Here is a 45,139-nt window from a genome sequence, read left to right on the forward strand (position 1 = left end):
CTATTCTGGGAGCCATGGCGGCATCCGGCGATGGCGATTCCTACGGGTGTCATGCCTAATCCTCCGACCTTGGCGGTGGATTGATCCTATGGGGCGCCAGACCTGCGATGATGTTTCCATCCCTTTTTTCGTGAAGTTTTACCCATGTTGCTGACCCGTCATCTCGATGCCAACGCGGCGCTGGTTTCGCTGATCGAACCCTTGGCGACCCGTGACGGCTTTATCCCTACACGTCTTCCTGGGGTGCAAGTGCTGCGGTGCAGCCAGGACATTGCCCGTGGCCCGCAGCTCTACGAACCGAGCCTGGTGATCATTGCCCAGGGCAGCAAATTGGCCTACCTGGGCCCGCGCACGCTGGAGTACGGCGCCGGGCATTACCTGATCCAGGCGCTGCCGGTGCCGTTCGAGTGCGAAACCTACGCCATGCCCGATGCTCCGCTGCTCGGGATATCCGTGGCGATCGATCGGGCGCTGTTGGGCGAACTCGTGCTGGCCATGGGATTGATGCCGGGGCGAAGCCTCGCGGCCCAGACGCCGGAATCCATGACCAGCGCCGTGCTCGATGGCGCCATGCGCGGCTGCGTCGAACGTCTGCTGCAATGCTTGCATGATCCGCTGGAGTGCCAGGTCATGGGCCAGGCGCGACTGCGCGAATTACTCTTCGCCGCCTTGCGCGGGCCTCAGGCCGATGTGCTCCGGGCGTTGGTTGAGCAGCACGGGCAATTCGCCCGGATTGCCGCAGCCCTGAGTCATCTGCACGCCCATTTCACCGAGCCGCTGAACGTCGAGACCCTGGCCAATTGCGCCAACATGAGTGCTTCGACATTTCATGAGCATTTCAAGCGCAGTACGCTGCTCTCGCCGGTGCAGTACCTCAAGCGCTTGCGTTTGCTCAAGGCGCAGCGGTTGTTGCTCATCGATGGCATGGGGGTGGCGCAGGTGGCGCATCAGGTGGGGTATCAGAGCTCGTCGCAGTTCAGCCGAGAGTACAAGCGCTACTTCGAGCGCAGCCCAGGGGAAGAACGCGCAGCTTGATCCACTGATGTCATCCTGTGGGAGCGAGCTTGCTCGCGATAGCGGTGCGTCGGTCGACATCTGTGTTGAATGAAAAATCGCTATCGCGAGCAAGCTCGCTCCCACATCGGGCTGTGGTGCTGCTTGGATGGCACGCAACAAAAAGGCCCCCATTGCGGGAGCCTCGTTGTTCAGCGAATCGGCTTACATGTTCGGGTAAGTCGGCCCGCCAGCGCCTTCCGGGGTTACCCAGGTGATGTTCTGCGAAGGATCCTTGATGTCACAGGTCTTGCAGTGGACGCAGTTCTGGGCGTTGATCTGGAAGCGCTTCTCGCCGTCTTCCTGGGTCACCACTTCGTAGACGCCGGCCGGGCAGTAGCGTTGGGCCGGTTCGTCGTACAACGGCAGGTTCTTGCCGATCGGGATGCTCGGGTCGGTCAGCTTCAGGTGGCAGGGTTGTTCTTCTTCATGGTTGGTACCGGAGATGAACACCGAGCTGAGTTTGTCGAAGCTGAGCTTGCCGTCCGGTTTCGGGTAGTCGATCTTCTTGCAGTCGGCCGCCAGCTTCAGGCAAGCGTAGTCGGGCTTGTTGTCGTGCAGGGTGAACGGCAGCTTGCCGCCGAAGATGTTCTGGTCGAGCCAGTTGAAACCGCCGCCGATGATCGCGCCGTACTTGTGGATCGCCGCGCCGAAGTTGCGGCTGGCGAACAGTTCCTCATGGAGCCAGCTGGCCTTGAATGCATCGACGTAGCTGGTCAGCTCATCGCTGCCTTCGGCACCGGCGAACAGTGCGTCGGCCACCGCATCGGCAGCGAGCATGCCGGACTTCATCGCAGTGTGGCTGCCCTTGATCTTGGCGAAGTTCAGGGTGCCGAGGTCGCAGCCGATCAGTGCGCCGCCCTTGAACACCATCTTCGGCAGTGAATTCAGGCCGCCCTTGCAGATGGCACGCGCGCCGTAGCTGACGCGCTTGCCGCCTTCCAGGTACTGCTTGAGCACCGGGTGGTGCTTGAGGCGCTGGAACTCGTCGAACGGCGACAGGAAGGTGTTGCTGTAGGACAGGTCGACGATCAGGCCGACCACCACCTGGTTGTTCTCCAAGTGATAAAGGAAGGAGCCGCCGGTGTTCTCGGTGCCCATGATGTCCAGCGGCCAGCCGGCGGTATGAACCACCAGGCCGGGTTGATGCTTGGCCGGGTCGATTTCCCAGATTTCCTTCAGGCCGATGCCGTAGTGCTGGGCGTCGGCTTCGCTGTCCAGGTTGAAGCGCTTGATCAGTTGCTTGCCGATGTGACCGCGGCAGCCTTCGGCGAACAGGGTGTACTTGGCACGCAGTTCCATGCCCGGTGTGTAAAGGCCTTCCTTCGGGTGACCCTCGCGGTCGACACCCAGGTCGCCGGTAATGATCCCGCGGACCACGCCGTTTTCGTCGAACAACGCTTCCTGAGCGGCGAAGCCGGGGTAGATTTCAACACCCAGATTCTCCGCCTGCTGAGCCAGCCAGCGGCACAGATTGCCCAGGGAAATAATATAGTTGCCTTCGTTGTGCATGGTCTTGGGCACGAAGAAGTCAGGGATTTTGCTCGCAGTGTCGGCACTTTTCAGGACATAAATGTCATCGCGCTTGACTGGGGTATTGAGCGGTGCGCCGAGTTCTTTCCAGTCCGGGAACAGCTCGTTCAGGGCGCGGGGTTCGAACACCGCGCCGGAGAGAATGTGCGCACCGACTTCGGAGCCTTTTTCGACCACGCAGACGCTGATTTCGTTACCGGCTTCGGCGGCCTTCTGTTTCAGTCGGCAAGCGGCAGACAGGCCAGCGGGGCCGGCGCCGACGATGACCACGTCGAATTCCATGTATTCGCGTTCCACAGGCTATCTCCTACTCAAGGCTCACGATTTTTCTAATTGGAGGTTTGGCGTTGCATCCATTGCTTCCTTCACGAAGCGGGCGAAAGCGACAATGGATGACACGCGGTTCTCTCTTGGCGGCGCATTATATCTACACCACTCTCAGGGTCCAATACAAACGTTTGTTTGAAATTGCCGCAGCCCAGATAAATCACTGACGTACGGCTTATGACTGACCATTTTGCCGTATTGACCGGAATAGGTGTTCCGGTCAAGATACGGGCGGTTTTGCGCTCGCCGTAGGCTGACTGTTGGTTTCAAGAGCACCTCTAAAGACAGGGCGAAGGCAGCACAAAGTGACGTAATGCGTGGTTTGGACGCGCAGTTTACACGCCGCGATAATGAATGACTCATCGGTCATCACTGACGAATGGTCTTCACTCCCGTGAGCAGGGTCATGTGTGGTTCATGCCGGCGTTTTTAGAGGTGCCCTTGCGCCCATGAGCATCAACCGCCAGGTTCGCCTAGGCGACTTTCTTTTCACCGGAGAGTAACGAGGAATCCATGAAGGTTCTTGTAGCTGTCAAACGAGTGGTCGACTATAACGTCAAGGTTCGCGTCAAGGCGGACAACTCCGGCGTCGACCTCGCCAACGTCAAGATGTCGATGAACCCTTTCTGCGAAATCGCCGTAGAAGAAGCCGTACGCCTGAAAGAAAAAGGCGTGGCGACTGAGATCGTCGTCGTCTCCATCGGCCCGACCACCGCCCAGGAACAACTGCGCACCGCGCTGGCACTGGGTGCCGATCACGCCATCCTCGTCGAATCCGCCGAAGACCTGACTTCCCTGGCCGTGGCCAAGCTGCTCAAGGCCGTCGTCGACAAGGAACAGCCACAGCTGGTGATCCTTGGCAAGCAAGCCATCGACAGCGACAACAACCAGACCGGCCAGATGCTCGCTGCGTTGAGCGGCTACGGCCAGGGCACGTTCGCCTCGAAAGTCGAAGTCAGTGGCGACAGCGTTGCCGTGACCCGCGAAATCGACGGCGGCGCGCAGACGGTTTCCCTGAAACTGCCAGCCATCGTCACCACCGACCTGCGTTTGAACGAGCCGCGCTACGCGTCCCTGCCAAACATCATGAAGGCCAAGAAGAAGCCGCTTGAAGTGCTGACTCCTGACGCTTTGGGCGTTTCCACCGCCTCCACCAACAAGACCCTGAAAGTCGAAGCGCCGGCTGCACGCAGTGCGGGCATCAAAGTCAAGTCGGTGGCTGAACTGGTCGAGAAACTGAAAAACGAAGCGAAGGTGATCTGAACATGACTATCCTCGTAATCGCCGAACACGATAACAAGGCGCTGGCTCCGGCCACGCTGAACACTGTTGCAGCCGCTGCCAAGATCGGCGGTGATGTCCATGTCCTGGTAGCCGGGCAGGGCGCTGGTGCCGTTGCCGAAGCCGCCGCGAAAATCGCTGGCGTGGCTAAAGTGCTCTCGGCCGACAACGCCGCTTACGCGCACCAGTTGCCGGAGAACGTTGCCCCACTGGTAGCCGAGCTGGGCAAGGGCTACAGCCACATCCTGGCCGCCGCTACGTCCAACGGCAAGAACATCCTGCCGCGCGTTGCCGCTGCGCTGGACGTCGATCAGATTTCCGAGATCATCTCGGTAGAAAGCGCCGACACTTTCAAGCGCCCGATCTACGCTGGTAACGCCATTGCCACTGTGCAATCGACCGCTTCGGTCAAGGTCATCACCGTGCGCGCCACCGGTTTCGACCCGGTTGCAGCCGAAGGTGGTTCCGCCGCTGTCGAAGCCGTCGGCGCTGCCCACGACGCCGGCACTTCCAGCTTCGTCAACGAAGAACTGGCCAAGTCCGATCGTCCTGAACTGACCGCTGCCAAGATCGTCGTTTCCGGCGGCCGTGGCATGCAGAACGGTGACAACTTCAAGCACCTGTACGCCCTGGCCGACAAGCTGGGTGCTGCCGTCGGCGCTTCCCGCGCAGCGGTTGACGCAGGTTTCGTACCCAACGACATGCAGGTCGGCCAGACCGGCAAGATCGTTGCGCCACAGCTGTACATCGCCGTCGGTATCTCCGGCGCGATCCAGCACTTGGCCGGTATGAAAGACTCCAAGGTGATCGTTGCGATCAACAAGGACGAAGAGGCGCCGATTTTCCAAGTGGCCGACTATGGCTTGGTGGCGGATCTGTTCGAAGCCGTTCCCGAGTTGGAGAAGCTGGTCTAATCCGGCGCCTTCACAAAAAGTCCGATGCCAGATCATTGGCATCGGACTTTTTTGTGCCCGCTCGATAGGTGCGGCGGCGCACCTCAGGGCCAGTTTTTGACCAGCAGGCCGTCGGGCCCAACCGTGTAATTCGAAGGACGTCCCAGGCCAGGGATAATCGGCTTTCTTCCGAAGCTGTTGAAGTCCTCGCTGTCATGGGTGCCGTGGCAGTCAATCGCAACGTTATTGCCCGATCGATGAGCTGTCGAGCCGCCCAGGCTCAACGTGTGTCCTGTGGCTGCCTTATAGGCCGACGCATCGAAGACGCAGTTAACGACGCTGACAAAGCCCACTTGCGGGGTGTCCAGCGAAATATCGTTATCGTTATAGTTGCTTCCCAGCTTCACCTGGACATTGTCGAGGCTCAAGACCTTTAATTGGGCGTGCCCACCCCAATAGCACCTGAGGCGAGTGGCGCTGGAGTCGCGAATATGGATTTCCGACTTTTTGCTTCCCATCAGAAAGCCATAAACGGCGTCGGCATCGATCACTTTCAAGCAGAAGTGAACTTTATTCTGGCGAATGTCTGCTGCTCCTACGCGCAAAACAAAGCCTCGCGACGGTGGCATTCTTATGTTTTCCAATCTGATATTGACCACTGCGGAGTCAACGCCATTGAATGGCAGGAAGGCATAGTCGAACGAGATGCCTCCCAGGGCTGTCGTAGCATCTACACCTTGGATACTGATGTTTCTGGGGGGCAGTAGTTTTCGCTGCGCAGTGTAGTGATCCTCGGTGGAAAAACTGATTAATTCGCAGGCTTCCTTGCTGAAGATTTTTATATTTCTGATAAGAATGTTTGACGGTAAGGCATAAGTTTCAGGCTGATCCGTCAATCGGATCGCGCTGTCTTCCAGGACGAGAATGCACGTAGTTCGTGTCTGCGCTTTATCCACGAACTGGAAAGTACAGTTTTCTACGACCAGTGTCCCTCGTAGTTCGCCATAGTCGGTTCGCATGCCCAAGGCGCTCCAGGAGCGTGTCATGAACTTGCAATCAAGTATGCGGATGACCGAGTCGTCGCTGCCTGTTCCAAAAGAACAGCCTTTACCATGGAAGACGCAATTTCTGACCTCAATGTCCTGAGCATTGAAATGGCAGTGGAAGGCTTCCAGTTCGGAGTCAACGACACTGATGTTCCGTACGTTATTGCCGTCAATGGTTTTCCAGCCGGTATTTCCCGAGATATTGGCGAAGCTGATGTTCAAGCACTTGTTGAGAATCACGTCATAGATGGCTTTGGACGAGACGCCTGGTTGGTAAGCTGGCCATCCGTATCCAGGTAAATTGGCACCCTGAAAGGAGACACCGTAACAATCGCTGCAACTGGTGAGCGCGTAGTAAGTGTCATCGAAGTTTCTACAGATGCACCGAAGGCCGATTACCTCAACCAGGTCGCGACTCACTTGAAAAATCGGGAATGTGACCGGTCCCTGGACTTCCATGGAGGGTGCCTTGATCCTCAGCCTGTTTCGTGGAAGCTTGCGCAATTTGATCGTTACGGTGGATGACCTGGAGTAGTCAAAGCTCAACGGGTAGACCAATCGTCCATACTTGGTCATCAGCGTGACCGTGCTTTTTTTCTGAGGTGCATTGCGGTCGCCGTTGCGGTAGATATAAATATCATCACTGGATACTACGACAAAGCTTTCGGCGTACTGCTCAATCGTGTCGTTGGGCAGGGTGCTACTAAGGTCTGTGCCCAGATAAGTCAGACGTGCCGGAACAAAATCACCTTTGGCTACGGACAAGGTCTGTTGTTTGCGCTGATCCGGATGTTCCAGGATCGCAATACCACCTGAGTCCATGATCAAATGAGCGCGGGTGAAATCGACGTCGGTATAGATCATGACTCGCTGTTTTATTAGAAACTGACCCGACGCCGAAATAGCTTTGTTCTCGAGGTAGGCAGCATCGGAACACTGTTGGAAGGCTCGGGCGTCGTCGGTTACACCATCACCAACAGCCCCGAAATCCCGAACGTCAAGATAGGAATAGCTCATATTCTTTTTCCTCAAGTTTCTGATTGTTGACAGTGCGTAGAATCCGGCCGTGATCAGGATTGGTTGGCAAGGATTACAGAATAGGTGAGCGACGATACGCAGAGGTGTTTTTCGGTATTACGTTAAGTTTCGGCCGGTGACTGAGTGGCAGCAACTCAGTTAAGTTTGTATTTCCGGTAACGGCTGTGCCCGTGACATTTCCCTCTGGAAACAGCGATCATCACGTACGGAGCGACATTCGCTTCCAGCCGGTATCTGCACAGGAATCGTTATGGACAGGTTTTACATCATTGCGCTGTCGCTACTACTGGGCTTGCCCGTGGTGTCTTCGGATGTCCTGGCATCGGGCAAATGTGAGCGCCTGGTCGCCACCGGCAGTCCGGATGCGCCGCCGTACCTCTGGCAGGATCCGCAGGATCCCAAGCATCTGATCGGCGCTGGCGCCGATCTGCTGGAGAAAGTGGCAGGGGAGCTGGGGATCAAGGTTGAACTGCTGTATGCCGGCAAGCGTGCCCAGGCCCTGGATGAAGTGCGCAGCGGGCGCATGGACCTGCTCACCGACGCGCCATTGACCAGCGCCGGTCTCGAAGCGCTGGACTACGTCCATCCGCCGCTGCTGGAAAACGATTACCTGGTCTGGACCCGCAAGGATTCGACACTGGTCATCAATCGACCCGAGGACCTTCATGGTCATCCCGGCGCATTGTCGGAAAAGTCTCGTATGACTGCCGGATTTGGCGTCTTTGCAGAGCAGCAATTGTCCCTGACCCGCACGCCCAACCTTACCCAGGCCTTTCAGAAATTGCTGCTGGGGGAGGTGGAATATGCCCTGGCCGGGCGCTATTCCGGCCTGGCAATGGCGCAGACACTGGGAATGGCCAACGACCTGCAAGCCGCACCACAGCCAGTTGATAAACCGGGGCTGTTTCTCGCGGTTTCCCATAACTCCGCCTGCAATGACCCATGGTTACGCGGACAGCTGGCGCAAAAGATGACAGAATTGGCCGCGTCCGGCCTGACGGAGGCTGTGTTGCAGCGCAATCTGGAGCGTTGGAGAACACAGTTGCAGCCACCTGTCGGTGCCCCAAAACAGTAGGGAACATTAGTGACTATTCGACCTCTTTTCGCTGCCCTGGCCGTTCTGGCTCTGGCGGGTTGCGCAGCCGATCCGGCGCCGAATGAACAGATCCGCCTGACCGAACGGGCGCTGGAACAAGCCCGAGCCGTGGGCGCCAATGCCGATGAAGTACCCGAATTGAAACTGGCCGAGGAAAAGTTCGCCCGGGCCCAGTCGAACATGGCCGACGAATCCTACAAAAAGGCCCGCATGCGTGCCGAACAGGCTGAACTGGATGCACGCCTGGCGGAAGCCAAAGTGCTGACGCTCAAGAGTCAGGAGCAACTGAACGTGCTCGATACCCGTATCAAGCGCCTGCGCAAGCAACTGCGGGAGGACGCTCAATGAAGCACTCCTATTTGCTGGGCGGCCTGGTACTTGTTGGATTGAGCGGTTTGTATGGCTGCGCCGGTCAGCGTAGCGAAGCAGCATTGGAACAGGCCGGTGCGAGCTTTCAGAAGGTAAAGGAAGATGCCAATGTCTTGCGTGCCGCACCCAGGGACGTGATACGTGCCGGCGAATCCCTGGCCCGTGCCGATCGCTTGTCGACCTACTGGGGCAGCGGCGAGGATGTGCAGCATTACGCCTACCTGAGCCAGCGCTACAGCGAGATCGCTCGGGAGCATAGCAACCAGGTGCTCAACGAAGAACGCGCGGCGAAGCTGGAGCTGGAGCGTCAGCGCTTGCAGTTGGCCTTGCGTGAATCAAAGCTGCTGAGCGTGCAGCAGCAGGGCAAGTGGCTCGAAGAACAGATCATGGCGATGGCCACCACCCAGACCGATCGCGGCTTGGTGATGACCCTCGGCGACGTCCTGTTCGACACCGGCGAAGCCGAGTTGAAGAACTCGGCGAACCGGGTCGTGCTCAAGATCGTCCAATTCCTGCAACTCAATCCCAAGCGCGTCGTGCGTATCGAGGGATATACCGACAGCACCGGGGGCAAGCAGGAGAATCTCAAGCTGTCCCGTGACCGCGCGCAAGCAGTGGCAGATGTGCTGGTGGACCTGGGGATCGATGAGGAGCGTATCCAGGTCGAAGGCTACGGTGATGAATATCCGGTAGACGTCAACGCTACCGAGCGTGGTCGGGCGCAGAACCGCCGCGTTGAAATCGTCTTTTCTGACGAAAAGGGCCAGCTCGGCGCGGCCCGCTGAGGGACGCGTCACTGGAAAACCCGGCCCCTTTGACGGCGCCGGGTTTTTTTCGATCTGCCCGTTGGACAATCGATACAGTTGGGGCTGTCACTGCACTGTACGGTCGAGTAATCTGGCAACTGTCCCAGTACACTTCTAAACTGTTCCGGTATCGTTTCCTACAAGAATAAAATGCCCGTGAAATCGAGTGCTGTGTCATGACCAATCTCCTGCTCTATCAACGTATTGCGCAACAGTTGGCTGAAGACATCCGGCGTGGTGTGTACCAGCCCGGCGAGCGTGTACCTTCGGTGCGCAAGATGAGTTCGCAGCTCAACGTCAGCCATGCCACGGTGTTGCAGGCCTACGCGAACCTTGAGGACCAGGGGCTGATTCGCGCACGGCCGCAATCGGGCTACTACGTGCACCAGACACCGGCCCTGACGGCGCCGACGCCGGACATTGCACGGGTCGAACGTCCGGGGCTGGTGACACGCAGCAGCATCATTCAGCAGGTCCTGGTCGAATCGCGACGCGAAGGGGTGTTTCCCCTGGGCGCAGCGGTGCCGAGCGTCGATTATCTGCCGGTGCGGGCATTGCATCAGCAATTGGCCAAGGTCACCCGCTTCCACAGTCCGCGGGCGTTCAGCTACATGTTCAGCCCGGGCTTCGAGCCGTTGCGGCGCCAGGTGGCGATTCGCATGCGCGATGCGGGTGTGGTGGTGGACCCTTCCGAAGTGGTGATCACCCACGGCTGCGTCGACGCCCTGCAAATGTCGCTGCGCGTGCTGACCCGGCCCGGAGACCTGATCGCGGCCGAGTCACCTACGTACTACGGTTTGCTGCAACTGGCCGACCTGCTGGGCCTGAAGGTTATCGAGATCCCCAGCGATCCGGTCACCGGCATGAGCCTTGAGGCGCTGCAGCTGGCCGCCAACCAATGGTCGATCAAGGCGCTGGTGCTGACCACACGACTGAGTAATCCCCTTGGCGGCACCATGCCGGAAGAGCGGCAGAAACAGTTGTTGCGCCTGGCCTCGGACTTCGACATCCAGATCGTCGAGGATGACATCTATGGCGAGCTGATGTTCGAACAGGGGCGCACCAAGGCCCTCAAGGCCTACGACCGACTGGACCGGGTCATCTACTGTTCGAGCTTTTCCAAGACCTTGTCGCCGGGTGTGCGCATCGGGTGGATGATTGCGGGCAAATTCCAGCAGGAGATCCAGCGGCTCCAGACTTTCAGCACGCACTCGGCGTGCAGCGTCACGCAGATGGGCATTGCGGCGTATCTGGAAAATGGCGGCTATGATCGGCACCTGCGCTATATCCGTCAGGAGTACCGCAAGAACCTCAGCGCTTTCCAGCTGGCGGTGCAGCAGTATTTCCCTGAAGGCACCCAGATGAGTCGTCCTACCGGGGGCTTCATCCTGTGGGTCAGCCTGCCGGGGCGGGTCAACACCCAGGAACTGCATGTGCGGGCGTTGCAGCAGGGCATCAGCATTGCGCCCGGGCTGATTTTCAGTAACACCGAACAGTTCAACCACTGTATCCGCTTGAACTGCGGCATACCCTGGAATCGCGAGGCAGAGCGGGCGCTGATGACGTTGGGGTTGCTGGCTACCCAGTTGTGCCAAGAGACGGCGAACGGAATTTTTTAAGAATCAGCGGCTTAGCCTGAGGTGCTTGTCAGCGCGTCATTATCAGGCGAGCATGGGCTTCTCTGTCATGACTGCCGTTGTATTTATGAAAGCCATTGCTCCTGCTGCCTGGGTTTTGATCGGTCTGTTGACTACCTTCCATTGCGCAGGTGTCTCGGCCGCTGCAGCGCAGGAAAAACCGACCGCCAGCGCCACGAAAGAGACGCCAAAAAAAGCGGCTACGGCCAAGAAGACGCCAGCCAAGAAAACCGTTTCCAAAAAGAAACGCGCGCCCATCGCCTCCAAGAGTAAGTCCGCCCGCGAGGTCGCCAAGACCCCACTGCCGCCGGCCAAGCTGGACTTGAGCCTGCCCCATGATATGGTCGAAGACCTTGAGCCGCCGGGTAAAGTGCCCTTGCCCAAGCGTGAACCCTTATTGCCGTCCATGTTTGATCAGAAGCCCGGGCCGTTCCAGCTCAACGGTCGGCTGCTGAGCAACGAGATGCAGCTGCCGTTGCGCAATCAGGAGCGCAACGAGGTGGAAGGCGCCGCGCTGGATTTCGAGTTCAAGCAGTAAGTCTTCGTTTGAGTGCAGCTCGTTATTGACTGTTCGGTCATCCGGTCCAAGGCGAAAAAACACTCGGACGGTAATTTAAAACGGGTGTTTTAGCCGTTACTCTGTGTCCCGTTACTAACCACTACCTGTCGTGAGGATGTCGTCGTCATGAAATGCCGTGAAGGCTGTGGCGCCTGTTGCATCGCCCCTTCCATCAGCTCGCCGATTCCCGGGATGCCACAAGGCAAGCCGGCGGGAGAACGTTGCGTTCAGTTGTCGGTCGATAACATGTGTCGGATTTTTGGCCAGCCAGAGCGTCCAGCGGTGTGCTCTGCATTCGAGGCCGACGTCGAGGTCTGTGGCAGCGGCAGTGAAGAAGCCATCCGGCTGATCGGCTGGTGGGAGCAAGTCACGGCGGCATGATGATCAATGACCGCGATTGAATGATCGAACTTGGACAATAAGGAAAAGATTATGGGTTCGCTGCATCGTATGGCTGTGTTGTGTGGGATGACCGTGCTATTGGCGACGGCCACTGCCCAGGCAGAAGACTGGCAGGTCGCGAAGGAAAAGGACGGTATCAAGGTCTCTCTCACTGAAGTGCCCGGCTCCAAGTACAAGGCTTACCGTGGCGTGACGGTCATGAAGACCACCATGGAAAAACTGCGGGCCCTGCAAGAAGACGTGCCCGGCGCCTGTGCCTGGATTCATGAGTGCAAGAGCCAGAAGCTGCTCAAGCACGAAGGTGACAAGAGCTGGACCTACACTCAATTCAACACGCCTTGGCCGGTCACCTCCCGAGACTCGGTGCTGGAAGTCACCACTGAACAGGGCGTCGATGGCAGCCTCACCCGCCACCTCAAAGGCGTACCGACCTACTTGCCGGAGGAGAAGGGATTCGTGCGGGTGACTCAGGTCGACGGGTTCTGGAAATTCGTACCCAAGGGCGCCGACCAGATCGAAGTGACCTATCAGGTCCATACCGAGCCGGGTGGCGATGTACCGTCCTGGCTGGCTAACAAGTTTGTCGTGGATGCCCCGTTCAACACTCTGAAAGAGCTGAAGGAACGTGCCGAAAAATAAACGGCCAAGTCAGTCTTCGAGACCGCCCGCGAGGCGGTCTTTTCATGTTTGCCGTCCGCCAATTCGGCGGAACGAATAATCAGCGCTCAATGTCGAGATAGAGGTAAGCCAGGCCCTGAATTGATCGAGGAGACACCGATGCAGAAGTGGGAAATCACTTTCGTGGATGATCACGGCGAAGCCATCGCCGAGCAGTTCGACTATGAGCAGGAGCCCACCATGGAACAGGCTGCACAATTGATTCGCGAAAGGCTGTTGCCCGTACCCGCCAAGCTGGACCTCAACGATCTTGAAGGGCGGACCGAAGAGCCTACGGTCAAGAACCTGAAGACTCAGCACAGCATCGAGATCATCAGCATTACACCGATTTCATGAAAACCCTGGCTGGCCTCGCTTGGCAGCGGCGATCACTTGCGGCTACTCTGCAATTGAGATCAGCGAAGAGGATCGCCAAGGTCCGGTCTTGTCAGCTACATGCTTGTGTCCCGACGGTCATTTGATGCCGTACCACGTGCAGCCCTGCGGCCGCACGTCCGGGAAGAAGGAAAGTCTATCCATTGCGTTTCAGGAGGACGTTTCATGAGCACAGCCTATCAAGAAGACATCAGCACCAGCGTGTTGCGCCGCATGAAAGAAGGCGGTTTCGATTTTTCCAGATTCCATCCCATTGAGTTCTACGCCATTTTCCCGGACGAGGAGCGGGCGCGCAGGGCGGCGGGGCATTTCCGGGGTGAATCGCTGAATGCACAGATCAGTGCACGGGACGATGGTGCCTGGTCATTGGAATTGAGCCGGGTGATGTACGCTACCTACGATGATATTGGAGACTTTGAGCAAGACTTCGAAGCCGTCGTCGAACCCTTGGGTGGGGTCATCGAAGGCTGGGGTGTCAAGCAGGAGATCCGGCGCCTGCAGGCTTGATGTTCCCCTACCGCCATACTGCAACGGCTGACCGTCGGGTCGGCCGTTTTCATTGGCGTCAGGTCATCGCCGCTGAGAGGTGAGCCTTGAGGATTACCTTGTGGGAGCGAGCCTGCTCGCGATGACGACCGCACCGCCAACACCGTCTTAACTCCTCACCGCCATTGGGTAAGCCCAGCTTTTGTAGCTAACTGTATCCAAATCCGCCTGCATGGCTTTTCCATGACTATGCTCAGGGAAGCGACTCCCTGCGTCGTAATGAAGCGGGGCGGCGGCGGAGTGGGACATTGGCTGCACGACAAGGGTGCATAGCCGATCACTAAAAAATCCAACCCGTTGATCATAAAGCGTTTATGCCGATGGCACGGGCCTTGCGATGCCTACTGCCAGGGTGACAAGGAGTACGGCATGATCCGCGCGGGTTTTGATGAAATGTACGATGCCGACGGCCAGGTCCGTCCGCATTACCGGGCCTTTGCCCGCTGGCTGGCCGAGACGCCTGATGAACTGCTGGCCCAACGCAGGCGCGAAGCCGACCTGTTGTTCCATCGCGCCGGCATTACCTTCACGCTCTACGGGGACGAGCAGGGCACGGAGCGCCTGATCCCGTTCGATACCATCCCGCGCAGTATCCCCGCCAGCGAATGGCGGGTGGTCGAGCGCGGCTGTATCCAGCGGGTCAAGGCACTGAACATGTTCCTGGCCGACCTCTACCACGAGCAACGGATCATCCGCGCCGGGGTCATACCGGCGGAACAGGTGCTGGCCAACGAGCAATACCAACTGGCGATGCAGGGGCTGGATCTGCACCGGGACGTCTACGCGCACGTTTGCGGGGTCGACCTGGTGCGCGATGGCGATGGCACGTACTACGTGCTGGAAGACAATCTGCGTACCCCCAGCGGCGTCAGCTACATGCTTGAAGACCGCAAGATGATGATGCGCCTGTTTCCCGAGTTGTTCTCCGCCCAGCGCATCGCGCCGATCGACCATTATCCGAACCTGCTGCTCGATACCCTGAGAAGCGCCAGTGCGTTGGATGACCCCAGCGTCGTGGTGCTCACCCCGGGGCGCTTCAACAGCGCGTTCTTCGAACATGCCTTCCTGGCCCGTGAGATGGGCGTGGAGCTGGTGGAGGGGGCCGACCTGTTCGTGCGCGATGACAAGGTGTTCATGCGCACCACCGACGGGCCGAAAGCAGTGGATGTGATTTACCGTCGCCTGGACGACGCCTTCCTCGATCCACTGGCCTTCAATCCGCAGTCGATGCTCGGGGTGCCGGGGCTGTTGGCGTCCTACCGCTCCGGCAACGTAGTGCTCGCCAATGCCATCGGCACCGGCGTGGCGGACGACAAGTCGGTGTATCCATTTGTCACCGACATGATCCGTTTCTACCTGGACGAGGAGCCGATCCTGCAGAACGTTCCGACCTGGCAGTGCCGCAATCGCTCTGAACTTTCCCACGTGCTGGCGAATCTTCCGAGTCTGGTGGTCAAGGAAACCCAGGGCTCCGGCGGCTACGGCATGCTGGTGGGACCTGCCGCGACTACAGAGCAGATCGATGCCTTCCGCGAGCGGATCAAGGCCAAGCCACACGCCTACATCGCCCAGCCGACGCTGTCACTTTCGACATGCCCGACCTTCGTCGAGAACGGCATTGCCCCGCGCCATATCGACCTGCGTCCGTTCGTGCTGGCGGGCCGGGAAACCCGGGTGGTGCCTGGCGGCCTGACCCGGGTGGCGTTGCGCGAAGGCTCGTTGGTGGTCAACTCATCCCAAGGTGGCGGCACCAAGGATACCTGGGTGGTCGAGGATTGAAGGAAGCAAGCAATGCTGAGTAGAACCGCCTCTGACCTGTACTGGATGTCGCGTTACCTGGAGCGTGCAGAAAACCTCGCACGCATGCTCGACGTCAGCTACTCGCTATCGCTGATGCCCCAGGACGGGCGCGGCGACGGCCTCCACGAACTGGCGATGCCGCTATTGATTACCGGCACGCTGGAAGACTACCGCGAACGACATGGCGACCTGCACGCCGAGCGGCTGCTGCAATTCTTTGCTTTGGAGGCCGCCAACCCGGCCAGCATCTATAGCTGTCTGGGCGCTGCGCGAGCCAGTGCCCATGCCGTCCGGGGGCGAATCACCGCCGACATGTGGGAAAACATCAATGCCACCTGGCTGGAAATACGCGAGATTGCCGGGCAAGGCTTGAATCGCTACGGCATGAGCCGTTTCTGCGAGTGGATCAAGGAACGCTCGCACCTGTTCCGAGGCGCGACCTACGGCACGATCATGCGTAACGACGCGTTCAGGTTCATTCGCCTGGGGACCTTCATCGAAAGGGCCGACAACACCCTTCGCCTGCTCGACGCCCGCTACGAAATGGCCGGCGACCAGGCCGACGCCGTCAGCGACGGCACGGCCCACGCGTATTACCAGTGGAGCGCCTTGCTACGGGCCTTGTCCTCCTTCGAGGCCTACACGGAGATCTACCGCGACGCTCCCGGTGCCCGTCATGTGGCGCAACTGTTGCTGTTGCGTGCCGACGTACCGCGCTCGCTGCGTGCCTGCACCGAAGAAATCGACCAGATCCTCGCGAGCCTGCCGGGCACCAATGGCCGACAGGCCCAACGCCTGGCTGCAGAAATGGACGCGCGCCTGCGCTACACCGGCATCGACGAAATACTCGACGGTGGCCTGCACGCCTGGCTCACCGAATTCATCCCGTTGGTCCGCGAACTGGGCAATGCCATCCACAGCTCCTACCTGGAGGTCATATGAGACTCTCGATCAGCCATGAAACGGCCTACCACTATGAAGACCAGGTTCGCGCCAGCATCCAGTACCTGCGCCTGACGCCCCACGACAGCGAGCGCCAGCATGTGCTGAGTTGGCAACTCGACCTGCCGCGACCGGTACGGGCGCAACTGGATCCGTTCGGCAACATCCTGCACGTACTGACCCTGGACGAACCTCACGAGACGGTCATTATCGGAGCCCGAGGGCAGGTGGATATCGATCCGTCCCGCGAAGCCGAGCATGAAAGCCAGTCGGCGCTGCCATTCCTGCGCTTTACCCGACTGACCGAGGCAGACGATGCCCTTCGGGATTTCGCCAATCAGCAATGCAAACGGCGTCGCGATCGTACGGCGCTCATCGACCTGATGCATGGGCTCAACCAGCACATGGTCTACACCCCCGGCGTCACTGACGTCGAGACCAGTGCCGTCCAGGCTTTTGCCGGACGTCGCGGAATCTGTCAGGACCATGCCCACGCATTCCTGGCTTGCGCCCGCAGCCTGGGTGTGCCGGCGCGGTACGTGTCAGGCTATTTGTTCAACGAGCAGAGCGAACACCTGGCCAGCCACGCCTGGGCTGAAGCCTGGCTCGATGACGCCTGGTACAGCTTCGACGTGACCAACCAGCTCGCACGCCCGGAGCGGCACCTCAAACTGGCCGTGGGCCTGGATTACCTTGATGCCTGTCCGGTGCGTGGCATGCGCCGTGGCGGAGGTTATGAGCAGATGCATGCCAGGGTGGTCGAGGCACCGGCTCCGGTGATCAAGGTGCAGCAGCAATAGTTGTATGGTGCATGGTCATTGACCCAGCGGCTGCTTGCGCCCGGCCATGTGCTTCAAATATCCCACCAGCAGATCCAGCTCGGCATCCGGCAGCACGGCTTCCGAAAACCCTGGCATCTTGCCTTGGGGCCAATGGCGCAGGCCTTGCGGATCGCGGATATAGCGCTTGAGGAAGTCACCGGAGAAGTACTCGGTCGGGTTGAACGGTACGTTCAGGTCGGGACCGAATTGTGCGTCGCCAGCACCATTGAGCCGGTGGCACGCCAGGCAGTTTTTCTGAAACAACGCAAAGCCTTTGTTGACCGGGTCGTCCTTCGTCAGGCTGGGGGCCGGCAGCAGGGCAGGGAAGCGTTCAGCGACGCCGGACAAACGCTTGATGCTCGCTACGGCGTAAGGCCATTGTTCCGGGCCGATATGCCCCGCCTGGGGATCGGTCCAGACCAGATAGAACGGCCCGGCGCTTTGCTTGCCCTCGCCGAGCGATGGCCAGGGTTTGGCCGGGTCCTCGATCGCCAGCCAGGCGCGGGAGCCATTCTTGTTCAGCAGCGGCGCAGCAGGCATCTCGGCGGCGAAGCCGTCCAGTGCAATCGCTTGCAGATGTTCGTCCGGCTGGACGCCCGCCAGCAGTGCCGTCAGCGGCACGGCGCGATAGGTCATCGGCTTCTTGTAGGAAACGTCATCATCAACCTGGACCGTTCGGGCTTCAGGATGCTTGAGCAGTTCCTCGGTTTGCCAGGTACGCGTATTCGCGCCCAGCTCCATGACCAGCTGCGCGGCGGACAAGGGCGTGCTGAGCAGCAGCGCCCCGAACACGATGAGAGCTTTCAAGTGGTGTGCCTTCCATGTCTTGGGAGTGCCGCAAAGGTTGGCACAGCCACCTCGGCTCGAACAGCGGACCCGCGAAATTTTCTGGAAGCACACAAATCATTGATGCAGGCGCCCACGCGCAGGGTTCAGCCGATCACCTTAGGGATATTTGGCAAAATCAACAGCAGCGTCGTGGCAAAGAGAATGAGTCCGGCTTGACGAACTTTCGAATGTTTGAACATGGCTGACCCGCCTTTATTGTTATTTCCTGAGGCCAGCCTGCATATCCATGATGGCTGGCGTTGCACTTCCTGTTCGACAAGCGCCCCGGCAAAACCCGACGACTGTTCTTGTACTAGGAATACATTAGGGGCCGCAGCCGCATTGACTTAGAACCAATTCACATCAACATCAGACTATTTACTATCAAAACGGCATGAGGCCTATTGCCAGCTACGTGGAGGCCCGTTTGCTAGACAGCTCGCCCTCCTGAAACGGTTAACCCGATAGCTCGCTACCGTTCGTCTGAGCGTGGCCGTCAACGTCATTGAGCACTGTGGTCATTGAATCCAGCGCCGCTGGGCTTATGGTGAACGCATTGGATTACCCAGGTTCGAGGACGCCATGACCCAAGCTTTGATTTTCGATGCGCTGCGCACACCCCGTGGCCGGGGCAAGCCTGATGGCGCGCTACATAGCGTCAAGCCGGTGAGCCTGGCGGGCGGTCTGCTCAGTGCCTTGCAGCAGCGGATGGACCTGGACACCAGCCAGGTCGACGACATTGTGCTTGGTTGTGTAACACCGGTGGGTGAGCAGGGCGCCGATATCGCCAAGACCGCGGCGCTGCTGGCCGACTGGGACGTGTGTGTCGCGGGCGTGCAGCTCAACCGGTTCTGCGCCTCGGGCCTGGAGGCGGTGAACCTGGCGGCGATGAAAGTCCGCTCCGGCTTCGAGGACCTGGTGGTTGCCGGCGGCGTCGAATCCATGTCCCGGGTGCCCATGGGCAGCGATGGCGGCGCATGGGCACTGGATCCGCAATCCAACCTGCACGGTCATTTCATTCCCCAAGGCATCGGTGCCGACCTGATCGCCACCCTGGAAGGGTTCAGCCGCGAGGATGTCGATACCTATGCATTGCGCTCCCAACAGAAAGCCGCACGCGCCCGGGCCGATGGATCATTCGACAAATCCCTGGTCGCCGTACGGGACCAGAATGGCATCGTGCTGCTGGACCACGATGAGTTCATACGCGCCGACGCTTCGCTAGAGGGCCTGGGCAAGCTCAAGCCGAGTTTCGAAGCCATGGGCCAGATGGGGTTCGACGGCACGGCGTTGCGAGTCTACAGCCATGTCGAACGGATCGATCATGTGCACACGCCTGGCAATAGCTCCGGCATCGTCGACGGTGCAGCACTGATGCTGATCGGCTCCGAAGCCAAGGGCCGTGCGCTGGGCCTGCAACCCCGGGCGCGAGTCGTCGCCACGGCCGTCACGAGCACCGACCCGACCATCATGCTCACCGGCCCGGCGCCCGCCACGCGCAAGGCATTGGCCAAGGCCGGGCTGCGGGTGGACGACATCGACCTGTTCGAGGTCAACGAAGCCTTTGCCTCGGTTGTGCTCAAGTTCATCAAGGACATGGCCATCGACCCCGGCAAGGTCAATGTCAACGGCGGCTCCATCGCCCTGGGCCATCCCCTGGGCGCTACGGGATGCGCGATTCTTGGCACGCTACTCGATGAAATGGAAGTGCGTGGCCTGCGTTATGGCCTGGCGACGCTCTGTGTCGGCGGCGGCATGGGCATCGCCACCATTATCGAACGCCTCTGAGCCCCGACTTGAAGGAAGCAATTTTGATGACCGACGCCATTCGTTATGAAATCGACCAGGACCGCATTGTTGTTCTGACGTTCGACATGCCGGGGCAGAGCGCCAATACCATGAATGCGGTCTACCGCGAGGCCATGGCGGCCTGCGTCGCTCGCTTGCAGGCAGAAAAGGACTCAATTGCCGGTGTGATCATCACCTCAGCCAAGAAGACCTTCTTTGCCGGTGGTGATCTCAATGAGCTGGTCAAGGTCGGCAAGCCCGAGGCGCAGGCGTTCTATCAGATGGTCCTGGGCCTGAAGGCGCAACTGCGTGCTCTGGAATCCCTGGGCAAGCCCGTGGTGGCGGCGATTAACGGCGCGGCTTTGGGCGGCGGCTGGGAGATTTGCCTGGCGTGTCATCATCGTGTGGCGCTGGACCAGCCGTCGGTGCAGATGGGCCTGCCGGAAGTCACCTTGGGCCTGCTTCCGGGCGGCGGCGGGGTGGTGCGCATGGTGCGGTTGCTCGGGCTGGAAAAAGCCTTGCCCTATCTGCTCGAGGGCAGGAAGGTCGGCCCGCAACAGGCGCTGCAGGCGGGGCTGGTGAATGAGCTGGCGCGAGATCGTGATGAGCTGCTGGCCAAGGCCCGGGCCTGGATCCTGGCTAATCCAAGTGTCGTGCAGCCTTGGGATACCAAAGGCTACCGGATCCCGGGCGGCGGTCCATCCGACCCGAAGGTGGCGCAGATGCTGGCCATCGCACCTTCCATACTGCGTCACAAGACCCAGGGTTGCCTGCCGGCTCCGGAGAAAATCCTTTGCGCAGCCGTAGAAGGCGCCCAGGTGGATTTCGACACCGCGCACCTGATCGAGACCCGTTATTTCACCGAATTGACCACAGGCCAGGTGGCGAAGAACCTGATCGGCACGTTCTGGTTCCAGCTCAACGAGATCAAGGCCGGCGGTTCTCGCCCACAGGGGCCGGCGCCGTTTCTGACAAAGAAAGTCGGCATCCTTGGCGCAGGCATGATGGGGGCCGGCATTGCCTATGGCTGCGTGGCGGCTGGTATCGAGGTGGTGCTCAAGGACGTCGATCTGGCCGTCGCCGAGAAAGGCAAGGCGCGTTCGGCAGCGCTATTGGATAAACAGGTCGCCCGCGGCCGGTTCAGCACCGAACAACGCGAAGCCATCCTGTCGCGCATTCACCCCACCGACAGCAACGCGGACCTGGTCGGCTGTGACATGATCATCGAAGCGGTGTTTGAGGATCGTGCCCTGAAAGGGAAGGTATCGGCCGCCGCCGAAGCGATAGCGGGCCCTGAGGCGGTGATCGCTTCCAACACCTCGACCCTGCCCATCACTGGCCTGGCCACGGCCATGGCTGACCCGACCCGGTTCATCGGCCTGCATTTCTTCAGTCCGGTGGAAAAGATGCCCCTGGTGGAAATCATCAAGGGCGCCCATACCAGCGATGAGACGCTGGCCCGCGGGTTCGATTTTGTCCTGCAGATCAACAAGACGCCCATCGTGGTGAATGACAACCGAGGCTTCTTTACCTCGCGGGTCTTCGGCACCTTCATCAACGAAGGCATCGCCATGCTCGGCGAGGGGGTCAGCGCACCGATGATCGAGACCGAGGCGCGCAAGGCCGGGATGCCGGTCGGGCCTCTGGCGGTCTCTGATGAAGTCTCACTCAGCCTGATGAGCCATATCCGCACGCAAACAGCCAAGGACTTACAGGCAGAAGGTAAACTGCCGGTCGTACACCCGGCGTTCGCGGTGATCGACTTGCTGCTCAATGAATACAAGCGCCCAGGCAAGGCAGCGGGCGCGGGATTCTATGACTATCCGGCCAATGGGCAAAAACACCTGTGGCCGGCGCTCAAGAGCCGGTTCGAGAAGGCTGATGGGCAAATCGCAGCGCAGGATATCCGTGATCGGCTGCTGTTTATCCAGGCCCTGGAAACCGTGCGCTGCGTGGAGGAGGGCGTGCTCTTGTCCACAGCCGATGCCAACGTCGGCTCGATCTTCGGCATCGGCTTTGCGGCCTGGACCGGTGGCGCGTTGCAATTCATCAACCAATACGGCCTGCGGGACTTCATCGCCCGGGCCCAGTACCTGGCCGAGCAATACGGCGAGCGTTTCTTGCCGCCGGCCTTGTTGGTGGAGAAGGCTGCGAGGCAGGAACTGTTCTGACCGCTGGGGAGGGGGCTTGCCTTGGGACCGTGTTTCAGGGCAGGCTCTGGGGTGTGCAATATTCCCATCATCGTGTCAGGTATTTTTTATGTCGCTACGCATCTGCATTTTGGAAACCGATATTCTGCGTCCTGAACTGGTCGATCAATATCAGGGTTACGGGCAGATGTTCCAGCGGCTGTTTTCCCAACAGCCTGTCGCGGCGCAATTTGTCGTGTACAACGTGATGCAAGGGCACTACCCCAGCGATGACGAACAGTTCGACGCCTATCTGATTACCGGCAGCAAGGCCGACTCCTTCGGCAGCGACCCGTGGATTCAAACCCTCAAGACCTACTTGCTCGAGCGCTACCAGCGGGGCGACAAACTGTTGGGTGTGTGCTTCGGCCATCAATTACTGGCGCTGCTGCTGGGCGGCAAGACCGAGCGCGCGAGTCAAGGCTGGGGCGTGGGCACCCATCGCTATAAAATGGCCGCCAAGGCGCCATGGATGAGCCCGGTGATGGAAGAACTGACACTGCTGATCAGCCATCAGGACCAGGTCACCGAGTTACCCGAAAATGCCACGGTCATCGCCTCCAGCGATTTCTGCCCGTTCGCCGCCTACCATATCAACGACCAGGTGTTGTGCTTCCAGGGGCATCCGGAATTCATCCACGATTATTCCCGGGCCTTGCTGGAGATCCGCCAGCAGCACCTCGGCGAACAGATCTACAGCCAAGGCATGGCCAGTCTCGATCAGGAGCATCACGGCGCGACCGTAGCGGAGTGGATGATGCGCTTTGTCGCCCACCAACCACAGGCCTGAACAAACCGGACTCCCCTGTGGGAGCGAGCCTGCTCGCGATAGCGGCTGACGAATCTCCCACAGGATAGCCATCCACCCTACAACCACCCCGACCGCTTGAAACTGGCCCACAGCGCGGTGCATCCCACAGTGATCACCCCCAGCACCATGAAATAGCCATAGTGCCAGCTCAACTCCGGCATATTCTGGAAATTCATCCCATAGATCCCGGCAACCGCTGTCGGAAATGCCAGGATCGCCGCCCACGCCGCAAATTTACGCTGCACCACGCTCTGGCGTGACGCTTCGAGCAGCACACCGACTTCAATGGTCTGGCTGGCGATGTCCGCCAGGGTCGCCAGGTCTTCCATCTGCCGCGTGACATGAATTTGCACGTCGCGAAAATACGGACGCATGTTCTTGTCGATAAAGGGGAAGCTCAGCTTCTGCAATTCTTCGCTGATCTCCACCATCGGCGCCGCATAGCGGCGCAGGCGCAGCACATCCCGGCGCAAACTGTGCAGGTTCTGGATGTCCCGTTCGTTCAAGGCGCTGCACAGCACGTGGCGCTCCAGCTCATCGATCTCGGCATGAATGGCTTCGCCCACTGGCTGGTAGTTTTCAATGACGAAATCGAGAATGGCATAGAGCACGAAATCTTCCCCATGCTCAAGCAGAAGCGGACGCGCCTCACAGCGTTGTCGGACATAGGCGTAGGACGCGGAGTGGCCATTGCGGGCGGTGATGATGTAGCCCTTGCCAGCGAAGATATGGGTTTCGATGAATTGCAGTTTGCCGTCCTCGCGGATCGGCGAATACGTGACGATGAATAGCGCGTCGCCAAAGGTTTCCAGCTTGGGACGGCTGTGCTTCTCCATCGCGTCTTCGATCGCCAGTTCATGCAGGTTGAACTGGCGCTGCAGGGTGGTCAGCTCGTGGGCGCTGGGTTCTTCGAGGCCGATCCAGACAAAATGTCCGGGTTTGGCAGCCCAGGCGCTGCCTTCTTCGAGGGTGATATTGGTGACTTTCTTACCGGCGCTGTAAACCGCAGCAGCAACGACTCTACCCATAGTGGTGATTCACTTCTTCTTGGAAAATGGCAGTGACAGGCACGGTTCAGCTTAGCGTGCCCTGCTGCTTGAGAGTCAGCAGAATCTCTGGAGTTCGTCGATCTCAGGCTGGAGCGCAGTACTTGTGGCGAGGGAATTTATCCCCCGTTGGGCTGCGAAGCAGCCCAACACAGCCAACTTGATCTGCCTGATACTTCGAGTCGTCAGCTTTCAGGGCTGCTGCGCAGCCCAACGGGGATAAATCCCCTCGCCACAAGAGGGTGTTGGGGGGGTATTCAGACAGGTTGCAACTGCCGATCCATTGACTCGATACACTCACGCATTTGCTCGCGGCATCGGGCCATGAGCTGGGGCATGTCATCCATGGTCAGCCCCGCCGTAGGAATAGCCGGCAACGAGCGTATGAGAATGTCGCCGCTGCGCCAGCGATTGAGTCGCATATGCTTGATGTAATTGCTGGCACACACCGGAACAATCGGCACGCCGGCGGCAATCGCCATCTGGAAGGCGCCTTTCTTGAACGGCAACAATTCTCCACCAAGATTACGCGTCCCTTCAGGGAACACCCAGATAGAGGTGTCCTCATGTTGCAGGGTGTGCGTGGTGGTCAACATCGACCGGCGTGCCTTGATCGCATTACCACGGTCGATCAATACGTTGCCGGACAGCCAGAACAATTGCCCGAACAGCGGCACCCATTTCAGGCTTTTCTTGCCGATGCACACGGTACGGCGCGGCACCACGTTGCCGAACACGAACAAATCATAGTTGGACTGGTGGTTGGCGATGACCACGCAGTTATCGGGCATATTTTGCAACGTGCCGACGTCGGCCTTTACCCGCAGGCGCAAAATCCACATGGCGGGCAGCGCGTACAGCCTTGCGCATAAACGGCTGTTGTCCGGATTGAACGGTCGGCATAGACCCAGGATGATTCCCAGCACGCCCGCCAATACAAAGTGCAGGCCCATCAACGACATACGCAGTACAAACAGCATCTACAGGCCCCATTGGGACAAAAGGTGGCGCAGTGTACGAATGTGCACTGTTTTCGGCAATTGTCCCTATAGAGGTAGGAGATGGACGATGTTTAAGCGTATGTTTCGCAATAGCGTGTCGGAAGCGGACTAGAGCGGCCGCTAGTTTTTATACGTTGCTTGTAGGAAATGCCGACGCCGGGGGGCGGTTCACTCGGTTAAACGCTTGTCCCGTGGCGAGGGAGCTTGCTCCCGCTGGGCTGCAAAGTAGCCCTAAGATCAGCAAGCACGATATTTCAGGCCGGATCTGCTAAGGCCTTATCGCGCTGCTGCGCAGCCCGGCGGGAGCAAGCTCCCTGACCACGGGGTTATGCCGGTCCTGGGACCTCAGCCCATATGTTCCTGATCCAGCAAAATCGCACTGTCCAGGGTCTCCAGCAGGGCCTTGCGCACTTTCAGCTTGGTGTTCTTGTGAGCGCTCATGTTGATTTTCTTCAACTGCCGCGCCGCTTCCAGGGCGGCACTTTGCAACTCTTCGGCCGCTACCACCTTGTCGAGGAAGCCGGCATCCACTGCCGTCTGCGGATTGAACATCTCGCCATTGATTACCGAGCGGTGAAACGCCGATTTGCGCAGGCGATCACGGGCCAGCTCGATGCCGGCGTGGTGCATGGTCATGCCGATCTGCACCTCGTTCAGGCCGATACTGAACGGCCCGTCCACACCGATGCGGTAGTCGGCCGACAGCAGCAGGAACGCGCCCTTGGCCACGGCATGCCCGGGGCAGGCGACGACAACGGGGAAGGGGTGTGACAACAGGCGGCGAGCTAATGTCGAGCCGGCCGTGACCAGGTTCACCGCTTCCTTGGGGCCGGCAGTCATCACCTTCAGATCGTAGCCGCCCGACAGAATCCCGGGCTGTCCGGTAATGATCACCACCGCCCGATCCGCTGTCGCCTGGTCCAGCGCAGCGTTGAACGCGGTAATGACATCCGGCGAGATGGCATTGACCTTGCCGTTGTTCAAGGTCAGGGTCGCGATACCGTCTTCGAGGTGGTAGGCAATCAGATCGCTCATGGCGCTATTTCCTGGTAGAGAATTGACGCTGACGTTACCCACCGCCGCAAGTCAGGTAAAGCGTTGTGACTGACTCACCGGTCAGCCCGGTATTCTGCAAACGGTCTGGCCGGCCCATCCCGCCACGCGTCTGTCTATAAGCGCAGCGCCAGAGCCACCGAAGATTGGCCGGTTTGCCATGCCCGGTTCGTTTGAAACGCCGGTTACCTTAACCGCATGAAAATTCTGAAAAAAACCTTTGCCATTGGAAAAGCTTTCGACTACATTAGCGCGCCTCGACAGACTGAACAGGTCGTCGAGATACGGTGAAGTGTCCGAGTGGCTTAAGGAGCACGCCTGGAAAGTGTGTATACAGGAAACTGTATCGAGAGTTCGAATCTCTCCTTCACCGCCAAATTCTGCAAACACAAACCCCTGATTTTCCTGGAGAAAGTCGGGGGTTTGTGGTTTTTGGCGTCTGGAAAAAGAGCCTGATGAGACAGTCCCAGACTGCCAGGAAAGACAGCTGAATCGATCACGAGTCGTCCCTGATGCAAAGGGACGACTGGCCGCCTCAGGGGTCTACCCCATATCCCCATGACGGCCAGGATTTCCCATGACGCATCCCCGAATCGGCTTCGCCTGCCAATACCGACACCCCGAGCGAGACCTTTCCACCCGCGAGTTGAAGGGCATCGAGGGGCCGTTCAATCCTCGTACCACCACGTTACGCTGGATGGAGACTGTGGCGCCCCACGTGGCTCGCGATAAGCTCATCGAGATCACGAATCACAATCTCGATGCCCAGTTGCGCTTGATCGCCTATGTTGCCGATCTCCCGCCCACCCTGCGCATGCTGCGATTGAGCAGCGACTTGCTGCCGTTTTACAGTCATCCCAAGGTGCGTGGGTTCTATCAGGATCCGGTGGTCCGGCAACCACTGGAGGATCGCTTCGCCGCGATCGGCGAGCTGGCGCGTTCGGCAGACGTCCGGTTGTCGTTCCATCCGGGACAATATTGCGTGCTGGGCTCGGACAAGCCAGCGGTGGTGGAAAACAGTATTGCCGAGTTCGAATACCACGCCGACATGATCAGGATGATGGGGTTCGGCCGGCGTTTTCAGGATTTCAAATGCAACGTCCACATCGCCGGACGCTTGGGGGGCGAGGGGATTCGTTCGATTTGGCCGCGGCTTTCAGAGGTGGCGCGTAACTGCATTACCTTCGAGAACGAGGAAAAAACCTATGGCGTGGACGACTGCCTTCAACTGGCCGATCTCGCGCCTGTGGTGTTGGATATCCACCACTGCTGGATCAACGAGAACGACTACATTGCGCCCGACTCGCCACGGGTCGAACGCATCCTGGAAAGTTGGCGTGGTGTCCGGCCCACCATGCACTACTCGCAACCGCCAGAGAGCCTGCAAGCGCTGGGTTTTGACGCCGATCAGCGCCTGGAGATGGACGCCTTGCTTAAAGTGATCTCCAAGCGCGACCTGTATGCTCACAGTGCACAAATGTGGAACCGTTGGACCAACGAGTACGCGCTGCTGTTTCTTGACCGTTTCGACATCATGCTAGAGGCCAAAGACAAGAACCTGGCGGCGCTGGCGTTCTATGAACGATTCGTCACGGCCCGTCGCCACGTCACGTGAGCGGTCTTCGCCAAACAGCATCAGACAAACGCGCAGCAGTATCGAGCAAAAATTTCCGGACCCGGGCCGTTAAGGTTTCCCTACTGAAATTCCTTTGAACGGTGAGTAAACATCATGACCTTCTGGATGAGTTCGGCGATGCGTCTTCAGGTTTTTGCCTTGTGCCTGGCGCTTTCAATAAACCCTGTTTCAGCCTCGCAATCCGCTACCCAGGACACCAACGCGCAACGAGTCCATCAGGCGTTCAGCAACTGGCAGCAAGGCACAGGTACGGTGTTCGACCTACTGGCGCCGGACGCTGTGTGGACGGTGGCCGGATCGAGCCCGGTCTCGGGCGTGTACCGCAGCAAGGAGGATTTGCTCGATAAAGCCGTACGCCCTATCACTGCGCGACTGGCAACGCCTATTTCCCCCACTGTCCAGAGCATCGTGGCCCAGGATGACGTGGTGGTCGTGCTGTGGAGCGGGAAAGCGACCGCGCTGGACCAGCAGCCCTACAACAATACCTACTTGTGGCACATGACGTTCAAGGACGGGCAGATCCGCGCCGTAACGGCCTTGCTGGATACCTATGTACTCGACGATCTGATGCGCCGGGTCACGCCTGCACGGTAAGCGTGGACAGGGCTATGTCCCTGGCACGCCAGGGACATCCATGTTTATTCTGCGCCAGGCGGCTTCGGCAAAGCTGTACACGGAAAACGCAATCAGCCCCAACGCCATCACCATCAACACCACGCCGCCCGCCGGCAGATTCTGCAGCGCATCGAGGGCGTCTTTCAGGCCGGGCGGGTCCATGGCTTTATACGCCGAGCCACTGACTGCCAGCAGCACGGCGATCTCGATGAAGACCACGCCGCGGGCAATGAGGCCGAACCGCGAGACCGGACGCACGTAGCGCATGACGTCCTCGTCGGCCTCGAAGTATTTCTCGAAGGTGGCTTTCCAGCCTTTGATGATGTGAGCGATCCCCACGCCGAAAGGAACCAGTGCGATCAGGTATAGCAGCAGGTTCGAATGATCCCAGGACAGCAGACGCGCCAACAGGTCTTGAGTCTGCCCACCGCCCGAGTCGCCGGAGCTTTTGAGCCCGCTGATAAGCAAGCTCAGCGCAAAGAACGCCAGTGCACCGTTGATCAAACCGCCCGCCAGCAAACCTGCGCGAATCACCAGCCCCTTGAGTTCTTTACCGTGATGGTCCACATCCCGGGTGGCCTGCAAGACCCGCCAACCGGCAAAGGCCAGTAACCCGGCCACCACAAGACCAATCAAGGCATGCCCGAATGGTTGGCTGAGCAGCAGCTCCAGGCTGCTGTGGCTGTCTTTCGGCTTGCTGGAATCGCGGGCCGCCAGCAGGGCAAAGAGACCGATGATCAGGTAGATGACGCCTCGGGCGGCATAACCGCCCCGTGCAAGCAGGACGAGGCTCTGGTGTGGGGACATGCTTCAAGCTCCAGAGAAGTGTTAAAGGAGCAGACCGATAGCGCAGCGAGGGGTTCGATCAAGTTCTGCCCCTCGCCGGCAGGCGCGTATCAAAGCGCCAGAATCGCATTCGCCAATTGCTGGTCGGTGACGTTGGGATCTTTCAGTACATCGCGAATCCGGGCAAACGCGGCCTCCATGCGAGCGCCGCGGATCTCGCCGTTGCTTGCGACGAAGGCGGCCGCATCGTCTTTGGCCGCCAATACAATCTTGTCGTCCTTGAACGAGCTGCTGGTGCCTTTGCTGGCGCTCATGCTCAGGCTTACGGTGAGGTCGGTGGTCATGACGAAACTGGTGGCCTGAGCTTGGGCGCCGGTCAGGCAACACACCAGGCACAGCAGGCGAAGCGGGTATACGGTTTTCATATGAAGCTCGAAGCGTTGCAAATGGGACGCGCACCCTAACAAGCGTGATCGCGCGGCAACTTCATGAGCTTTGCAAAGGATTGTTAAAAAGTGCGTGGCGCCGCTATTTACAGTCTTTGACAATTTCCCGACAAAGCTGCCAAAGATTACCGTCCACCCCCCGCCTAGCATGGGCGCATCTCAACTCCATCGGATGCCACCATGTCTCTATCGCTTCGTTTGTTGTGTCTGTCTTGCACCTGGCTGCTCCTGCCCGCGACCGCTGTACGCGCCGAGGACTGGCATTACACGCTCAAAGCCGGTGCCGCCAGCGCGCCGCGTTACAGCGGTGCCAGTGAGCGCGCAGTGGTGCCGTTGCTCGGCGTGGGAGTGACCAGCCCCGGTGGCTTCTTCCTGGACATCGAAAAGGGACTGGGTTGGGCTTACGAAGATGACGATTTCGGACTCAGCGCCTACGTCAACGGCAGCGCCTCGCGCAAGGATCGCCGCTCCGGATTCAAAGGCTCGGACAGGCTCAACGGCATGGGCTCCATCAAATCCCGGCCCGTGGTCGGCCTCGATGGCACCTATCACATGGGCCCGCTGATCCTGGGGGCCAACTTTGAACATGCGCTGGAGGAGGACGAAGACGAGCCGGACACCGGTTCAGCCTACAACCGGCTGAAACTGAGCCTGAGCCTGCCACTGTACAAGGGCCGTTTCGGTGAGCTGGTCGGCAGCATCAATAGCCAGTTCGGGGACACGGATTACCTGCGCACCTGGTACGGCGTCAGCGAGGCCCAGGCGTCGCGCAGTCGATTCCGCGCTCACGACGCCAGTGGCGGCATGTTCAGTCGCGGAGCCGAGCTGACCTGGACATTGCCGATTGACGAGCGCTGGAGCCTATCGGCCGTCGCGACGGCGGACTATCTGGCCAATGATGCGGCCGACAGTCCGATCGTCGAGCGCCGTTTGCAAACCTCGTTGGCCGCGCAGGTGATCTACGCCTTCTGATTACCGCCGCACCGGCCAGACCATGCGCAAGGACGCGCCGCCCCAGGCTGACTCCGAGACTTGCACTTGCCCACCGTGGGACTGTGCCACACGGCGCACCAGGGCCAGTCCCAGGCCGAATCCTCCGGTGCGCCGGTCGCGACTGGTGTCCAGGCGCGCAAAGGGCTCGAAGATCTTTTCTCGTCCGTCGACCGGTACGCCGGGCCCATCATCGTCGACAAGCAACTGATATTGCCCCGCGTCGCACAGCAATGACACCTGAACGTTTGCTTGAGCGTAGCGAATGGCATTTCGCAGCAGGTTGATCACCGCCCGGGCCATGAAGCGTGGCTCAATATCGAAGGTCTCGACCTGACACTCCACCAGCCGGACCTCCACCCCGGCGGCCTCGGCTTCCAACGTCACGCTGGCCACCACACTGTCCAGCCAACTCCCGGCTTCGATGGGTTGCAGGCTGATCGCTGTCGCACCGTGCTCCAGGCTGGCGTAGGTGAGCAACTCGGAAACCATGTCCTCCAGCTCGCCGAGGTCGGCATACATGTCCTCGATCAGTTCCCGGGCACTGGCCGGATCGGGCAGTTGCTTGAGTTGGTCGAGTTCAAAGTTCAGTCGTGCGATGGGTGTGCGCAATTCATGGGACACGGCATTGGTCAGCTCCCGCTGATTGGCGATCAGGCCCTCGATGCGTGCCGCCATCAGGTCGAAATGCCCGGCCACTTCGCTGATGCTTGAGCGCCGGGACATGCCGATCCGCACCGACAAGTCATTGTTGCCAAAACGTTGTGCGGCCAGGCGTAGCCTCTCCAGGTCTCGCCAATGAGGACGCACCCAGAAGAACAGCACCACACCCACCAGCAGCGCCAGCATCAGGTAGGCGGCCGCGATATAGAACGTTACGAGACTGGGCTCCAGCGGCAGCTTGAGGCTGAGCAATTGGTCGCCGCCATCGATGGGACTGAAAATGCGCGTGTACTTGTCCCGCAGCACCAGCTTGCCCTCGGCCAGCAAGGCTTTTTCACGTTCGCTCAGGCCCAACTGGTCGCTTTGCACCAGCGACAGCTCGATGCCGTAGTCGGCGCGCAGGGCGGCCAGTCGCTGTTGCCGTTGTTCGCCTTGCAGCCCGCGCAGTTGCTCGACCAGCGCGTGCGCCTGGCCGCGATACGTTTCGCGGTTGTAGGCTTGCATCTGCTCATCCAGCAGGGCATCGAACGTGTGCTCCACCGCTTGCATCGCCGCTATCAGGCCGACCGCCAGCACCAGGTACAGGCCCAGGAAAAGCCGCAGCATTCAAAGCTCCCAGGCAAAAGGATTGAACAGGTAGCCCTTGCCCCAGATAGTCTTGATGCACACCGGTTCACGCGGGTTGTCCTTGAGCTTGCCGCGCAGTTTGCTGATGTAGACGTCGACGCTGCGGTTCATGCCGTCGAAGGCAATACCGCGCATCTGGTTGAGAATGTCGTCGCGCGACAGGGTCGCCCCGGCGTTGCCCGCCAGCAGCCAGAGCAACTCGAACTCCATGGTGGTGAGCTCTATCAGCTCGCCGGCCAGGCGCACTTCGCGACGGGTACGGTCGATGCTCAGGCGGCCGAATTCCATGACATTGCCGACATGGTTCTGGGGTGTATGTCGGCGCTGCAAGGCGCGCAGGCGGGCAAGCAGGACCGGCGGCTTGATCGGCTTGATCACGTAGTCGTCGGCGCCGGACTCCAGGCCGAGGATATGGTCCAGGTCATCTTCCCGTGCAGTGAGAATCACCACGGGAGTATCGCTCAGCGCACGGATCTCGCGACAGATGTGCAAGCCGCTCTGGCCCGGCAGCATCAGGTCGAGCACCACCATCGTCGGTTTGAACTCGACAAATGCAGCCAGCGCCAGATCGCCTCGATGCACTTCACACACTTCAAAGCCATGTTGGCCGAGGAAATTGGCGATCAGCCCACAGAGCTTTTCGTCATCCTCCACCAACAGGACCTTGCCCGAACCCGAGTCTTCCATTGTCAACTCCCACCCTGAACCAAGAGCGGGCATTATGGCGTCCAGCCTGTGTCGCGACTATTGCGCAGCTGCAATAAATCGTCGTGGATGGCTAGGTGTTCAACGGTGACTGTGGCGTGTCCGGATTGAGCTGCTGACGCCTGAACTGCCCCGGCGGCTGTCCATGGATCTGGCGAAAACGCCGAGAAAAATAAGCCTCATCGGCGAACCCGCACAACCTTGCCACTTCGCCCACCGGCCGTGTCCCATTGAGCAGGTAATTACGCGCCGCGTGCATCCGCCGTTCGAGCACCAGTTCGGTGAAGGTCTTGCCGATTTCCTTGCGCAACCAGTGGGTCAGGTAGGTTGGCGCCAGGTAGGTGGCGGCCGCGACTTTGATCAGGTTCAGGTCGGGGTCGGCGATGTTCTTGCGCAGATACTCGGACATCCGGCTCAGCGCATCGCGCCGGCTGACCTCGGCGGCGTTTTCCTCGGCCAGCCGCTTGAGTGGCTCGGCGTACAAGGCGCAGACGCTGCCGATCAATTGCAGCAACAAGCCTTTGAGCATTTCCCGGGTGCCAAACTGGCGGTTCACGTCCAGCACCCGCATCTGTTCGATCAGCGCACAGACCTTGCTGAAATCCTCGTCGCCCAGGATGAAGTCCAGGTGTTCCTGGAAACGGAAGGGCGACAGCTCCGGTGCCAACAGAATCGAGACTTCTTCCAGGTCCATCGGGTCGCATTGCAGGTGCGGCAGCAGGAAGGTCTGGGAAAAATTGATCACCATGAAATTGCTGTCGACCGGGTGCGGGATCACATGCACCCGATGGGGCAGGATGAAGGCCAGGGTGTTGCGTGGAAACGGACGTTCGACGTTGCCGATGTGTTGCACGGTATCGCCACCAAGGTTGATCTGAATCTGGAAGTACTCGTGGCGATGGGGGCTGGTTTCGGCGCGCCGACCCTTTTTGTCGCGGATGTAGAAGTCAGTCAATTCGCTGCGTTGCTGCATGACGTAGGTGGGGACGCGGCTCGGTGATGACATCTCCTGAAGTCCTCTGTGGGGGGGCAGGGTGATGACGAGATTGTGACGGCGCATCTTGTCGATTATCAAGTGGTTGTACGATGACAAGTCTGGCGTGGAATTTTATCCCTACATCGGGCCGAAGTCGGGTGTCCAAAAATTGCTTGCTGGCCAAATGTAGAAATTCGCATCAAAAACAAACGGTTACGAAGAAATACAAAAAGCCCATCGAATGCCTTCGGTTTTGATTTTTTTGGACAGGTTTCTCCACCGCTGTTTTCACTGGGAAAAATGATCTAACGCCTTGGTTGATTTTGAATAGTTGTACGACCACTGTGGAGCCACGCAACCCCAACCCTGTCCAAAAACAATCCAAAGGTGCGCACATCATGATCCTGTTCCCGCTCGTGGCTGACCCTCCCGACCGCTCCCTTGGCAGGCCCTGTTACAAGGCGTTTTCCAACGCCTGACAGCGCCGTTCGCGCCGCTCATTCCAGTAGCAAATGTTTTGCCCCGGCATCGAGGGGCAATGGTTTCGGCTGCTCGTAGACATTTCGACGCCCCTAACAATAACGAGGTTTTTCATGTCGAATTCCCACACCTCCCAGACCACCGCTGCGCCGGCGATTGCCGGCGCCCTGGACGCAGCCGTGCCGACACGCCTGCCATCGCGTCGGCGTTGGTTCATGCTGTCGCTGCTGTTGATCGCGACGATCATCAACTACATCGACCGGGTAAACATTTCGATTGCGGCGCCGTTCCTGTCCAAGGACCTGGGCCTGGACAAAATTGAAATGGGCCTGATCTTTTCCGCATTTGCCTGGACCTACGCCATCGCATTGGTGCCCGCCGGCTTCATCGCCGACCGGTTCGGTTCCCGGTTCACCTACGGGGTGTCGCTGATCAGCTGGTCGACGGTCACTGTGTGCCAGGGCTTCGCCACCGGCTTCGCGTCGCTGTTCGGGCTGCGGCTGGCGGTGGGTGCGATGGAAGCACCGGCGTTCCCGGCCAACAGCCGTGCGGTCACGGTGTGGTTCCCGGCACGAGAGCGTGGCATGGCCAGCAGTATTTATGTCTGCGGCCAGTACCTGGGCACGGCGCTGTTTACCGGTGCGCTGCTCTGGCTGGCGACCACCTTCGACTGGCGCCATGTGTTCTACAGCACCGGTGCGCTCGGCATCGTTTTCGGGGTGGCCTGGCTGTACCTGTACCGCGACCCGATGAGCTGCAAAAAAGTCAGCAAGGAAGAGTTGAAATACATCGAGGCCGGGGGCGGACTGGTCAAGAGCAGCCAGGAGCGCACTCGGTTCAACTGGCGGCAGATCGCCGAGCTGTTCAGCTATCGGCAGGTCTGGGCGATTTGCATCGGTAAGTTCGCCAGCACCTCGGCCCTGTATTTCTTCCTCACCTGGTTCCCCACCTACCTGATCGAAGAGCGCCAGCTGACAACGATCAAGGCCGGGATCTTCGCTGTCATGCCGTTCGTGGGCGCGACGGTGGGCATCCTGCTGGCGGGGATCGTTTCCGACTTGCTGATCCGCCGTGGCTACTCGCTGTCCTTCGCCCGCAAGTTGCCGCTGGTGGTCGGGTCGATGCTGGGCATGTCCATCGTCCTGGTGAATTTCACCGATTCGAACGCGATCTGCATCGCTGTGCTCACCATTGCCTTTTTCGCCCAAGGCATCGCTTCGTCCTCCTGGGCGGCGGTGTCGGAAGTGGCGCCCAAGGAACTGATCGGCTTGACCGGCGGCATCACCAGCCTGGCGGCAAACATCGGCGGCATTGTCACGCCCATCGTGATCGGCGCGATCGTTCACAAGACTGGCTCGTTCGCCTTGGCCTTCTGGTTCATCGGTGGCGTGGCGCTGATCGGCACCTTGTCTTACTCATTGCTGCTGGGGCGCCTGTATCGCATTGAGCTCAAGGCGCGCTGAGCCCGAGAAGCTGAACAAGAAAACGGATTAATCCAACACGAGGCGGCATTCCTCCAACTTCACGCAGGCTTGCCGCCGTACGCTGATATTTCCAACAGGACTTTTACCAGGATGAACATGCTCGAATACGTCTTTACTCCGGACCTGCCAGTGACCTTACCCGTAGTCGGCACCGAGCAGCGTTTTCCCGTCGGCCGGGTCTTTTGCGTCGGCCGCAACTATCCATGGCCGGACACCCAGGGCCAGTCCCGACAACCACCGGTGTTCTTCATGAAGCCGGCAAGCTGTGTGGTGGACGCGGTCGGGGAGGTGGCGTATCCGCCGGTCAGCGAAGAGTTCGTGCACGAAGTCGAGCTGGTCGTCGCCATCGGCGAGGGCGGCGCCAACATTCCTGAAAGCCAGGCACAGGCTTACATCTGGGGTTACGCGGCGGGCCTTGACCTGACCCGACGTGATGTCCAGCGCCTGGCCAAGCGCAACGGCCTGCCCTGGGAGGGCGCCAAGGTGTTCGACGGTGCCGCGCCGATGACGCCCATCGTGCCGGTTTCGCGAGGGGGACATCCCGAGGGTGAGTTGTGGTTGAACGTGAACGGCGAAGAGCGCCAGCGCGACAGCCTCGACAGCCAGATCTGGTCGGTCAGCGAAATCATCAGTCGTATCTCGCAATCGGTGGCGCTGCGGGCCGGCGACCTGATCATGACCGGCAGCCCGGCGGGCGTCGATCTGCTGTTGCCAGGAGATGTCATCACCGCAGGCATCGACGGCATCGGCCAATTGGAAATGCGCGTCGGTCCACGACCTTGAGCCCGACGCTGGACTTACTGAATGGAAGAAGGAAAACAACATGTCCGACACATTGAAAGTGGCGCTGGTGACCGGTGCCGGCAGCGGGATTGGTCGCGCCGTGGCCTTGGGTCTGATGGAAGATGGCTACACCCTGGTGTTGGCCGGCCGCCGGCCTGAGCCGTTGCAGGCATTGGTCGAATTGGCGGCTGGGCAGGGTCGCGAAGCCTTGGCGGTGCCCACCGATGTGCGCGATCCGGCCAGTGTCGATGCGCTGTTCGCCAGCATCGCCGAAGTCTATGGACGCCTCGACGTGATGTTCAACAACGCCGGGGTCAACGCACCCGCCGTGCCACTGGATGAACTTACGTTCGAACAGTGGCGCAACGTGATCGACACCAACCTCAACGGGGTTTTCCTCTGCGCCCGTGGCGCCTTCGGCCTGATGCGCCGGCAACAGCCCCAGGGCGGGCGCATCATCAACAATGGTTCGATCTCCGCGCATACGCCACGACCGCTCAGCAGCGCCTACACCGCTAGCAAACACGCGGTGCTGGGGCTGACCAAATCCCTGGCCCTGGATGGGCGTGAATACAACATCGCTTGCAGCCAGATCGACATCGGCAACGCCCTCACCGAAATGTCGGTGCGCATGACCAAAGGCGTGCGCCAGGCCAACGGCACCATCGCGGTAGAGCCGATGGTCGACGTCAAGCACGTCGCCGATGCGGTGCGCTACATCGCTGGCCTGCCGCTGTCGGCCAACGTCCTGAACATGACGGTCATGGCCACGGCCATGCCTTTTGCCGGCCGCGGTTGAGTCGGCGTTTTCATTCGCTACATGAGGTTTTTATGAAGCCAGAAGTCTTGCAGCTCAGTCCGATCCTGATCCCGGAAATCAACACCCGGCTCAACGAGCTATTTACCATCCGTCGCTACTTTGAACAGACTGACAAAGCGGCGTACGTGCAGGAGCACGGTGCCAACATCCGCGGCGTCATCACCGGCGGGCACACCGGTATCAGCCAGGCGCTGATGGCCCAACTGCCGAAACTGGAAGTGGTCGCGGTCAACGGCGTAGGCACCGATGCCGTGGACCTGGCCTACGCCAGGGATCGCGGCATCCGCGTCACCGCCACCATCGGCGCGCTGACCGAAGACGTCGCCGACCTCGCCATCGGTCTGCTGATCGCCGTTTGCCGCGGCCTGTGCACCGGGGATCGCTACGTACGCTCCGGCCAATGGCCCCAGAGCCCGACCCCGCTGGCACCGCTGCCATTGGCTCGCCAGGTGTCCGGCATGCGCATCGGCATCGTCGGCATGGGCCGGGTCGGCCGCGCTGTCGCCACCCGCGCCGCCGCGTTCGGTTGCCCCATCAGCTATACCGACCTGCAATCGATGAACGACCTGAACCACACCTTCGTCGCCGACCTCAAACAACTGGCCCGCGACAGCGACGCCCTGATCCTGGCCGCCGCCGCCGACAAGGGCGAAGCCATCATCAACGCCGAGGTGCTGCAGGCGCTGGGCAAGGGCGGATACCTGATCAACGTCGCGCGGGGCAAACTGGTCAACGAGACCGACCTGGTGGCGGCACTGACCGCTGGCGACATCGCCGGAGCGGCGCTGGATGTGTTCGTTGATGAGCCAAACGTGCCCGAGGCGTTGTTCGACAACGAGCAAGTGGTGCTGCAACCGCACCGCGCCAGTGCAACGTTGCAGACCCGCACGCGGATGGGGGAGATGGTGGTGGCGAGTCTGGTGGATAGCTTTGCGGGGAAGGTTCCGCAGGGGTGTGTGGTGGGTTGAATATTTAGCCGTTGTAACGAGGTGCCTCGACTTCTGCCCTTGCGGGTGGAGTCGAGGCATGTGCTGCGCAGAGCGAGAAAGGGGTGAGGTCCTAGGTGGTGCGATGGTCCGTGCTTGCCCGTCGCATCAAAAAAACCAAAATAACGACCTATTTCTGAAGGAGCCGCGGCTCGAAACCAACGAAACGCCTGTCCGAGTGTCTCTTGATGAACTCATCAGCGAGGCTGAGGCAGATATCGCTGATGGGCGTTGATTACGGTGTCGAGTGGGATCCGAAAGCCCTGAAGGAACTTAGAAAACTGGACGGCGCTATTCGTCTGCAGCATCTGAAAAAGCTTCAGGAGCGCCAGAGTCATCCCCGGGTGCCAGGCGACGCGCTTTAAGCCATCACGATGGAGGCAAGCGCCATTGGTGAAGTAGCGCCCACTGGTCAGGCCGAAGGACGGAGTTTTGATTCAGCGGCGTTCCGGATGATACGAACCGCCATGACCACTCCAACCAGCACTGCGGCAAGGCCCGATGTTTCCGAGAGGGTCGGTAGCCGGTGATGAAACCACAAGCCAAGCAGCGTAGCGAACAGCGACTCCAGAGCGATCAATTGCCCGGAAAGCACCATGGGCAGGCGACGAGACGCGGCGTTCCAAGCCCAGGCCCCGACGACAGACGACATCAGTGCAATCACGAAGCCCCAAAGGTATAAACGGCCAGCAACGTCAAGACTGAAGCCCAGGCTTGGCAGTTTCAGCAGATCGAGCGCTTGCACCGCCGGTAACAAACACAGCGTACCCAGTCCGGCGCCCGCCATCATCAGCCCTGTCCATGCTCCGGATGCGCTGCTCTCAAGCTTGAGCAAGGCTTGCTGATTCAACCAACTGAATGCCAGCCACAAGGCCACGGCACCCATCGAAAATACCAAGCCCATCAGCCACGAGCCGTTGTCTGCAACAGGCTGGTGGACAGCGCCGAGATTCGACAGCACAAGCCCGACCGTTAAAAAAGCCAGGGGGATTGCCAGCTTGCGCCACTGAATGGTTTTGGCGGTGGCGTTGCCGAGCAGCGCCAGCAAGACCGGCACCATGCCGATAAAGGCTGGGGTCAGCACCGGTCCGCCAAAGATGATGCCGGCGGCGATGCATGCGCTATAGCCCAGATAACCGATGACGCCCAAGCCTGCCGCTAGAAGCACCTGCTCACGGCGCAGCAGGCGAAGCTGGGCGCGATAAAGCAGCACGACACCCAAGCCCAACGTACCGGCGATCAGGAATCGAACGATCATCAGATCGTAAATCGTGTACGCACCGGTGACGTGGGGCGCGATGAAGTTCAAAGCCCAGCTCAACGTCGCGACCACCGCCAGGATGAGTCCGACGATAAGGTTGGAGCGAGGCTTGTCCATCAAGCGGCCTCCTCGATACACCACCCATGCACATCGACTTCGTCATCACTCTGGGGCAAAGGAAGGTCCTCATGTCGTCCGGTTTTTCCGGGTATGAGCTTGCAATGCGGATAGCGAAAAGTCAGCCTTCACCATTGAAGGAAAGCAAACTGTGCAGGGTTACAGATAACATCAACGCTTATTGGTTTGAAACGTTGGAGCGCCCGGTGATGCAAGTGCCCAAGGCTATGGGCAATACTGCATCGCGCAAGGTTTGCGCGATCCGCACTAGCTGAGCGGTATGTTCATGTATGCGGGAATATCCCGGATCTGGACGCCTTGAAGGCCTCAGTGATCATCAAGATCGGCAGTTTCATAGGGATCATTGAAATACAGGTCCAGTGGATCGGAGAACCAGTCCGTATGATGCGCTGCCGTCATCTGCGTGTTGTGATGCGCATTGAAATCCGTGGCGCTCACCCAGATCACGTCGTTGAATGGCTCGTCGAGCGGGTGGGCCGGGCGCCTGATGGACCTCATGAGGCGCGCCCGTTGAGCAAAACTCGCGTCAATTGCCGTGTGATGCTGGGACAATGTCAATATCAGAAACGAGCGGTTGTCATTGGCATTATGCTGATCATAGTAAGAGGCGTGCTGTACAGGTCCATTCACGTGGGCTTTAGGCAGCGTCTTGATGGGATAGCCGGTTTCTTCGGCACACTCGCGCAAGGCGGCTTCCGCCGCGGTCTCGCCCTGGTTGATTGTTCCCCCTGGGAGATGCCAACCCTGGCGTTGAGCCCCGGCGCTTGAGCCTCCCCGGCCAATCATTACGTGTTGGCTGTTGTCCAGGACAATCAAATAAGCCTTCATGCCAGCTCCAACTCAGGGTAGCCAGACCAACCCGCTCGCTGCAATTGCCAAGCAAGGGAATGAATGCGACAGGCCAAGGGAATTCAGTATCAACTGGAATCTAGTACAGTCTGGACAAAGTTCAACCTCCTATCACTTGCCCGTGCTTGCGGCGCACTTTTCAAAAGCATGACGGACAGGCATTACGCGCCGTATGAGGTCGTTCAGCACGTCAAGAATGCACGGGCAACGCCAAGCCAAACGCTATGAAGAAACCTCCACAGACCTTATTGAACCGACGCCCAGCCCGAGCCAACCAAGGCCTGACCCGATACGCGGCGCTGGCCACCAGGTATTCCACGATGAACTCCACGACTGCATAAGTCAGCGCGATGGCCGCCGTCTGGGCGATCAGGTTTCTGCTGGGGTCGAGGAACGGTGGGATAAAAGCCGTAAACAGCAGCAGCGCTTTTGGATTGGAAATCGCTGACAGCAAACCCTGGCGAAAGAGTGACCATGAATTGGAGCCCATGGCATTAGTCACGTCCAAAGAAACAGGCGCCGACCGCCACAGCCCCAGGCCTAACCAGATCAGGTAGAGCCCGCCGACGATTTTCAGGACCGTGAACCAGGTCAATGAAGCCTGGATCAACGCCCCCAACCCCAGGGCACAAAGCGAAAGCATCACGATGAAACCCAATACACCGCCGCTGATGGTAAACAGGGTCTTGCGGTTTCCATGAAGCGCGCCGTGGGTCAGGACCAGCAGCGCGTTGGGCCCTGGCACTACCGCGATGCCGAAGCATGTCAGCAGGTAAAGCAGCCAGGTATCGAAAGGCATGTGATTCCCCTGAAGAGACATTGGTGATGCCTGATGTTGCTAATGAACCGGGGTAAAGAGAAGCGCATAATTCACGCGTTAATCATTCGATAATCGAATAGAGGGTTGAGCGATGCCTGCAGGCGATCTGCAAATTGATTGGCTCAAGTGCTTCGTCGCGGTCGTGGACGCAGGTTCGCTTTCCGGTGCATCCCTGGAAATCCACAGGTCGCAGTCCGCTGTGAGTATGCAAATGAAGAAGTTGGAAGCGGCGCTTGGACGACAATTGTTAAGTCGTGGCCCGAGGCACTTGCAGCTCACCGCAGACGGACAAACGCTTCTGGGGTATGCGCGACGCATGGTTGCGCTGCATGCCGAGACGCAAGCCGCTTTTCATGGGGAAGCGTTATCCGGACGCATTCGCCTGGGTGTCGCCGAGGACTATGCAGCCAAGTACCTCACACCTGTTCTCAAGCGCTTCGCCCCTCGCTACGCCGGCGTTGAAATAGAACTGGATTGCGAGCAGTCGACCGCGTTGATTCCGCGTGTGGCCAGTGGTGATCTGGATTTGGCACTCATCTCCCGAGATTCGACCCAGCGCGGCACCTTTCTTTTCAAGGAGCCCATGGTGTGGGTAGGGTCGCCTCAGTTCGAGCTTTGGCGGCGCGACCCGATACCGATTGCCGTTTATGAAAGCGCCAGCCTGGCCCGGCGCTATGCGGTCAACTCGCTGGTGTTATTGGGGCGCGAGTACAAGGTGGTCTACAACAGCTCCAGTCTTGCTGGGCAAATCGCGGCAGTTGAAGGCGGTATTGCGATTGCGGCGATTACCCAGTGCACTGTGCCTTCTTCATTGCAGGTCCTGGGCAGTGATCAAGGGCTCGGGCATATAGATCCGATGGATGTTTCAGTGCTTCGAAGCCGCGCATCTCGCGGTTCCAAGGCAGTCGATAGCCTGCATGCCTTTATCATCAGTGCATTGAGGGGAGCTCGTTAGTCAAGGTGCTGGTACCGGCCACCACGAGTCGGGTGCACTTCGTGGAAAAAGTTGCCGAGACACTTGGCGTCACCAGCGACGCGCCCCGGTCATTTCAACCGCAATTTCGGTGTCAACCTGTCACTGTGGGACTGGCTGTCCGGCACGTCTACGTCACTGGCCCCAGCCTGAGGACCTTCGCTCTGGCACGGGTGAGAGAAGTGCACAAGAGAAATCTGTGGTAACGCAATCCCCGTGGCGAGGGAGCTTGCTCCCGCTGGGCTGCGAAGCGGCCCCTCTAAAAGTTGATACTTCAATCAGGCCGCGTTGAGGCTGTTCGGAGGTTGCTGCGCACCCCAGCGGGAGCAAGCTCCCTCGCCCCGGAGAGTTTGGCGCTTATGTAGGACGTTTCCGTAGCCCATCCGCCATTTCCCCTCTACAACGCTCATTTACCCCCGGACTTATCCCACAATCCGGTCGCCCATCCCCACCTCATACGGGATAATACGCCGCGGCTTGAGGTCACAAGCGCTACCTCCGATGGTATTGGCGACTCAGAAGGATCGATCGCAATGACAGACTGGCTGCAAAGCAACGCGCAGATGGCCGAACGGATGCGGCGCCATCGTTGGGAGGACACGCCGCTCGGGCCGCCGCGGGGCTGGCCGGATGTGCTGAAGACGACAGTGGCCTTGAGCCTGGCGTCGCATTTTCCCCAGGCCATTATCTGGGGACCGGAACTGGTGACGCTGTATAACGATGCGTTCCTGCCGATCCTGGGCAACAAGCCTGAAGCGCTGGGGCGCAGGTTCGATGAGGTCTGGCAGGAGGCCTGGAGCGACATCGGGCCTATCGTGCGCGCGGCATTCGACGGGCAAGCGACCTATATCGAGAATTTTCCGTTGGTGGTCGAGCGCGGTGGCGGGCCGGAGCAGGCTTACTTCACGTTCTGCTACAGCCCCATCCGCGACCAGTTCGGCAAGGTCGTGGGCATGCTGGACACCGTTACCGAGACCACCTCAACGGTACTGATGACCCAGCGCCTGGCGGTACTGGATGCCATTGGCAATGCCGTCGCCAATGTCACCGAGCCGCAGGCCATCATGGCGACTACGGCGCGGATCCTGGCGGCGCATCTGAACCTGTCCAATTGCGCCTATGCGGACATGGATGAGGACGAAGACGGTTTCACCATTCGCGGCGATTGGGCCAGGGCCGGTTCGCCGCATATCGTCGGGCATTATCGGCTGGCGGATTTCGGTCGGCTGGCGGTCGCCAATCTTCGGTCCGGCAAGCCGTTGGTGATCAACGACAACCTCAAGGAACTGGCGCCGGATGAAGCGGCGACATTCCAGGCCATCGGAATCGCGGCCACCATTTGCGTGCCGCTGATCAAGGGCGGGCGGTTGACTGCGCTGATGGCCATCCACGATAAAACCCCTCGGGTCTGGTCATCCAACGATCTGGCGTTATTGATGGAGGTCACGGAGCGGTCCTGGGCTCACATTGAGCGCGCCCGTGCCGACGTCGCCGTGCGCGATGGCCTGGCGGCGCTGGCCGAGCTCAACGCGACCCTGGAGCAACGGGTCGAGGAGCGCACCACGCGCCTGCAACAGACCGAGGCGGCGCTGCGCCAGTCGCAGAAACTCGAAGCCATCGGCCAGCTCACCGGCGGCGTGGCCCATGATTTCAATAATCTGCTGACGATCATCCGCTCGTCCGTGGACTTCCTGCGCATGCCCGATTTGTCCGAAGAGCGCCGGCAGCGCTATATGACCGCGGTTTCCGAGACCGTGGAGCGCGCCGCCAAATTGACCAGCCAGTTGTTGGCCTTCGCCCGACGCCAACCGTTGAAGCCGCAAGTCCTCGAAGTGGGCAAGCAGGTGCAGAGCCTGGGGGACATGCTGCAGACCGTCACGGGGGCGCGTATCCAAGTGGTGGTCGAGCTGGATGATCGGCCCTGTTACATTCGTGCGGATTTGAGCCAGTTCGAAACCGCCATCATCAACATGGCCCTGAATGCCCGGGATGCAATGAACGGCCAAGGCACACTGTGGCTCAGGCTCAAGTGCGCCCAGGGCATGCCGCCGATCCGGGGTCATGCCGGGGCCGGGCGGACGTTCGCGGCCATTTCCCTGGCGGACACGGGGACCGGGATCAGCCCTGAGGTACTCGAGCATATTTTCGAGCCGTTTTTCACCACCAAGGAGGTCGGCAAAGGCACGGGGCTGGGGTTGTCCCAGGTATTCGGCTTTGCCAAGCAGTCTGGCGGCAACGTCGACGTCTCGACCGTGGTAGGCGAAGGAACGGTGTTTACCTTGTACCTCCCCGAAGTGGAGGCCGAAGTCATACACGAGCCCGGCAAGGAGGACGCTACGCAGCTGCTGCTGGAAAAAGGCAGCCGCCGGCGGGTATTGATCGTGGAAGACAACCTGGAAGTCGGGCGTTTCGCTACCCAGATCTTGCAGGACCTGGGCTACGAAACGTGCTGGGCAACCAACGCCGAGGAGGCGCTGAAGTTGGTCGGCCCGGACGCGATGGCGTTCGACGCGATATTTTCCGACGTGGTGATGCCCGGTATCAGCGGTGTGGCCTTGGTCAAGGAACTGCGCCAGCGTCGCCCGGATCTGCCGGTCGTACTGACCTCTGGCTATAGTGAAGAGCTGGCCCACAGTGGATACGAAGGGTTTGAATTCTTATCCAAACCCTATTCAGCCGACCAGGTGGCACGGGTTCTGAACCGTACGATGAGTGGTACCCAGTGAGTGTTTCCTTTATGAAACAGTAGCTTCCATTCGTCGGCCAAGCGGTGCAAGGACCGGCAGTCTGTAGATGACCGGCTAGTCTCATGGCTGGAAGGCCAATATTTTTGAGGCAATGGGTTATTGCCGGTAGCGGCCTCGACAACAGGGGAAAGGTAATGGGAGCACCGTACAGCGAGGAGCACGGAGCCGCGTATCCGATCAATGAAGGATTGCAATGTGGCCAATCGACCTACCGCTCTGATTTTGGCGGCGAGCCGATTCCGTCAATCAAGACAAAAGTGGCGAAAGTGCAGCGAGGAGAGAAGGCCAAGTTTTTGCCCAGGATTCCAATCAAGAAATAGCCGCAAGCACAGCCCCGTCACCGAACGCCATACCGTTCACTTAAGGACGTCACCGCCCTGGGGGGGGGGGGGGGGGGGGGGGGGGGGGGGGGGGGGGGGGGGGGGGGGGGGGGGGG

42 protein-coding genes, 1 tRNA gene and 1 pseudogene are annotated in these 45,139 nt (G+C 59.6%); 30 read left to right on the plus strand and 14 right to left on the minus strand.

The window, feature by feature from the left end; all coding sequences use genetic code 11:
- The first annotated feature begins 144 nt into the window (after window positions 1-144).
- A complete protein-coding gene (locus tag ACLEJR_RS13530) occupies window positions 145-1,035 on the plus strand; it encodes an AraC family transcriptional regulator N-terminal domain-containing protein (protein ID WP_440794116.1) in 891 nt (296 codons plus the stop codon).
- Window positions 1,036-1,218: 183 nt separating this feature from the next.
- On the opposite strand, the gene ACLEJR_RS13535 is transcribed toward ACLEJR_RS13530, so the two are convergent.
- Window positions 1,219-2,883 carry an electron transfer flavoprotein-ubiquinone oxidoreductase gene (locus tag ACLEJR_RS13535; protein ID WP_440814525.1) on the minus strand — a complete coding sequence of 555 codons (1,665 nt, stop codon included), beginning with the start codon at window positions 2,881-2,883 and terminating at the stop codon, window positions 1,219-1,221.
- 543 nt (window positions 2,884-3,426) lie between these two features.
- Between ACLEJR_RS13535 and ACLEJR_RS13540 the strand changes: the two genes are divergently transcribed.
- Both ACLEJR_RS13540 and ACLEJR_RS13545 read left to right on the plus strand, forming a co-directional pair.
- The gene (locus ACLEJR_RS13540; RefSeq protein ID WP_440814528.1) at window positions 3,427-4,176 is read left to right on the plus strand and encodes an electron transfer flavoprotein subunit beta/FixA family protein; all 750 of its coding nucleotides are present in this window, start codon (window positions 3,427-3,429) and stop codon (window positions 4,174-4,176) included.
- 2 nt (window positions 4,177-4,178) lie between these two features.
- Complete coding sequence (locus tag ACLEJR_RS13545) at window positions 4,179-5,108, plus strand: electron transfer flavoprotein subunit alpha/FixB family protein (protein ID WP_440794112.1); 930 nt, start codon at window positions 4,179-4,181, stop codon at window positions 5,106-5,108.
- Window positions 5,109-5,191: 83 nt separating this feature from the next.
- Here ACLEJR_RS13545 and ACLEJR_RS13550 read toward each other — a convergent pair whose 3' ends face one another.
- A complete protein-coding gene (locus ACLEJR_RS13550) occupies window positions 5,192-7,150 on the minus strand; it encodes a hypothetical protein (protein ID WP_440814530.1) in 1,959 nt (652 codons plus the stop codon).
- Between the two features lie 271 nt (window positions 7,151-7,421).
- Here ACLEJR_RS13550 and ACLEJR_RS13555 point away from each other — a divergent pair, with 271 nt between their 5' ends.
- The 12 genes from ACLEJR_RS13555 to ACLEJR_RS13610 all read left to right on the plus strand — a co-directional run bounded on the left by ACLEJR_RS13555 (window position 7,422) and on the right by ACLEJR_RS13610 (window position 17,181).
- Window positions 7,422-8,246 (plus strand): substrate-binding periplasmic protein, encoded by an 825-nt coding sequence (locus tag ACLEJR_RS13555; RefSeq protein WP_440814531.1) that lies wholly within the window; start codon window positions 7,422-7,424, stop codon window positions 8,244-8,246.
- Window positions 8,247-8,255: 9 nt separating this feature from the next.
- Window positions 8,256-8,615: a DUF4398 domain-containing protein gene (locus ACLEJR_RS13560; protein ID WP_440794107.1), complete on the plus strand. Its 360-nt coding sequence runs from the start codon at window positions 8,256-8,258 to the stop codon at window positions 8,613-8,615.
- Complete coding sequence (locus ACLEJR_RS13565) at window positions 8,612-9,421, plus strand: OmpA family protein (protein ID WP_440814533.1); 810 nt, start codon at window positions 8,612-8,614, stop codon at window positions 9,419-9,421. The genes ACLEJR_RS13560 and ACLEJR_RS13565 overlap by 4 nt, the downstream gene beginning before the upstream one ends.
- Window positions 9,422-9,618: 197 nt before the next feature.
- Window positions 9,619-11,061, plus strand: coding sequence for a PLP-dependent aminotransferase family protein (locus ACLEJR_RS13570; RefSeq protein ID WP_440794103.1), 1,443 nt, complete (start codon window positions 9,619-9,621; stop codon window positions 11,059-11,061).
- Between the two features lie 85 nt (window positions 11,062-11,146).
- Window positions 11,147-11,617, plus strand: coding sequence for a translation initiation factor 2 (locus ACLEJR_RS13575; protein ID WP_440794413.1), 471 nt, complete (start codon window positions 11,147-11,149; stop codon window positions 11,615-11,617).
- A gap of 147 nt (window positions 11,618-11,764) precedes the next feature.
- Window positions 11,765-12,019, plus strand: a complete 255-nt coding sequence (locus ACLEJR_RS13580) for a YkgJ family cysteine cluster protein (RefSeq protein ID WP_440794101.1) — start codon at window positions 11,765-11,767, stop codon at window positions 12,017-12,019.
- A 51-nt stretch (window positions 12,020-12,070) separates the two neighbouring features.
- On the plus strand, window positions 12,071-12,679 hold the full coding sequence (locus ACLEJR_RS13585) for an START domain-containing protein (protein WP_440794099.1): 609 nt from the start codon (window positions 12,071-12,073) through the stop codon (window positions 12,677-12,679).
- Window positions 12,680-12,817: 138 nt separating this feature from the next.
- Complete coding sequence (locus ACLEJR_RS13590; protein WP_440814536.1) at window positions 12,818-13,054, plus strand: hypothetical protein; 237 nt, start codon at window positions 12,818-12,820, stop codon at window positions 13,052-13,054.
- A 204-nt stretch (window positions 13,055-13,258) separates the two neighbouring features.
- Window positions 13,259-13,600, plus strand: coding sequence for a ribonuclease E inhibitor RraB (locus ACLEJR_RS13595; protein ID WP_003179463.1), 342 nt, complete (start codon window positions 13,259-13,261; stop codon window positions 13,598-13,600).
- A gap of 408 nt (window positions 13,601-14,008) precedes the next feature.
- Window positions 14,009-15,418: a circularly permuted type 2 ATP-grasp protein gene (locus ACLEJR_RS13600; protein WP_440814538.1), complete on the plus strand. Its 1,410-nt coding sequence runs from the start codon at window positions 14,009-14,011 to the stop codon at window positions 15,416-15,418.
- Window positions 15,419-15,430: 12 nt separating this feature from the next.
- Window positions 15,431-16,381: an alpha-E domain-containing protein gene (locus ACLEJR_RS13605; protein ID WP_440814540.1), complete on the plus strand. Its 951-nt coding sequence runs from the start codon at window positions 15,431-15,433 to the stop codon at window positions 16,379-16,381.
- Entirely contained in the window at window positions 16,378-17,181 is an 804-nt protein-coding gene (locus ACLEJR_RS13610; protein ID WP_440794091.1) for a transglutaminase family protein, read from the plus strand. Before ACLEJR_RS13605 ends, ACLEJR_RS13610 begins: the two co-directional genes overlap by 4 nt.
- Window positions 17,182-17,196: 15 nt before the next feature.
- Here ACLEJR_RS13610 and ACLEJR_RS13615 read toward each other — a convergent pair whose 3' ends face one another.
- Complete coding sequence (locus ACLEJR_RS13615) at window positions 17,197-18,009, minus strand: c-type cytochrome (protein WP_440814542.1); 813 nt, start codon at window positions 18,007-18,009, stop codon at window positions 17,197-17,199.
- Between the two features lie 603 nt (window positions 18,010-18,612).
- Between ACLEJR_RS13615 and ACLEJR_RS13620 the strand changes: the two genes are divergently transcribed.
- The 3 genes from ACLEJR_RS13620 (at window position 18,613) to ACLEJR_RS13630 (ending at window position 22,797) form a co-directional block, all read left to right on the plus strand.
- Window positions 18,613-19,818, plus strand: a complete 1,206-nt coding sequence (locus ACLEJR_RS13620; protein WP_440814543.1) for an acetyl-CoA C-acetyltransferase — start codon at window positions 18,613-18,615, stop codon at window positions 19,816-19,818.
- Between the two features lie 26 nt (window positions 19,819-19,844).
- Window positions 19,845-21,989 (plus strand): 3-hydroxyacyl-CoA dehydrogenase NAD-binding domain-containing protein, encoded by a 2,145-nt coding sequence (locus ACLEJR_RS13625; protein WP_440814546.1) that lies wholly within the window; start codon window positions 19,845-19,847, stop codon window positions 21,987-21,989.
- An 88-nt stretch (window positions 21,990-22,077) separates the two neighbouring features.
- On the plus strand, window positions 22,078-22,797 hold the full coding sequence (locus ACLEJR_RS13630) for an amidotransferase (RefSeq protein WP_440794083.1): 720 nt from the start codon (window positions 22,078-22,080) through the stop codon (window positions 22,795-22,797).
- Between the two features lie 77 nt (window positions 22,798-22,874).
- Here ACLEJR_RS13630 and ACLEJR_RS13635 read toward each other — a convergent pair whose 3' ends face one another.
- From ACLEJR_RS13635 to ACLEJR_RS13645, 3 genes are all read right to left on the minus strand, one after another.
- Complete coding sequence (locus ACLEJR_RS13635; RefSeq protein ID WP_440794081.1) at window positions 22,875-23,846, minus strand: magnesium and cobalt transport protein CorA; 972 nt, start codon at window positions 23,844-23,846, stop codon at window positions 22,875-22,877.
- A gap of 275 nt (window positions 23,847-24,121) precedes the next feature.
- Window positions 24,122-24,844 (minus strand): lysophospholipid acyltransferase family protein, encoded by a 723-nt coding sequence (locus ACLEJR_RS13640; protein ID WP_440794079.1) that lies wholly within the window; start codon window positions 24,842-24,844, stop codon window positions 24,122-24,124.
- A gap of 366 nt (window positions 24,845-25,210) precedes the next feature.
- Window positions 25,211-25,900: a crotonase/enoyl-CoA hydratase family protein gene (locus tag ACLEJR_RS13645; protein ID WP_440814549.1), complete on the minus strand. Its 690-nt coding sequence runs from the start codon at window positions 25,898-25,900 to the stop codon at window positions 25,211-25,213.
- 304 nt (window positions 25,901-26,204) lie between these two features.
- On the opposite strand from ACLEJR_RS13645, the gene ACLEJR_RS13650 reads away from it, so the two are divergent.
- From ACLEJR_RS13650 to ACLEJR_RS13660, 3 genes are all read left to right on the plus strand, one after another.
- A tRNA-Ser gene (locus ACLEJR_RS13650) sits at window positions 26,205-26,294 on the plus strand.
- Window positions 26,295-26,495: 201 nt separating this feature from the next.
- Window positions 26,496-27,533 (plus strand): UV DNA damage repair endonuclease UvsE, encoded by a 1,038-nt coding sequence (uvsE, locus tag ACLEJR_RS13655; RefSeq protein WP_440814551.1) that lies wholly within the window; start codon window positions 26,496-26,498, stop codon window positions 27,531-27,533.
- Between the two features lie 114 nt (window positions 27,534-27,647).
- Window positions 27,648-28,148, plus strand: coding sequence for a nuclear transport factor 2 family protein (locus tag ACLEJR_RS13660; protein WP_440814554.1), 501 nt, complete (start codon window positions 27,648-27,650; stop codon window positions 28,146-28,148).
- A 12-nt stretch (window positions 28,149-28,160) separates the two neighbouring features.
- Here the strand turns inward: ACLEJR_RS13660 and ACLEJR_RS13665 are convergent, their stop codons facing one another.
- On the minus strand, window positions 28,161-28,976 hold the full coding sequence (locus ACLEJR_RS13665; protein ID WP_440814556.1) for a DUF1206 domain-containing protein: 816 nt from the start codon (window positions 28,974-28,976) through the stop codon (window positions 28,161-28,163).
- A gap of 89 nt (window positions 28,977-29,065) precedes the next feature.
- Complete coding sequence (locus ACLEJR_RS13670) at window positions 29,066-29,380, minus strand: DUF2388 domain-containing protein (protein ID WP_440814559.1); 315 nt, start codon at window positions 29,378-29,380, stop codon at window positions 29,066-29,068.
- A gap of 201 nt (window positions 29,381-29,581) precedes the next feature.
- Between ACLEJR_RS13670 and ACLEJR_RS13675 the strand changes: the two genes are divergently transcribed.
- The gene (locus tag ACLEJR_RS13675) at window positions 29,582-30,373 is read left to right on the plus strand and encodes a MipA/OmpV family protein (RefSeq protein ID WP_440814560.1); all 792 of its coding nucleotides are present in this window, start codon (window positions 29,582-29,584) and stop codon (window positions 30,371-30,373) included.
- Here ACLEJR_RS13675 and ACLEJR_RS13680 read toward each other — a convergent pair whose 3' ends face one another.
- From ACLEJR_RS13680 to ACLEJR_RS13690, 3 genes are all read right to left on the minus strand, one after another.
- Window positions 30,374-31,660, minus strand: coding sequence for an ATP-binding protein (locus ACLEJR_RS13680; protein ID WP_440814562.1), 1,287 nt, complete (start codon window positions 31,658-31,660; stop codon window positions 30,374-30,376).
- Window positions 31,661-32,368: a response regulator gene (locus tag ACLEJR_RS13685; RefSeq protein WP_440794063.1), complete on the minus strand. Its 708-nt coding sequence runs from the start codon at window positions 32,366-32,368 to the stop codon at window positions 31,661-31,663.
- A gap of 91 nt (window positions 32,369-32,459) precedes the next feature.
- Window positions 32,460-33,392 (minus strand): helix-turn-helix transcriptional regulator, encoded by a 933-nt coding sequence (locus tag ACLEJR_RS13690; protein ID WP_440794061.1) that lies wholly within the window; start codon window positions 33,390-33,392, stop codon window positions 32,460-32,462.
- Window positions 33,393-33,955: 563 nt separating this feature from the next.
- Here ACLEJR_RS13690 and ACLEJR_RS13695 point away from each other — a divergent pair.
- The 5 genes from ACLEJR_RS13695 (at window position 33,956) to ACLEJR_RS13715 (ending at window position 38,280) form a co-directional block, all read left to right on the plus strand.
- Window positions 33,956-35,305: an MFS transporter gene (locus ACLEJR_RS13695; RefSeq protein ID WP_440814565.1), complete on the plus strand. Its 1,350-nt coding sequence runs from the start codon at window positions 33,956-33,958 to the stop codon at window positions 35,303-35,305.
- 111 nt (window positions 35,306-35,416) lie between these two features.
- The gene (locus tag ACLEJR_RS13700) at window positions 35,417-36,109 is read left to right on the plus strand and encodes a fumarylacetoacetate hydrolase family protein (protein WP_440814566.1); all 693 of its coding nucleotides are present in this window, start codon (window positions 35,417-35,419) and stop codon (window positions 36,107-36,109) included.
- A 40-nt stretch (window positions 36,110-36,149) separates the two neighbouring features.
- A complete protein-coding gene (locus ACLEJR_RS13705; RefSeq protein WP_440814568.1) occupies window positions 36,150-36,908 on the plus strand; it encodes an SDR family oxidoreductase in 759 nt (252 codons plus the stop codon).
- A 32-nt stretch (window positions 36,909-36,940) separates the two neighbouring features.
- Window positions 36,941-37,897 carry a 2-hydroxyacid dehydrogenase gene (locus tag ACLEJR_RS13710; RefSeq protein WP_440814571.1) on the plus strand — a complete coding sequence of 319 codons (957 nt, stop codon included), beginning with the start codon at window positions 36,941-36,943 and terminating at the stop codon, window positions 37,895-37,897.
- A gap of 242 nt (window positions 37,898-38,139) precedes the next feature.
- Window positions 38,140-38,280: a type II toxin-antitoxin system RelE family toxin gene (locus tag ACLEJR_RS13715; RefSeq protein ID WP_440814573.1), complete on the plus strand. Its 141-nt coding sequence runs from the start codon at window positions 38,140-38,142 to the stop codon at window positions 38,278-38,280.
- A gap of 47 nt (window positions 38,281-38,327) precedes the next feature.
- Here ACLEJR_RS13715 and ACLEJR_RS13720 read toward each other — a convergent pair whose 3' ends face one another.
- Window positions 38,328-39,293, minus strand: a complete 966-nt coding sequence (locus ACLEJR_RS13720) for a DMT family transporter (protein ID WP_440814575.1) — start codon at window positions 39,291-39,293, stop codon at window positions 38,328-38,330.
- A gap of 170 nt (window positions 39,294-39,463) precedes the next feature.
- Between ACLEJR_RS13720 and ACLEJR_RS13725 the strand changes: the two are divergent.
- Window positions 39,464-39,547: pseudogene (locus tag ACLEJR_RS13725) on the plus strand (GNAT family N-acetyltransferase); the annotation flags it as partial.
- Window positions 39,548-39,620: 73 nt separating this feature from the next.
- Here ACLEJR_RS13725 and ACLEJR_RS13730 read toward each other — a convergent pair.
- Window positions 39,621-40,142: an NUDIX hydrolase gene (locus ACLEJR_RS13730; RefSeq protein WP_440814576.1), complete on the minus strand. Its 522-nt coding sequence runs from the start codon at window positions 40,140-40,142 to the stop codon at window positions 39,621-39,623.
- A gap of 211 nt (window positions 40,143-40,353) precedes the next feature.
- Entirely contained in the window at window positions 40,354-40,962 is a 609-nt protein-coding gene (locus tag ACLEJR_RS13735) for a LysE family translocator (protein WP_440814578.1), read from the minus strand.
- A 112-nt stretch (window positions 40,963-41,074) separates the two neighbouring features.
- Between ACLEJR_RS13735 and ACLEJR_RS13740 the strand changes: the two genes are divergently transcribed.
- A complete protein-coding gene (locus tag ACLEJR_RS13740) occupies window positions 41,075-41,938 on the plus strand; it encodes a LysR family transcriptional regulator (protein WP_440794038.1) in 864 nt (287 codons plus the stop codon).
- Window positions 41,939-42,489: 551 nt separating this feature from the next.
- Window positions 42,490-44,682 (plus strand): response regulator, encoded by a 2,193-nt coding sequence (locus ACLEJR_RS13745; protein ID WP_440814580.1) that lies wholly within the window; start codon window positions 42,490-42,492, stop codon window positions 44,680-44,682.
- The last annotated feature ends 457 nt before the right edge of the window (window positions 44,683-45,139 follow it).

The sequence above is a fragment of the Pseudomonas sp. SMN5 genome, from assembly GCF_052041925.1.
Taxonomy (GTDB): Bacteria; Pseudomonadota; Gammaproteobacteria; order Pseudomonadales; family Pseudomonadaceae; genus Aquipseudomonas.

What these genes read in the sequence shown, in the direction of transcription:
- ACLEJR_RS13530 (WP_440794116.1), top strand. Translation starts at nt 145, where the DNA reads ATGTTGCTGACCCGTCATCTCGATGCCAACGCGGCGCTGGTTTCGCTG.
- ACLEJR_RS13540 (WP_440814528.1), top strand. Translation starts at nt 3,427, where the DNA reads ATGAAGGTTCTTGTAGCTGTCAAACGAGTGGTCGACTATAACGTCAAG.
- ACLEJR_RS13545 (WP_440794112.1), top strand. Translation starts at nt 4,179, where the DNA reads ATGACTATCCTCGTAATCGCCGAACACGATAACAAGGCGCTGGCTCCG.
- ACLEJR_RS13550 (WP_440814530.1), bottom strand. Translation starts at nt 7,150, where the DNA reads ATGAGCTATTCCTATCTTGACGTTCGGGATTTCGGGGCTGTTGGTGAT.
- ACLEJR_RS13555 (WP_440814531.1), top strand. Translation starts at nt 7,422, where the DNA reads ATGGACAGGTTTTACATCATTGCGCTGTCGCTACTACTGGGCTTGCCC.
- ACLEJR_RS13565 (WP_440814533.1), top strand. Translation starts at nt 8,612, where the DNA reads ATGAAGCACTCCTATTTGCTGGGCGGCCTGGTACTTGTTGGATTGAGC.
- ACLEJR_RS13570 (WP_440794103.1), top strand. Translation starts at nt 9,619, where the DNA reads ATGACCAATCTCCTGCTCTATCAACGTATTGCGCAACAGTTGGCTGAA.
- ACLEJR_RS13575 (WP_440794413.1), top strand. Translation starts at nt 11,147, where the DNA reads ATGAAAGCCATTGCTCCTGCTGCCTGGGTTTTGATCGGTCTGTTGACT.
- ACLEJR_RS13580 (WP_440794101.1), top strand. Translation starts at nt 11,765, where the DNA reads ATGAAATGCCGTGAAGGCTGTGGCGCCTGTTGCATCGCCCCTTCCATC.
- ACLEJR_RS13585 (WP_440794099.1), top strand. Translation starts at nt 12,071, where the DNA reads ATGGGTTCGCTGCATCGTATGGCTGTGTTGTGTGGGATGACCGTGCTA.
- ACLEJR_RS13590 (WP_440814536.1), top strand. Translation starts at nt 12,818, where the DNA reads ATGCAGAAGTGGGAAATCACTTTCGTGGATGATCACGGCGAAGCCATC.
- ACLEJR_RS13595 (WP_003179463.1), top strand. Translation starts at nt 13,259, where the DNA reads ATGAGCACAGCCTATCAAGAAGACATCAGCACCAGCGTGTTGCGCCGC.
- ACLEJR_RS13600 (WP_440814538.1), top strand. Translation starts at nt 14,009, where the DNA reads ATGATCCGCGCGGGTTTTGATGAAATGTACGATGCCGACGGCCAGGTC.
- ACLEJR_RS13605 (WP_440814540.1), top strand. Translation starts at nt 15,431, where the DNA reads ATGCTGAGTAGAACCGCCTCTGACCTGTACTGGATGTCGCGTTACCTG.
- ACLEJR_RS13610 (WP_440794091.1), top strand. Translation starts at nt 16,378, where the DNA reads ATGAGACTCTCGATCAGCCATGAAACGGCCTACCACTATGAAGACCAG.
- ACLEJR_RS13620 (WP_440814543.1), top strand. Translation starts at nt 18,613, where the DNA reads ATGACCCAAGCTTTGATTTTCGATGCGCTGCGCACACCCCGTGGCCGG.
- ACLEJR_RS13625 (WP_440814546.1), top strand. Translation starts at nt 19,845, where the DNA reads ATGACCGACGCCATTCGTTATGAAATCGACCAGGACCGCATTGTTGTT.
- ACLEJR_RS13630 (WP_440794083.1), top strand. Translation starts at nt 22,078, where the DNA reads ATGTCGCTACGCATCTGCATTTTGGAAACCGATATTCTGCGTCCTGAA.
- ACLEJR_RS13635 (WP_440794081.1), bottom strand. Translation starts at nt 23,846, where the DNA reads ATGGGTAGAGTCGTTGCTGCTGCGGTTTACAGCGCCGGTAAGAAAGTC.
- ACLEJR_RS13640 (WP_440794079.1), bottom strand. Translation starts at nt 24,844, where the DNA reads ATGCTGTTTGTACTGCGTATGTCGTTGATGGGCCTGCACTTTGTATTG.
- ACLEJR_RS13645 (WP_440814549.1), bottom strand. Translation starts at nt 25,900, where the DNA reads ATGAGCGATCTGATTGCCTACCACCTCGAAGACGGTATCGCGACCCTG.
- uvsE (WP_440814551.1), top strand. Translation starts at nt 26,496, where the DNA reads ATGACGCATCCCCGAATCGGCTTCGCCTGCCAATACCGACACCCCGAG.
- ACLEJR_RS13660 (WP_440814554.1), top strand. Translation starts at nt 27,648, where the DNA reads ATGACCTTCTGGATGAGTTCGGCGATGCGTCTTCAGGTTTTTGCCTTG.
- ACLEJR_RS13665 (WP_440814556.1), bottom strand. Translation starts at nt 28,976, where the DNA reads ATGTCCCCACACCAGAGCCTCGTCCTGCTTGCACGGGGCGGTTATGCC.
- ACLEJR_RS13670 (WP_440814559.1), bottom strand. Translation starts at nt 29,380, where the DNA reads ATGAAAACCGTATACCCGCTTCGCCTGCTGTGCCTGGTGTGTTGCCTG.
- ACLEJR_RS13675 (WP_440814560.1), top strand. Translation starts at nt 29,582, where the DNA reads ATGTCTCTATCGCTTCGTTTGTTGTGTCTGTCTTGCACCTGGCTGCTC.
- ACLEJR_RS13680 (WP_440814562.1), bottom strand. Translation starts at nt 31,660, where the DNA reads ATGCTGCGGCTTTTCCTGGGCCTGTACCTGGTGCTGGCGGTCGGCCTG.
- ACLEJR_RS13685 (WP_440794063.1), bottom strand. Translation starts at nt 32,368, where the DNA reads ATGGAAGACTCGGGTTCGGGCAAGGTCCTGTTGGTGGAGGATGACGAA.
- ACLEJR_RS13690 (WP_440794061.1), bottom strand. Translation starts at nt 33,392, where the DNA reads ATGTCATCACCGAGCCGCGTCCCCACCTACGTCATGCAGCAACGCAGC.
- ACLEJR_RS13695 (WP_440814565.1), top strand. Translation starts at nt 33,956, where the DNA reads ATGTCGAATTCCCACACCTCCCAGACCACCGCTGCGCCGGCGATTGCC.
- ACLEJR_RS13700 (WP_440814566.1), top strand. Translation starts at nt 35,417, where the DNA reads ATGAACATGCTCGAATACGTCTTTACTCCGGACCTGCCAGTGACCTTA.
- ACLEJR_RS13705 (WP_440814568.1), top strand. Translation starts at nt 36,150, where the DNA reads ATGTCCGACACATTGAAAGTGGCGCTGGTGACCGGTGCCGGCAGCGGG.
- ACLEJR_RS13710 (WP_440814571.1), top strand. Translation starts at nt 36,941, where the DNA reads ATGAAGCCAGAAGTCTTGCAGCTCAGTCCGATCCTGATCCCGGAAATC.
- ACLEJR_RS13715 (WP_440814573.1), top strand. Translation starts at nt 38,140, where the DNA reads ATGGGCGTTGATTACGGTGTCGAGTGGGATCCGAAAGCCCTGAAGGAA.
- ACLEJR_RS13720 (WP_440814575.1), bottom strand. Translation starts at nt 39,293, where the DNA reads ATGGACAAGCCTCGCTCCAACCTTATCGTCGGACTCATCCTGGCGGTG.
- ACLEJR_RS13730 (WP_440814576.1), bottom strand. Translation starts at nt 40,142, where the DNA reads ATGAAGGCTTATTTGATTGTCCTGGACAACAGCCAACACGTAATGATT.
- ACLEJR_RS13735 (WP_440814578.1), bottom strand. Translation starts at nt 40,962, where the DNA reads ATGCCTTTCGATACCTGGCTGCTTTACCTGCTGACATGCTTCGGCATC.
- ACLEJR_RS13740 (WP_440794038.1), top strand. Translation starts at nt 41,075, where the DNA reads ATGCCTGCAGGCGATCTGCAAATTGATTGGCTCAAGTGCTTCGTCGCG.
- ACLEJR_RS13745 (WP_440814580.1), top strand. Translation starts at nt 42,490, where the DNA reads ATGACAGACTGGCTGCAAAGCAACGCGCAGATGGCCGAACGGATGCGG.